Here is a 55,098-nt window from a genome sequence, read left to right on the forward strand (position 1 = left end):
CATCAACCGCACCGACAGAATGCTCGCCGATGTACAGAAAGCCGATAACGAAGTAGCCGATCCCCACACCAAGAATCCTTTTTCGATGCCGTTGCCGGAGTACTGCAACAACGAATTCCGTTCACGCACCGACCACAAGAACCTTTTCGTCGCCGTCGCCGTGTGCACCCATCTGGGCTGTACGCCGACGCCACGCTTCCAGGAGGGCGCGCAGCCCAATCTTCCAGACGACTGGCCAGGCGGCTTCCTGTGCCCGTGCCACGGCTCGACCTATGACATGGCCGGCCGCGTCTTCAAGAACAAACCTGCGCCGCAGAACCTGGACATTCCGCCCTACATGTTCACGTCGGCTACCGGCCTCGTGATCGGCAAGGACGAGAAAGGAGAAGCGTAATGGCGATCGAACACGAAGTAGAGACGACCGGGCTGGTCGGCTGGATCGACCGGCGCTTTCCTCTGACGTCCACCTGGAAGAAGCACGTTTCCGAGTACTACGCGCCGAAGAACTTCAACTTCTGGTACTTCTTCGGTTCGCTCGCCTTACTGGTGCTGGTCAATCAGATCGTCACCGGCATCTTCCTCACCATGAACTACAAGCCCGACGCGACGCTCGCGTTTTCGTCGGTCGAGTACATCATGCGCGAGGTGCCGTGGGGCTGGCTGATCCGCTATATGCACTCGACGGGCGCGTCGATGTTCTTCGTGGTCGTGTATCTGCATATGTTCCGCGGGCTGATGTACGGCTCGTACCGCAAGCCGCGTGAACTGGTGTGGGTGTTCGGCTGCGCGATCTTCCTGTGCCTGATGGCCGAAGCGTTTTTCGGCTATCTGCTGCCGTGGGGACAGATGTCGTTCTGGGGCGCACAGGTGATCGTGAACCTGTTCTCGGCGATTCCGTTCATCGGGCCGGATCTGTCGCTGTGGATTCGCGGCGACTATGTCGTCTCGGACGTCACGCTGAACCGCTTCTTCGCGTTTCACGTGATCGCGATTCCGCTGGTGCTGATTGGCCTGGTGGTCGCTCACCTGGTCGCGCTGCATGAAGTGGGCTCGAATAACCCGGACGGCATCGAGATCAAGGCGAAGAAGGACCCGGACGGCATCCCGCTCGACGGCATTCCGTTTCACCCGTACTACTCGGTGCACGATTTCATGGGCGTGTCGGTGTTCCTGATGATCTTCGCGGCGATCATCTTCTTCGCGCCGGAAATGGGCGGCTACTTCCTCGAAGCGAACAACTTCGTTCCCGCCAATCCGTTGCAGACGCCGCCGGAAATCGCGCCGGTCTGGTACTTCACGGCCTTCTACGCGATGCTGCGCGCCACCACCGATCCGTTCAAGATCGTGCTGATGGTCGTGATCGCGCTGCTTGGTCTGCTCGCGCTAGTGCGTGCGCGCGGCAAGTGGAAGCTTGGCCTGCCGGTGGTCGCAGTGCTGGTGATCGTGGCGATGGCCTTCACGGAATCGAAGTTCTGGGGCGTGGTGGTGATGGGCGGCGCGGTAATTTCACTGTTCTTCCTGCCCTGGCTCGACCGCTCGCCGGTGAAGTCGATCCGTTACCGGCCGTTCTTCCACAAGGTGTTTTACGGGATCTTCGTGGTCGCATTTCTGACGTTGGGCTTCCTCGGCACTAAACCGCCGTCGCCGGTTTCGACGTTGATTGCACAGATCTGCGCGTTGATCTACTTCGCGTTTTTCCTCGGTATGCCGTTCTGGACGAGGCTTGGCACGTTCAAGCAACCGCCCGAACGGGTGCGGTTCAAGCCTCACTAATCGCGAGCCAGGAGAACACGAAATGAAAAAACTGCTTTCGAAGTGCGCGCTGATCGGCGCGACACTGCTCGCGGTGCTGGCCGCTCCGGTGCATGCGGACGAGAATTTCCCACTCGACCGCGCGCCCGATAACGCGGAGAATTTCGCTTCTTTGCAGCACGGCGCGCAATTGTTTGTAAACTACTGCCTGAATTGCCATAGCGCGAATTTGATGCGCTACAGCCGGCTGACCGACCTCGGCATCACGCCGGCGGAAATTCAGTCGAATCTGCTCTTCAGCACCGACAAGGTCGGCAACACCATGACCGTGGCGATGCGCCCGGACGACGCCAAAGCTTGGTTCGGCGCGGCGCCGCCGGATTTGTCGGTCGAAGCGCGGGCGCGCGGCAAAGACTGGTTGTACACGTATTTGCGCAGCTTCTACCGCGACAATACGCGGCCGACCGGCTGGAATAATCTGGTGTATGAGAACGTGAGCATGCCTCACGTGCTGTGGCAGCTTCAGGGGCAACGTACCGCGAAGTTCGGTGACGACACCGACGAAAAGACGGGGGAGACGGTACACAAATTTGTCGGTTACCAGCAGGTCACGCCGGGGACGATGTCGCCGGTAGATTATGATTCTGCTGTGGCCGACCTCGTGTCGTACCTGTCCTGGATGTCCGAGCCGACTCAGAAAACCCGCAAACAGCTTGGCGTGTGGGTGCTGATGTTCCTCGGTATCCTGAGCTTTTTCGCCTGGCGACTGAACGCCGCGTACTGGAAACATATCAAATAATCACGCCGTCACCCGGCGTGGGGCCGGCGCCAGGAAAAACCTGCTGAACGGTTTTTCCGTGCGCTGGCCCTTCAGCTTTTTGAGGAAACGTAAACATGATGGTTCTGTATTCCGGCACAACTTGCCCGTTCTCCCAGCGTTGCCGGCTGGTGTTGTTCGAAAAGGGCATGGACTTCGAGATCCGCGACGTCGACCTGTTTAACAAGCCGGAAGACATCGCCGTGATGAATCCGTATGGTCAGGTGCCGATTCTCGTCGAACGGGACCTGATTCTGTACGAATCGAACATCATCAACGAATATATCGACGAGCGTTTCCCGCACCCGCAACTGATGCCGGCCGACCCGGTTCAGCGCGCGCGCGCCCGTCTGTTCCTGCTGAACTTCGAAAAGGAACTGTTCGTCCACGTCGGCACGCTCGAAAACGAAAAGGGCAAGGCCGCTGAGAAGAACCACGAGAAGGCCCGTCTTGCGATTCGCGATCGTCTGACCCAGCTCGCGCCGATCTTCCTGAAAAACAAGTACATGCTCGGCGAAGAGTTCTCGATGCTCGACGTCGCGATCGCGCCGTTGCTGTGGCGTCTGGACCACTACGGCATCGAGTTGTCGAAGAACGCAGCCCCGCTGATGAAGTACGCCGAGCGCATTTTTAGCCGCCCGGCTTATATCGAAGCGCTGACGCCTTCGGAAAAGGTGATGCGTCGTTGAGTTTGGCTCCAGGGTGAGGGCGCCGCGCGGTTGGTCCGGCGGCCCCGCGCCCGGCAAGAGGACTGTTGATGCAAGAGATTTCCACCAAGCCCTATCTGCTGCGCGCGCTCTACGAGTGGTGCACGGATAACGGCTATACGCCGCACATTGCGGTCCGGGTCGACAATCAGACGCGCGTGCCGCGTCAGTTCGTGCGCGACAACGAGATCGTGTTGAACATCAGCTTCGAGGCGACCAGTCAGCTGCAGATGGGCAACGAATGGATCGAGTTCAGCGCGCGCTTCTCCGGCAAGTCGCACAAGATCGAAGTGCCGATTGCCAACGTTCTCGCGATCTACGCGCGTGAAAATGGCCAGGGGATGGCGTTCCCGGTCGAGTCGGCAGGCGGCGAAGCGCTGGATTCCGGCGCCGACGCGGAGCTGGCCGACGAAACCGAGGCGCCGGTGACACCGGCCGCGCCGCGTGCCGTCGAAACGGCGCCCGCAGCCGATGCGTCCAACGCCAAAACCGACCACGCAGCGGACGGTCCGCAGCCGGACGACGACGGGTCGAAAGGTGGCGGAAGGGCTCGCCTCAAGATCGTAAAATGAAGTAGAATCACGGCCTCATGCCGGCTTAGCTCATCAGGTAGAGCGCTTGACTTGTAATCATGAGGTGGCGGGTTCGAGTCCTGCAGCCGGCACCAGTTGTACGAAACGGGGTTTCTGTTCATTCAGAAACCCCGTTTTTTATTTCAGATTCGCGCCCGCCTGGAAGGCCGGACTCACGCGCTTCATTGAGCAACTGGTGGCGGATATCGTGCCGCTCACTCAGGGCGAAAGCGATGGCGCCGATGATCGTCATGCTGCTCGACGGCGCCACCCTCGCGGTGCAGATTTACGGCCGCGCGAGCGCCGCGTCGGACGCATGACAAGCCGCGCGTGCTTTGCTGGTCGGGCGTTCCGCGCCTGTCGCCTGGCGGCGCGCTGTTCATTTCGACGCGGGGTCGCCACGCTTCGGTGAGCACCGGATTGGCCGAAAATGCCCGGATCTCTTTCACCTTGTCGATTGTGGACTTTTTAGTCCAAGTGTTTGCTCTACCCGCCCGGAAAGCGGCTTGGGTGGCGGCTCCGGCGAGGCTCGCGCACGAATTGCGCACCGCGAACCCGCGCGGGAGAGGTACTATTCGGGCGTCAGTCAGTCGGCATCGCTATCCAGTACTCCGGCGGGCAACGCCCCCGACGACGCGCCCATTGCGCGCGTCATTCCCGCAACACCGATCCCACCTCATCATGACCAGCCCCGCAACCATTACCTGGCCCGAAGCCGACGGTCCCCGCAGCGCCCGCTGGCGCTCCGAAGCCGCCGTGCCGGCGCCCAAACGCGTGATCGTCGCCGACGATCGGACCACCGCCGATTCGGCCTACCGCCTTGCCTGCGAAGGTACGGCGCTGCTGTGGAACGGCGACTTCCAGAACGCGCGCCAACTTTTGCAGGCGGTCACGCGTCGGCTCGAGCGTAAGCCGCGCAAGCAGGGCGAAACACCGATCGAAGCGTTCAACCTGCATCGGCAGGCGCAGTCGCAGCGCGCACGCACGCTCGGCATGATCCTGATTCCGCTCGACGCCGCCTACGTCATTCCGCTGCGCCGCGCGCCGGACGTGCAGCAAGCCTGCATCGAAACCTACGGTCCGCCGACCGACGAGCCCTCCGTCGTCTCGCTGCGCGAATTGCTCGGCATGATCGGCGCGCACGAATGGCGCAAGAAGGGTGTCGAGATTCCTGCACTGGGCGATCGCATCCATCCGCATTACGGCGTGTTTTCGCCGGTGCGCGGGGAGTACGTGGATCTCGTCGCGCGCACGCCGTTGCCGTCGCTGAACAAGGCGTTCGATATCGGCACCGGTACGGGTGTGCTCGCCGCTTTGCTCGCGCAGCGCGGCGTGAAGAAGATCGTCGCCACCGACCAGGACCCGCGAGCGCTTGCCTGCGCGCGTGAGAATCTGACCCGGCTCGGGTATGTCCAGCAGGTCGACGTCGTGCAAGCGGATCTGTTTCCGGAAGGCCGTGCGCCGCTGGTGGTCTGTAATCCGCCGTGGTTGCCGGCGCGCCCCGCGTCGCCGATCGAATATGCGATCTACGATGCCGAGAGCCGCATGCTGTTGGGCTTTCTCAATGGCCTCGCGGAGCATCTGTCGCCGGGTGGCGAGGGCTGGCTGATCATGTCGGATTTCGCCGAGCATCTCGGTTTGCGCACGCGCGAGTGGCTGCTGGCGGCGATTGAAAAAGCCGGGCTGACGGTGGTGGGCCGTGAGGACATTCGTCCGCGACATCCTAAATCGACCGACGAAACCGACGCGCTGCATAAGGCGCGCATGGCTGAACTGACGTCGCTGTGGCGGTTGAAGGCGCGATAAGCGCGATGGCGCAACAGGCGCAACAGGCGCAACAGGCGCAACAGGCGCAACAGGCGCAACAGGCAGCCGAAGCGCGGCAGAACAATCAAGCCGCGCCGCGCTTCTCCAGATACGCCGCCGCACCGCGTCCCGCCACCAGCCCACTGGCGAAGCACGCCGTCAGCAAATAGCCACCCGTCGGCGCTTCCCAATCGAGCATCTCGCCCGCGCAGAACACGCCGGGCAGACGCTCGATCATCAACTGCGCGTCGAGCGCTTCGAACAGTACGCCGCCTGCGGTGCTGATCGCTTCGGCAATCGGGCGAGCTCGCGTGAGCCGCACCGGCAACCCCTTGATCGCCTGCGCGAGACCCTGAGCATCGGCGAAGGCTTCCTTCGACAGAACCTCATGCAATAGCGCCAGTTTTACCCCGCCAATGCCGATTCGCCCTTGCAGGTGACTCGACATGGAGCGCGAGCCGCGCGGCCGCGTGACTTCGGCGATCACTCGCTCGAGAGTGAGGCCCGGCGCCAGGTCCAGCGCAATGGTGACCTCGCCGTCAGTCAGAATCCGCTCGCGAATCGGCGCCGACAAAGCGTAAATCAAACTGCCTTCAAGACCTGTTTCGGTCAGAAGTATTTCACCTTGTCGATCGTGGACTTTATTGTCTACATCGCTGAGCGTGATGGCGACCGGCTTGATCGGCTGGCCGGCAAAACGCTCGCGCAGATAAGGGCTCCAATCCGCGTCGAAGCCACAGTTGGCGGGCCGCAAAGGTGCAACTGGCACGTCGCGCGAGCCCATCAGCGGCACCCAGGCGGCATCCGAACCGAGGCGCGGCCAGCTTGCACCGCCGAGTGCGAACACCACGGCGTCACAGGTGAGCGTTCGTTCACCGTCGGGCGTCGTGAAGCGCAGCGCGTGCTTCTGCTGCGCGTCGGCCTCCCAACCTGTCCACTTGTGCCGCATGTGAAAGCGCACGCCTGCCTCCCGCAATCGATGCAGCCAGGCCCGCAGCATCGGCGCGGCTTTCATGTCGCTCGGAAAGACCCGTCCCGAGCTGCCGACGAACGTTTCAACGCCAAGACCATTTAGCAAGGCGCGCAAGGCGTCCGGTCCAAACGCGGCCAGCAGCGGCGCGATCTGCTCGCGCCGCTCGGCGTAGCGGCCAAGAAACGCGTCGAGTGGCTCCGAATGCGTGATGTTCATCCCGCCTTTGCCCGCCATCAGGAATTTGCGGCCGACCGACGGCATCGCGTCATAGACGTCGACTTGCATGCCCTGCTGGCTGAGCGCCTCGGCGGCCATCAGACCGGCAGGGCCACCGCCGATGACGGCGACACGAACGGAATCGGAGGAGGGTGACATGCGGTCCTGCGGATGAGCGGAAGAGGCGGCGCGCCAGGCGAGTCAGATCGAATCAGACGATCGCGGACGCGGAGGGCGCTATTTTCACATCGCTGGCAACGCAGGGCAAACGGGCAAAGCGGCGCGCGTTCACGCACGATGAAGCTGGGGAATTGCCGGAGCGGCACTCGCCGGCAAGGAGGAGCTGCTGGAGTCGCGCAAGCGGCTTTCGTCAATCCGCCTGCGCGTCTCGCGGCATTATTTTCGTGATCCGCTGGCTGTGCGGCCTAACCGGGATAAGCCTCGTCGACCTTCAACCCGGCCAGTTTAAAAATCACCCGCAGCGTTTGCGGCTTGATGTCACGTCGCGAAGCGAGCGTCGTCATGACGAAATCGAGCACTTTGGCGTACTTGAGCATCGTCAGGCAGGTTTCCATGTCCACGCTGCCGTCGCGCATGACTTCGGCCAGCCGCAGCATTTCCGTGGAGATGTCGCGCGCCATCTCGAGTTCGAGCTGCTGCTTCTCCGACCACACCGGCGTCGCGGTGAGTCTCGCCATCATTTCCTGAAACTTCTGTTCGACGTTTCCGTTGGGTACCGTATCCATTTGCTGCCTCTTCTATTATCCGAGCGCGCTTCCAGTCGAAATCGCGGCGCGCTGCTGGTTACGTAACGTTCGGCCGGTGTTCCGTGGCCGTCCTCCCCACATGCATCCGGTTCGCGTGATCGACGTCACGCCCGGTGGCCTCTTGTCATGCGCGACACAGCTTGCGCCAGCGGGCGTTGCGCTTCACGCCCTGTCTTTCAGCCCGGCTGGAAACGCCCCGCACGATGCTTTTCGAGCAGGAAGTGTTCCAGGTTGAGGGCCTCTCTTGCGTCATTTGCGCAGCTCGTTCGGTGAGCGGGCCGCGGTTTGGGTAAACTGGCACCAACTTTTCCCTTTTTCCGTCATCTGTCGCACGTTCGCGTTGCAAACGGTGGCGGTTCCCCGCGATGTCCAGCAAAACCCACGAAATCCGCCCCAACCAATCCGTCGAACTGCTCAAGGAGCTTCATATCCTGACGCGCGACGGCAAAATGAACCAGGACAGCCGCCGCAAGCTGAAGCAGGTCTATCACCTGTTCCAGTTCATCGAGCCGCTGCTCAAGGATCTGAAGGACAAGCAAGGCGCCTTGTCCCTCGTCGACCACGGCGCGGGTAAGTCATATCTAGGTTTTATCCTGTATGACCTTTTCTTCAAGGAGTTTCAGAACGCCGCGGGTGGGGCTTCGCACATTTACGGCATCGAAACGCGCGAGGATCTCGTCACCAGGTCCGAGGAACTGGCCGCGCGGCTCGGCTTTACGGGGATGTCGTTTCTGAACCTGTCGGTGGCGGAGTCGATCACGTCGGCGCAATTGCCCGCGCAGATCGACATCGTGACGGCGCTGCACGCGTGCAACACGGCCACCGACGACGCGCTGCGCTTCGCGCTGGAAAAACAGGCGAAATACATCGTGGTAGTGCCGTGCTGTCAGGCCGAAGTGGCGGGCGTGCTACGGCAGAACAAAGGGAAATCGCTCGCGAACGCATTGACGGAGATCTGGCGGCACCCCCTGCATACACGGGAGTTCGGCAGCCAGATCACGAACGTCCTGCGCTGTCTGCAACTGGAAGCGCATGGCTATCAGGTCAGCGTGACCGAGCTGGTCGGCTGGGAACATTCGATGAAGAACGAACTGATCATCGCCCAGTACAAGGATTTACCGCGCCGGCGCCCGGCCGAGCGGCTCAACGAGGTGATGGAAACGCTCGGGATCGAAGAGCTGAAAGAGCGGTTTTTCGTTCCGGCCTAAGCCTTCTCACCAACGTCGACGGATTCTCGGCGCATTGGGCTCAGCGCTTCATCAACGCGTCCCAGCCGGCGAGGCCGATGCGTCGTAGCGTCTGCTGGTTGCGCTCGTAAATGTCTTCGGCGTCCGGAAACGCCTGCACCGCCCGTTCGATGCTGTCCTCGCGCAGCAGGTGAAGAATCGGATAGGGCGCGCGATTCGTATAGTTCTCGATATCGTCGGGCGCGCTGTCTTCGAACTGGTAGCGCGGATGAAAGCTGGCGATCTGGACGATGCCTTCCAGGCGAAGCTGCTTGAGCATACGGTCGGCGAAAAACAGGCAGTCGTTGTAGTCGAGAAAGTCGCCCAGCGCTTGCGGCAGGATCAGAAGCGTGGTGTCCAGCGCCTCGGAATCGGCGGCAATCAGCATCTGCAGTTCGGTTTCGAGGTCGGTCAGCGCGCCTTCCATGTCGGCAGCGTCGCTCACGGCATAGCGGATTTGTCCCTTGACGTGCACGGCCTTGGCAAACGGACATAGATTCAGCCCGATCACGGCCTCAGTCAGCCAGTGACGAGTAGCGGCGACGACAGCATCATGGGATTCGACGGGCAACGTCATGGCAGCGGGCGCAAGGTCTAAAACGCCATTCTAACGGCGCTGGCTGCGCGCGATTCCCGTCCGACTCGTCCCAGCTCGCACCCCGAGCGCGAATCTCAGGCCGCAGCCTTCCCGCCGCATGCCGCAGCGATCAGCTGAGCGGCGACTTTGGGCGCCACCAGAATCGGCCCGCAACCGGGACCGTAGGTCTGGCTGGCCGCGTACACACCTTCGATCATCAGGCCGAGCGCGTCGGCGAGACCTTTGGGATCGTTCGCGCCGGCTGCGGTCGTGAGTTCGACCAGGCGCGCGAGCAGCCGCTCCTTGTTGCGAAACACGAATTGCCGCGCGGGATGCGCCGCATCCGGAAACTCCACCGCGATATTCACGAAAGGACAGCCGCGATAGTCGTCGATCGCCGCGCGTAGTGCGAGGTCGTCGAAATATTGCTGTAGCTGTTTCGCCGGCTCGCCGGGATGTTTGGCAAAGCTCTTCTCCACGTAGCCGAAGAACTGCTCGTCCTTGCGCGCCAGGTAGGCCAGAATCAGATCGTCCTTCGACGAGAATTGGCGGTACAAACTCATCTTGTTGACACCGGCGCGCTCCACCACCGCGTCCACGCCAACCATGCGCACGCCCTCGCGATAGAACAGCTCCTCCGCGGCGCGCAGCAAATACTGTTGCGCCTCGGGCCCGGCGGTCTGCGCGCCGCGCGCACGCTTTGCAGCGACCGGCTTGCGAGTTTGAATATCGGACATGGTCTGCCACCTGGATCGAATTGACGCCTTGACATGTTACCGACCAGTCACTACTATCGCAACTCTAATTGTGACAACTCTGTCACAAGTCCTTTACCGAAGTCGTAACAATGCGTGGCAGCGACGGCCCCTTCGGGCGTGCGCTGACTGGAGAACCGATGAACTGGGCAGCGAGATTGATTGGCGGGCGTTTCCACTACGGCTGGTTGACGGTCGCGGTGGTATTTCTGGTACTGCTGGCGGCCGCCGGCACGCGCGCCACGCCGAGCGTCATGATGCTGCCGCTCGAACATCAATTCGGCTGGAGCCGTGGCACGATCTCGCTGGCGATTTCGGTGAATATCGCTTTGTACGGTCTGATGGGACCGTTCGCGGCGGCGGCGATGCAGCGCTTCGGCGTGCGTCCCACCTTGCTCGCCGCGCTCGGCACGATGGCGGCCGGCGTGGCGCTGTCCTCGCTGATGACGCATCCGTGGCAGATGGTGCTGATCTGGGGCGTGATGGTCGGCGGCTCGACGGGCGTCGCGGCGCTGTCCTTGTCGGCGACGGTGGTGACACGCTGGTTCACCACGCATCGCGGCCTCGTAATGGGCATTCTCACGGCCAGCTCAGCCACCGGCCAGTTGGTCTTCCTGCCGATGCTCGCGGCGATTGCCGAGCACTACGGCTGGCGTCAGGTGGTGTGGGTTGTCGCGCTGGCTGCAGCGATCGTGATTCCGCTGGTGCTGTTCCTGCTGCCCGAGCGCCCGGCCGACATGGCGCTGCGCCCCTATGGCGAGCCGCACGACGCACCGCTCGCGCCCGCTGCAGCCAAACAGAATCCGCTTGCCATCGCGTTCGGCACGCTGGGCATGGCGAGCAAGACGCGCGATTTCTGGCTGCTGTTTTTCAGCTTCTTCATTTGCGGCGCGAGCACCAACGGCTACGTCGGCACCCACCTGATCGCGATGTGCGGCGACTACGGCATGACGGAAGTGCAGGGTGCCTCGCTGCTCGCGGCCATGGGCATCTTCGACCTGTTCGGCACGACGCTCTCGGGCTGGCTGTCGGACCGTTTCGATAGCCGCGTGCTGCTGTTCTGGTACTACGGTTTGCGCGGCTTGTCGCTGATGTATTTACCGCACGCGTTCGGCATCGACTTTTTCGGCTTGCCCCTGTTCGCGGTGTTCTACGGCCTCGACTGGATCGCCACCGTGCCGCCGACGGTGCGTCTTGCCACCGACGTCTACGGCAAGGAAGCGGCACCGGTGGTGTTCGGCTGGGTGGTCGCCGGTCATCAACTCGGCGCGGCGTTCGCGGCGCTCGGCGCGGGCATGCTGCGCGCGAGCCTCGGCACCTACACGGTGGCGTCGATGATTTCGGGCGGTTTGTGTCTCGTCGCGGCGGTGATCGTGTTGCGCATCAACCGGGCTGCGAAGGCGCCGGAGCCGCAGGCGGTGTAAAGCCGATCTGCGGAAAAACTAAAGCGCTCGGGTTGGAGCGCGAGCGCCGAAGCCCGGTTATGCTATGTGACCCCGGGCAGCCGCCCGACGATCATGAATTTCGACCGAGAGAAGCGCATGACCAACAAACCCGCCCCTACCGAAGTTGCCATTCACGAGCTGATTGCAGGCCGCTGGAGCCCGCGCGCGTATTCCAGCGAGCCGGTGAGCCGCGAACATCTGCGCTCGGTGCTCGAAGCGGCACGCTGGGCACCGTCTTCGTATAACGGGCAACCGTGGCGATTCATCGTGTTCGACCGCAGCGTGGACGAAGTCTCGTTCAAGCAGGCTTTCGCCACGCTAGTGCCGTTCAATCAGGGCTGGAATGCGCCGGCGCCGGTGCTGATTGCCGTGACCACGCATACGCTCACGAACAAGGGCGAAGTGAATCGCTGCGCACCGTACGATGCGGGCGCCGCGGCAATGTCGCTGGTGTTGCAGGCGCATGCGCTGGGTCTCGCCGCGCATCAGATGAGCGGCTTCGATCCGAATGCGTTCCGAACCGCTTTCAAACTACCGAGCGACGTCGAAGTCATCGCGATCATTTCGCTCGGTCATTATGGTGAGGTCGACAAGCTGGACCCGGTGTTGCGGGAGCGCGAGAAATCAGTGCGTCAGCGTCTGCCGCTGGCGGATATCGCCTATGGTGGCGGCTGGAAGAAGGCTTTCTAGAACGCTGGTTTTCCGGCGATGGATCAGACAAACGCGCGGTGCTCACCGCGCGTTTTTTATTGGGCGCCGCCCGGAGCGTCATCCGTCACGCTCGATAGTGGCGCGGCGACGTTTTCCAGCGACTTGCGTTCGGCGTCCACGCCCCAGATTGCGGCGATCACCGCGGCCCCGAGCATCAGCGCCGAGCCGACCAGGTAGCCCGAATACACCGCGCCGCGCTCGTGTGTATCGATCAGACGACCAAAAAACGCCGGGCCGATGATGCCGCCGAGTGCCGTGCCGAACGCATAAAAAACCGCGATCGCCAGCGCGCGGATTTCCAGCGGAAACGATTCGCTGACCGTCAGATACGCGGAGCTGGCCGCCGCCGAGGCGAAGAAGAAAATCACCATCCACGCTGCTGTTTGCGTGACGACGGTGAGCATCTGCTGCTCGAACAGGTAGCCGCTCACCGTCAGCAGGATTGCGGAGAGGCCGTAAGTCGTCGCGATCATCTTGCGTCGGCCGATCACATCGAAGAGTCGCCCGAGCAGCAGTGGTCCGAGGAAATTGCCGAGTGCGAAGGGCAGCAAATACCAGCCGATGTGGTCACCCGGCACCTGATAGAAATCGGTCAGCACGAGCGCGTAGGTGAAAAAGATCGCGTTGTAGAAGAAGGCTTGCGCGGTCATCAGCGAGAGGCCGACCAACGCGCGCCGTCGGTGTACGTTGAAGAGGGTATGGAAGACCTCGCGCAGCGGCGTGTGCCCGCGTGAACGCAGACGCAACCGGGTGAGGTCGTGGTCCGTGAGCGTGTGGCCTTCCTTGCGGAAGCGTGTTTCGATGCCTTCGACAATCGAACGTGCCTCGGCTTTGTCGCCGTGTGTCAGCAGCCAGCGCGGACTTTCGGGCACCCAGATGCGCATTGGCAGGATGGCCAGCGCCAGCACCGCGCCGATGAAAAAGCATGCGCGCCAGCCCCAGTCGGACGGCAGCAGATGCGGGTCGAGCAGCACCAGCGAACCGGCCGCGCCGAGTCCCGCGCCGACCCAGAAGGTTCCGTTGATGCCGAGATCGGTCCAGCCGCGCACGCGGGCCGGCGTGAATTCCTGAATCGTCGAATTGATCGCCGTATATTCGCCGCCGATGCCCGCGCCCGTCAGGAAGCGAAACAACAGAAAGCTGGCCAGATTCCACGACAATGCAGTCGCGGCGGTCGCTGCCAGATAAAGGCCTAGCGTGATAAAAAACAGCTTTCGTCGACCAAGCCGGTCGGTCAGCCAGCCAAAACCGAGCGCGCCGAGCACGGCGCCGGCGATGTACGCGCTACCTGCCAAGCCGACGTCCGCGTTGGTAAAGTGCAACGCTGGGCTCGATTTCAGCGCACTCGCCACCGCACCCGCGAGCGTGACTTCCAGGCCGTCGAGCAGCCACGTTACGCCCAGCGCCACGACGATCAGCGAGTGGAAGCGGCCCCAAGGCAGGCGATCGAGCCTGGACGGCAAATCCGTTTCGATCACCTCGGCGTTTTTCTCGCGGACAGCGGCGGTAGGCGGCGCGCTCATTGCTATAAGTCTCCTGAGGTCCGAAAATTGGTGGCGTATCCTGTGGAAATGAGCAATTTTCGTTCCGTTGAGCAGAGCTTTGGTGTCGTCGCGCGAGGTTTGAAAGCGTCAGTTGATGCTGGCCGCGCTTTCGTGTTACAAAGCCGCTCCCCTTTCTGTCCGCGCCAGCCGTGAGCGGCGATTCCTGCCATGAACTATTGCGCGATTGACTTCGGTACTTCCAACTCGGCCGTGGCCGTTCCTGACGGCACGCAGCTCAAGCTCGCGCCGGTCGAGGGCGCCTATACGACGCTGCCCACGTCCGTCTTTTTCAACACGGACGAGAACACCCGCGAGTACGGGCGGGCGGCGCTGGCGGCGTATATCGACGGTTTCGATGGCCGCCTGATGCGGTCCATGAAAAGTATTCTCGGCTCGCCGCTCGCCGAGAATTCGACCGATCTCGGCGACGGCTCAGCGATCAAATACACGGACGTGATCGCGATTTTTGTCGATCACCTGAAGCGTTCGGCGGAAAAGGCCTCCGGCGGGTCGATCAACCGCGCGGTGCTGGGCCGCCCCGTATTCTTCGTCGACGACGATCCGCGCGCCGACCAGATGGCGCAGCAGCAACTCGAAGCCGCGGCGCGCTCGGTCGGTCTGCAGGAAATCCACTTTCAGTATGAGCCGATCGCAGCTGCATTCGACTACGAATCGCATCTGACGCAAGAGGGATTGGTTCTGGTGGCCGACATCGGCGGCGGTACTTCGGACTTTTCGCTGGTGCGGGTCGGTCCGCAGCGCATGACGCGCGTCGAGCGCAAGGAGGACGTGCTGGCGCACCATGGCGTGCACGTCGCCGGGACGGATTTCGACCGGCGCGTCGAACTTTCGACGATCCTGCGCGAACTCGGCTATCAGACGCTCGATCCTGAAGGCCGCGAAATCCCGAACCGGATTTATTTCGATCTGGCCACCTGGCACCTGATCAACACCGTTTATGCGCCGAAGCGCGTCAGCGAACTGGCTCTGATGCGACACCTGTTTATCGAGGCCAGGCATCACGATCGGCTCATGCGCGTGGTGGAGCGCCGTTTGGGCCACGCGCTGGCGGCGCATGCTGAAGAAGCGAAGATCGGCGTTGCGGCGGGCGGCGAAACCGTCATCGATCTGGACGAGGTGGAAGACGATCTGCGACTCGCCTTCGACGAAGCCCAACTGATCAAAGCCGGTCAGGACGAAACGCTGCGCATCGTGCAGGCGGCGCGTGACACGGTCCAGGCGGCCGGCGTCGCGCCACGCGATGTCGATGCGATTTACTTCACGGGCGGCTCGACCGGTTTGGCGTTTCTATCCGGTTCATTGGCCGCCGCATTTCCGGATGCTAAAGCGGTATTTGGCGACCGACTCGCCAGTGTCGCGACCGGTCTCGGCATTCACGCGCGACGTTTGTTTGGATAACCCGGATTGAGCAGTCGCATACTGCGAAGATAATCAGCCGATGCAATTGCAATGCATATAAAAAAACCCCGCCAAGGCGGGGTTTTTTTGCGTCCAGAAGGAAGCGAGTCGCTTACGCCGGCTTGATGTCAGCGGCTTGCTTACCCTTCGGGCCCGTCTTCACTTCAAACGTAACCTTTTGGTTTTCTTGCAGCGTCTTGAAGCCTTCCGTGCGGATTTCCGAGAAATGCGCGAACAGATCTTCGCCACCGCCGTCCGGCGTGATGAAGCCAAAGCCCTTTGCGTCGTTGAACCACTTGACGGTACCGGTTTCCATATTACTTGTTCCTAAAGATGGTGAATAAGGCCGAAGCCCAGAAAGTGCATGAAAATCAAGGAAGGGGGTAATGGGACCAACCGGAGTACCGTTGATGGGCGAACTACGAAAGACCAATTCACTCGCCGCTTGAAATCCTGCCCGAACATTATACGGCCATTTCGAGAGAAGGTCAACAGTCAAGCTACTTCTTGACGAAATTTTGCTGCGTGGTGCAAAAATTGCTTACAAAGCTTGCTATTCGTCCGAATTTTTTGTCAGGGAGAACCCCTGGTTTCGCTGCAGCAACGGGGTGCAACCGTTAAACTACGCGCCTCGCACCGGTTGCACCTGTCTGGAAAAAATCGGCGCGTGCGCGTGCGTGTCACCTCGTCTCTAACGCTCTCAGGCGGTGTCACGCGGTGCCGGCATGGTTTGCTGCAAACTTGCATGGGGTCGGAGTAGGTGCTAAAGCATTAACTTCGGCCCGACACAGGAGAAGACGTGAAAAGTTCTATACAACGGAACATCGGGCCATTCGCGCTGATGCTGACCGGCTTGGGTTCGATCATTGGATCGGGCTGGCTGTTCGGCGCGTGGAAAGCCGCCAAAATTGCCGGCCCGGCCGCCGTTTGTGCCTGGGTGATCGGCGCAGTCGTGATTCTCGCGATTGCCTTGACTTACGCCGAACTCGGCGCGATGTTCCCGGAGTCCGGCGGGATGGTGCGTTATGCGCGCTACTCGCATGGCGCGCTGGTTGGCTTCATTAGCGCATGGGCAAACTGGATCGCAATTGTCTCGGTGATTCCCATCGAGGCTGAAGCTTCCATTCAATATATGAGTACCTGGCCGTATCCCTGGGCGCATGCGCTTTTCGTGGATGGCTCATTAACGCCACACGGGCTATTTTTGTCCGCGGCGCTCGTGATCATTTACTTCCTGCTGAACTACTGGGGCGTGAAGCTGTTTGCGCGCGCCAATTCGGCAATCACGATCTTCAAGTTCCTGATTCCCGGCGCGACCATCCTCGGTTTGATGCTGACGGGTTTCCATAAGGAAAACTTCGGCGACGCGGCTAGCTTTGCACCCTACGGCTGGTCGTCGGTATTCACGGCGGTGGCGACGAGCGGCATCGTGTTCGCGTTCAACGGTTTCCAGAGTCCGATCAACCTTGCCGGTGAAGCGCGCAATCCGGCCAAGAGCGTGCCGTTCGCGGTAATCGGCTCGATCCTGCTGGCGTTGGTGATCTACGTGCTGCTGCAGATCGCGTATATCGGCGCGGTGAACCCGAACGACGTGATGAAGGGCTGGAGCCACTTCAACTTCGCTTCGCCGTTCGCGGAACTGGCCATCGCACTGAACCTGAACTGGCTCGCGATCCTGCTGTACGTCGACGCATTCGTCAGCCCGAGCGGCACCGGCACGACCTATATGGCGACGACCAGCCGCATGATCTACGCGATGGAGCGCAATAACACCATGCCGAAGATGTTCGGCAACGTGCATCCGTTCTACGGCGTGCCGCGTCAGGCGATGTGGTTCAACCTGCTGGTGTCGTTCATCTTCATGTTCTTCTTCCGCGGCTGGAGTTCGCTGGCCGCCGTAATCTCGGTCGCGACCGTGATCTCGTACCTGACAGGTCCGATCAGCCTGATGGCATTGCGCCGTGCTGCGACGGATCTCGAGCGTCCGCTGCACATTCCGGGCATGAAGATCATTGCGCCGTTCGCGTTCGTTTGCGCGTCGCTGATCCTGTACTGGGCGAAGTGGCCGCTGACCGGCGAAATCATTCTGCTGATGGTCGTCGCGCTGCCGGTGTACTTCTACTTCCAGGCGAAGTCGGGCTTCAGCGGCTGGGGCCGCGATCTGAAGGCCGCGTGGTGGCTGGTGGCTTACCTGCCGGTGATGGCGGTTCTGTCGCTGATCGGCAGCAAGCAGTTCGGCGGTCACGACGTGATTCCCTACGGCTGGGACATGCTGGTGGTCATCGCGTTTGCGCTGGTGTTCTATTACTGGGGCGTGAGCAGTGGCTACCGCTCGGAGTATCTGGACGAGCGCGACGAGCATGACGAAGTGCTCGAAGGCATGGGCGCGCATTAAGCGGCCACGCTGACTGAGACGGAAAAAGCCCGCCTGAGGTCACTCAGGCGGGCTTTTTGTTTGTCGCGACTAAAGCAGTGTTCGTCAGCGAATCAGGCGGTGCCGAACACGTAGTTCGTCATGGCGAGCGAGCGCTGGTAAGTTCCGAGCGACTGGATCGCCAGCGAATAATCGTCGTCGGCGGCGCCGAGGGCGGCGAAGACCGGCAGCAGATGCTCGTCGGTCGGATGCATCAACACCGCGTGCGGCGCCTGGCGGCGGTAGTCGAGCAAGGCATCGATATCGCGCGCGGCGAGCTTCGATTCGAACCAGTCGGTGAATTCGGTCACGCGCGGATCGGCGTCTTCGGGACGCGCGGAGAAGTCGGCGGCGCGCAGGTTGTGGGTGATCTGGCCGGAGCCGATCACCATCACGCCGTCGTTCTTCAGCGAGCGCAGCGCGCGGCCGACGCGGAAGTGGTGCGCCGCGTCCAGATGCGGCTGGATCGACAGCTGGGCGACGGGCAGGTTGGCCTCGGGGAACATCAGCAGCATCGGCACCCATGCGCCGTGATCCAGTCCGTGCGGCTGGACGTCGGCCAGAACGCCGTGGTCGCTGAGCAGCACGGCGGCGCGACGCGCTACATCGGGCGCGCCCGGTGCGGGGTACTGAATCTCGTAGAGCTGACGCGGAAAACCGTAGAAATCGTGAATGGTTTCCGGCGCCGTCGACGTGCTGGCGATCGGGTGCGCCGTGCCCCAATGAGCCGACAGCATCAGGACGGCTTCGGGGCGCGGCAACTGGGCGCTCAACGTGCCGAATTCAGCGGATGGCAGCGACGGATCGATCGGCAGGGTGGGCGCGCCGTGGGAGAGGAAAAGCGAAGGTAAGCGGTTCATGGCAGCACATGGCCGCGAGGGCGCGGCATGAAAATTGGGTTGCTACCAATATAGGGCTGCACCCGCGTTTGATAAACGGGTGAAATCGGAATTGATTGTGTCGCTGGTGTTGTTAATCCTGCGCGTCGCGCAAGCCTTGCCACGCGGGCGACAACGCCGGCCCGAGTGCGAACAGATCCAGCACGCGCGCCACGGTGTGATCGACCATTTCGTCGATGGAAGCGGGTTGGTTGTAGAACGCCGGCAGCGGCGGAAAGATGACGCCGCCCATTTCGGTCACGGCGGTCATATTGCGCAGATGCGCGAGGTTGAATGGCGTTTCGCGCACCAGCAGCACGAGCCGGCGGCGCTCCTTGAGCGTGACGTCGGCGGCGCGGGTAATCAGGTTGTCGGAGAAAGCGTGCGCGACGCTCGCGAGCGTCTTCATGGAGCAGGGCGCGACCACCATGCCGTCGGTGGCGAACGAGCCGGACGCGATGCTCGCGCCGACGTCGCGCACCGAATGGACGACATCCGCGAGGGGATGCACGTCTTCTTTGCTCAACTGGAGTTCGTGCTGGATATTGAGCCAGCCCGCGCTCGAAATCAGCAGATGGCTTTCGACGCCGCCCAGCTTGCGCAGCGTCTCCAGCATCCGGATGCCGTAGATGGCACCGGTGGCGCCGGTGATCGCGACGATCAGCCGGCGTGGCGCCGCAGCGCGTGTTTCCATGGCTCGCGGCGCCTTATATGAACCGGGAAGCGAACGGTCGACCGTGGCTGCTCAGGCCGCGGCAAACAGTTGCTGCAGTTCGCCCGATTCGTACATTTCCATCATGATGTCCGAGCCGCCGATGAATTCACCGCCCACATACAGCTGCGGAATGGTCGGCCAGTTCGAAAACTGTTTGATGCCCTGGCGGACTTCGTCGTCTTCGAGCACGTTGACGGTCTTCATTTCACCGACGCCGCACGCTTTCAGGATCTGGATGGCACGGCCGGAAAAGCCGCACATCGGGAACTGGGCGGTGCCCTTCATGAAGAGGACGACGTTGTTGTCGTCGACGATTTGCTTGATGCGTTGTTGCGTATCCATGACTGACCTTGCGGTTCCGTGATGTGTAGGGAATAGGCTGAAATGATAGCGGATTTCGATACGACCGACCGAGGCCCGCTTTGTCCGTTCAGCAGATAGGGGTATTTGCCTGTTTGTTCAACTGTTCCCGGCGGCCCAAACGCCGCCGCTAATACGCTCGATGCCGGCGAGATCCCGCTCGGAGCGGACCTGCGTGAAACCTTGCGCCACCAGCAGTTCGCGAACGGCGGCGGACTGATCGTAGCCGTGCTCGATCCACAACACGCCTTTTGGAACGAGACGCGTGGGCGCGCCGGCGACGATCTCGCGGATCGCGCTGAGGCCGTCGGCTTCGTCGGTGAGTGCGCCGCGCGGCTCGAAGCGCAAATCGCCTTCTGCCAGATGCGGATCGCCGCTCGCGATATACGGTGGATTGCTGACGATCACTTCGAAGCGCAGCGTGGCGTCGAGTGACGCGTACCAGTCGCTTTGCATCAATGTAACGGCGCCGCCAGGGCGTTTTGCGTCGAGCAGGCGGGCGGCATTGCGCGTGGCCACCGCCAACGCTTGTGTCGAACGATCCAGCGCCCAGACTCGCGCGTCAGGTCGCATCGAGGCAATCGCGACGGCGATCGCGCCGGTGCCGGTGCCGAGGTCGAGCAGGCGTGGGCGCGAGAGGCCGTCCATCGCGCTTAGCGCGGTCTCCACCAGCAATTCGGTTTCGGGGCGCGGGATCAACACGTCGGGTGTGACGTCGAAATCCAGGCCGAAGAACTCACGTGCGCCCACCAGTTGCGCGACCGGCTCACCGGCAACGCGCCGGGCTTCGAGCGTCCGGAAACGCTCGACGTCGGCCTCGTCCATTGGCTCGTCGCCGCGCGTGATCAACTGCGTGGGCCGCCAGCCGAGCACGTGCGTGAGCAGAATCCGCGCTTCGAGCGACGGAAGGGGCGAGGCGCGCAACAGCGCGACGGGCGTAGAGGGAGTGGCCAGCATGCCAGGCGATTGCGCCTCAGTCCGCGTCGCCGAGCGAGGCCAGCAACTCGGCCTGATGCTCGCTGACAAGCGCCGCGATCAATTCGTCGAGATCGCCGTCCATGAGCGCGTCGAGGCGATACAAGGTGAGGTTGATCCGGTGATCCGTCAGGCGGCCCTGCGGGAAGTTGTAGGTGCGAATCCGCTCCGAACGGTCGCCGGAACCAATCAGGCTCTTGCGCGTGGCGGCTTCTTTCGCATGCTGTTCGTGCGACTGCTTGTCTTTGATGCGCGCAGCCAGCACCTTCAGCGCGCGATCCTTGTTCTTGTGCTGCGACCGGTCGTCCTGACATTCGACGACGATGCCCGTCGGCAAGTGGGTAACGCGCACCGCCGAATCCGTTTTGTTAATGTGCTGGCCGCCCGCGCCCGACGCGCGGAACGTGTCGATACGCAGATCGGCCGGATTGATTTCGACTTCGCCGATTTCGTCCGCTTCCGGCATGACGGCCACCGTACACGCCGACGTATGGATGCGCCCCTGCGTTTCCGTGGCCGGCACACGCTGCACGCGATGACCACCCGACTCGAACTTGAGCTTCGAATACGCAGCCTCGCCGGCGATCCGCACGATCACTTCCTTGTAGCCGCCCAGATCCGACTCGCTTGCCGACATCATCTCGACCTGCCAGCGATTGCGTTCGGCATAGCGCAGATACATACGCAGCAAGTCGCCCGCGAACAGCGCCGATTCGTCGCCGCCCGTGCCCGCGCGGATTTCGACAAAGATGTTGCGGTCGTCGTTAGGGTCCTTCGGCAGCAGCATTTTCTGCAATTCGGCGCCGAGCTTTTCCATCCGCTCGCGGCCGGCGCGAATTTCCTCTTCCGCGAAATCGCGCATCGACGCGTCCGCCAGCAGTTCTTGAGCGGTGGTGGCGTCGTTCATCGCCTGACGCCACAGCGCGTAATGCTCGACCACCGGCCCGAGCTCCGCGTGTTCGCGCGTGAGCTTGCGGTATTGATCGAGATTCGAGGTGATGTCCTCGCGGCTCAACAGGTCGTTCAGTTCGGCCAGCCGGGTAGTGAGCTGGTCGAGCTTGCGTTGCATGCTCGTTTTCATCGGACGGGATTCGGAGCGGACTCCGGAAAAGACGACGACTAGGGGAGTGGGCGGATGCCCTGGTCAGAAGCACGTCGCGGGCCACTGACGGGTGGCGCGGACAGCGCGGCGGTAATTGCGCCGCTAACGCTCCGTGGAGCCGGAGTGTTTGTAGAAACCGCCCATCAACTCGATGAGCTTGTCACGGTTCTCGCTGCTCGCACGATTGAGCGCGTGCGTGGGCCCGTGGATCAGCTTGTTGGTGAGCGACTGCGACAGTGCTTCGAGCACGGCGGCCGGATCGTCGCCGCGCGCCAGCATTTTCTGCGCGCGTTCGACCTCGGCGCGGCGCAGCACATCGGCCTGCGTATGCATATGGCGGATCACCGGCACGATGCTGCGCGCGTCGACCCATTGCATGAAATTCTGCACGCGCGTTTCGATGATCGCTTCGGCCTGCGCCACCGCGGCCTGCCTTGACGCATTGCCTTCGCGGACAATCGCACCGAGGTCGTCGACGGTGTAAAGGAACACGTCTTCGAGCTGACCCACTTCCGGTTCGATGTCGCGCGGCACGGCCAGATCGACCATGAAAATCGGCCGGTGGCGACGCGCTTTCACGGCCCGCTCGACCGCGCCCAAACCGATGATCGGCAAAGTGGACGCGGTGCACGACACGATGATGTCGAATTCGTGCATGCGCGAGGGCAGTTCCGACAGCGGAATGGCCCGGCCGTTGAAACGCTCGGCGAGCCGTGAACCGCGCTCGGCCGTGCGGTTCGCGACCACCAGTTCGCGTGGCTGCTGCGCGGCGAAGTGAGTGGCGCACAACTCGATCATTTCGCCCGCGCCGATGAACAGCACGCGCTGGTTCGACACTTTGTCGAAAATACGCTGCGCGAGACGCACGGCGGCCGCGGCCATGGAGACTGACTGCGCGCCGATTTCGGTGGTGCTGCGCACTTCCTTCGCCACAGCGAAGGTGCGCTGGAACAGCTGGTTCAGATAGGTGCCGAGCGCGCCGGCTTCGGAAGCGGTACGCACCGCATCCTTCATTTGTCCGACGATCTGGGTTTCGCCGAGCACCATCGAATCGAGACCCGAGGCGACGCGGAATGCGTGGCGCACGGCTTCCGACTGCGGCAGCGCATAGACATGCGGCGCGAGTTCGCCGATCGGCAGATTGTGATACTGGGAAAACCACTGGATCGCGGCTTCACGCGCGGCCTGGTCGTCGGTCGCGCAATAGAGTTCGGTGCGATTGCAGGTAGACAGAATCGCGGCTTCCGGCGCGGTACGGGCCGACGGCCCGAGCCAGATGCTTTTGAAGGTGTCCAGAGCAGGCTTGATCTGTTCGAGCGGAAACGCCACGCGTTCGCGCAAGGCGACAGGCGCAGTGTGGTGATTGATTCCGATCGTTAGAAGCTGCATTTGGGGGCACTATGGTTTAGCCCAATATTATAGCGTTTCCACGTTTCTGGCACTGTGGCCGGCTCAGCCCGCCTCCACCACGGCTTCCAGCGGAATCGCGTCCAGTTGGTAGCCGTAGCCGTAGAGCGGCGTCAGGCTGTAGCCGAGTTCGGGGCGCAACTGCAATTTGCTCCGGACGCGCGAAGCGTGCGTGTCGACGGTGCGCGACTTTACGTCACGTCGGCGCGACCAGACCGTTTCGAGGATCTGCGCACGCGATACGGGCCGCGACAGATTGCTGAACAACAGCAGCGCCAGACGGAATTCCTTCGGTGTTAGCTCGGCCGTCTGGCCGCGGAAGGTGACAGCGCAGTGCGCGGCGTCGAACGCGTAGCCGCCGATTACGTCGCGCCGGCGGTTGGGCGGTCGTCGTAGCCCGGCGCGGCGCAGGAGCGCGTTGACCCTGGCCAGCATTTCCGGGCCGCGCACCGGTTTGCTCAGGCAGTCGTCGGCGCCGGCGTGCAGGGCGGCCACGACCTGGCTTTCGCGCGGCTGCGTCATGAGCACGATCACCGGCAGGTTTGGCAGGATGGCGCGGGCATGTGGAATGACGTCTTCGGCGCAATGATCGCCGGCCCAGTTTTCGGTGATGAGGAGATCGAAAAACTCCTCCGCGGCGCGATCCAGGAATGCTCGGCTCACCGTGAAATGCTGGCAGGCGTGGCCGCCAGCAAAGATCAGCCGGCCGATCAGTTCGGCGTGCCGCAGGTCCGGCTCGATAAGGGCGATTCGCATGGGGCGCTTTCAGCGTGGCAACGACCGAAGACCAGGCTTTTCCGTAAGGCTTACAACTTGCCTAACATCACCCCGACCCCTAAACTCAACCGCTATGCGGAAAGCGCCGTGCTGAACTTCTATAGTTAATGAGACAAAAATGCTAGCTGTCCCTGCCCTTGGCGCCTATGAGACGAATCCGAAACTGCGCGAGGCTGACCGCTAATGGGCTGGACCGGTGTGCTTGTGCTGGGTATGGCGATTGGCCTGGCGGGCTGGTGGCTGCATCCGCTGCGCCGCTCGAGCCGTGCCCGCTGGTGGGGGGCATTGCTGGCCGGATTGCTGGGCGCGGGTGTCGCCCGAATGGCCGGTAATGTGATTGGTCTTTTTCATGACGGTGATACGCTCGAATGGCCGGTATGCACGGCGCTCGCGTTGATCTCCGTTGCCGTGACGGTCGGCTTGCTTTCCCGTCGTTGAATATTTGCAGGTGACTCCGATGAATGCCCGACTCCCCGAAACTTCTTCCATTCCCGAACGTCTCGCGACCTTGCGCAATGCCATGGCGAACGAAGGCGTGGCCGCTTATCTCGTGCCGTCGGCCGACCCGCACCTATCCGAGTATCTGCCCGGGCGCTGGCAAGGCCGGCAATGGCTATCCGGCTTTACCGGCTCGGCCGGCACGCTGGTCGTCACCGCGGATTTCGCCGGCGTCTGGACGGACAGCCGCTACTGGGAGCAGGCCAACGCCCAGTTGGCCGGCACCGGTGTCCAGTTGATGAAAATGACGGGCGGCCAGCAGACCGTTCCGCATTTCGAATGGATGGCGCAGAACGTGCCGGCGGGCGGTACGGTTGGAGTCGACGGTGCGGTGCTCGGCGTGTCGGCGGCGCGGGCCTTGAGCCGGGCGCTGGACGCGCACGGCGTGGCCCTGCGCACCGACGTCGACCTGTTCGACGCGATCTGGCCGCAGCGGCCGTCGCTGCCGGCTGCCGCCGTGTTCGAGCACGCTGCGCCGCATGCGAGCGTCGCCCGTTCGGAGAAGCTGGCGCAGATTCGCCGCGCGATGGCGGAAAAAGGCGCGCAGTGGCATTTCATTTCCACGCTCGACGACCTCGCATGGCTGCTGAATCTGCGCGGCGCGGACGTCAGCTACAACCCGGTGTTCGTGGCGCACGCGTTGATCGGTGAAGATCACGCGTCGCTGTTCGTCGCCGACGGCAAGGTGCCTCAGGCACTCGCCGATGCGCTTGCGCGCGACGCCATCAGCGTCGAGCCGTATGCGAAGGCCGCGCAGGCGCTGGCCGCATTGCCCGCCGGCAGCACGCTGCTGATCGACCCGCGTCGCATCACGTATGGTTCGCTGCAGTCGGTGCCATCCACGGTGAAGGTGGTCGAGGCGGTCAATCCGTCCACGTTCTACAAGTCGCGCAAGACCGAAGCGGAAGCCGGGCACGTGCGCGAAACCATGGAGCAGGACGGCGCAGCACTGGCCGAATTCTTCGCGTGGTTCGAAGGTGCGCTGGGCCGCGAAACGATCACCGAACTGACGATCGACGAACGCCTGACGGCGGCGCGCGCGCGTCGGCCGGGCTTCGTGTCGCTGAGCTTCGCGACCATCGCTGGCTTCAACCCGAACGGCGCGATGCCGCACTATCGCGCCACGAAGGAATCGCATTCGGTGATCGAAGGCGACGGCTTGTTGCTGATCGACTCCGGCGCACAGTATCTGAGCGGCACGACCGACATCACGCGCGTCGTTCCGGTGGGCAACATCAGCGAAGCGCAGCGCCGTGATTTCACGATCGTGCTCAAGGGCACGATGGCTTTGTCGCGCGCGCAATTCCCGCGCGGCATCCGCTCGCCGATGCTCGACGCCATCGCCCGTGCGCCGATCTGGGAAGCGGGTGCCGACTATGGTCACGGCACCGGCCACGGTGTCGGCTACTTCCTGAATGTGCACGAAGGTCCGCAAGTGATTTCGCACTACGCGCCGGCCGAACCGTGGACCGCGATGGAAGAGGGCATGATCACTTCCGTCGAACCGGGCATCTACCGGCCGGGCAAGTGGGGCGTGCGGATCGAGAATCTCGTGCTGAACGTGGCCGCCGAGCAGACCGAATTCGGCGACTTCCTGAAGTTCGAAACCTTGACGCTGTGCCCGATCGACACGCGTTGCCTCGACCTCACGCTGCTGCGCGAAGACGAGCGCGCGTGGCTGAACGCGTATCACGAGACAGTGCGTGCGCGTCTGTCGCCGCATGTGTCGGGCGAGGCCAAGGCCTGGCTGGAACTGCGCACGCAACCGATCTGAGCGTCGCAATCCAACCCGTTGTCGACGGAGAGTGCATGGGTATCAAGGCAGTGGTGTTCGATTTCGGCGGGGTGCTGATCGACTGGAGCCCCGAGTATCTGTATCGCCAGTTGATCCCTGACGAAACCGAGCGCCGCTGGTTTCTGACGCACGTCTGCTCGATGGATTGGGTGATCCGGCAAGACGGTGGCCAGCCGATCGCCGAGGCCACCGCCGAACTGATCGCGAAATTTCCCGATCACGAAGCGCTAATCCGCGCTTTCTACGAACGCTGGCACGAGATGGTGGCGGGCGTGCTGCAAGAGGGCGTGGCGATCATGGAAAAGCTCGAGGCGGCCGGCGTGCCGCTCTTCGGGCTGACGAACTGGTCGGCGGAAACCTTTCCGTATGCGTGGGAGCATTACCCGGTGCTGCGGCGGTTTCGCGACATCGTCGTGTCGGGGCGGGTGGGGCTGGCTAAACCCGATCCGGCAATCTACGCGGCAATGCGCGAGCGGATCGAGGCGCAATTGCCCGGCATCGCGTCTGGCGAACTGGTTTTCATCGACGACAACCTGAAGAACATCGAGGCCGCAACGGCGCTCGGCTGGCATGCGGTGCATCACACTAGCGCTGCACAAACGGAAGCAAAACTGCGCGAACTGGGATTGCCGGTTTAAGCGCTAGCCGAGTTCGTTGAAGCGCCGTGCACGGTTGAACGAAGCGGCGGCGCGCTATTGCCCCAGCAGATTCTTCAACGCATTGCCGAGACCCTTCACTGTTTCGCCCGCGCCCTTCGCCACGCCTTCCACGCTCACGCCCAGCGACTTCGCGAACCCGGCGCCGAGCCGCTTCATCAGACCTTCCCGCACCGAGAATTTCGGGTCGCGCAAATTCCCATCCAGCTCGAAATGCAGCGTGATATCGCCGTTGTGCGTCTTGAGCGCGGCGATCGCCGCCTTGGTCGGAATCGACATGAACGTGTCGAGCGGGTTATTGCTATCGGCGATTTGCAGATTGTGGATCGTCACCGTGCCCGGCGCGTGCAACTGATAGTTTTGCACCGTCGAGTCCACGGTCAGATCGACCGTGCCGCCTGTTATCTGCGCCTTCGCGCCGGCCTTTTTCAACAGATAAGGGTCGAGCATCACGATATCGATGCCATGCAGCTTGCTGCTGGTTTGGGAATCCCGGCTGGCGATCTTGATCCAGCCGCTGAACGAGACGGTGCCGGTGTGGGCTGGACCCTTGATCGAACCGGTGAGGTTCAGGTTGGTCGGCTCGCTGAGTTCGGGCAAATGCAAGTGTTCGACCGTCGCGTTGGCGTTGCTGACCGTCACCTTGAATGGTGGCGGCCCGACGGTCATATCGTAGAAATGAAAATTGCCCTGCTCGAAGCTGATGCGATCGATCAGCTTTTCGCGTGGCGTGGGCGCGGCAGCGCCGCTCGCTGGCGCATCGGCCTGGTTGACCGATTCGCGCAGGTTCGGCAGCAGATTGACCGAGCCGTCTTTGGTCCGTAGCACGGCCATGTCGAAGCCGCGCACCACCACGCTGCGGATATGGATGCGCCGCGCAATCAGATCGCGGATATCCGGTGTGAGCGTGATTTCGTCCGCGCGCAGTGGATCGCCCGCCGGCCAATCGGGCGGTGCCTTGAGCAGAACGTTGGTGAGATGAACCGAGGTGAGGCCGACGTCGATGCTGTCGGCGGTGCCCAGGGGGCCGAGCGCCGCGACGACGCGTGCCTTGATTTCGCGCTGCGCGAACTGCAGCACGCCGAGCGCGACGACGATCAGCAGCAGCACGACGCCGCCCACGGCAATGGTCCAGCGCTTGCCCTTCGACATCGCCATGCTTGCCTCCTCGTCACCGCGTTGTGCGCGGCGTGGCTATGGTCGGCCTATTCTCACTGGCCTTGCGCACAATGCGTGCACGAAAGGCCTGCCCATCTTTCGACGGGCAGGCGAGCAAGCCGCAGTCTTATCGCGCGATCGGCTTGTAACGCAGACGCTTCGGACGCGCCGCTTCTTCGCCCAGGCGAGCGCGCTTGTCCGCTTCGTATTCCTGGTAGTTGCCGTCGAAGAACGTGATTTGCGAATCGCCTTCGAACGCCAGGATGTGAGTTGCGATCCGGTCGAGGAACCAGCGATCGTGCGAGATCACCATCACCGAGCCCGCGAATTCGAGCAACGCATCTTCCAGCGCGCGCAGCGTTTCCACGTCGAGGTCGTTCGACGGTTCGTCCAGCAGCAGCACGTTGCCGCCCGCGATCAACGTCTTGGCCAGATGCAGGCGCCCGCGTTCGCCGCCCGACAGGTTGCCGACCGTCTTCTGCTGATCGCCGCCCTTGAAGTTGAAGCGACCGATGTACGCGCGCGACGGCGTTTCATACTTGCCGACCGTCAGCACGTCCGCACCGCCGGAGATTTCCTCGAACACGGTCTTCGAGCCGTCCAGCGCGTCGCGGCTCTGGTCCACGTAGGCGAGCTTGACGGTCGGGCCTTGCACGATCTCGCCCGAATCCGGCTGTTCGCGGCCGGTCAGCATGCGGAACAGCGTCGACTTACCGGCGCCGTTCGGGCCGATGATGCCGACGATCGCGCCCGCCGGGATCTTGAAGCTGACGTCGTCGAGCAGCAGACGGTCGCCGTACGACTTGCTGACGTTCTTGAACTCGATCACTTCATTGCCGAGGCGGTCGCCGACCGGGATGAAGATTTCCGATGTTTCGTTGCGCTTCTGGTAGTCCTGGCTATTCAGTTCCTCGAAGCGGGCGATACGCGCCTTCGACTTCGCCTGACGGCCCTTCGGGTTCTGGCGAACCCACTCCAGTTCCTTCTTGATCGCCTTCTGACGCGCCGATTCCGACGACTCTTCCTGCTTCAGGCGCTCTTCCTTCTGGTCAAGCCAGCTGCTGTAGTTGCCCTTCCACGGAATGCCGTGGCCGCGGTCGAGTTCGAGAATCCACTCGGCGGCGTTGTCGAGGAAGTAGCGGTCGTGGGTGACGGCGACCACGGTGCCCGGGAAGCGCGTGAGGAACTGCTCGAGCCAGTCGACCGATTCCGCGTCCAGGTGGTTGGTCGGCTCGTCGAGCAGCAGCATGTCCGGCTTTTCGAGCAGCAGCTTGCACAGTGCGACGCGGCGCTTTTCACCGCCCGACAGATTCTCGATTTTGGCGTCCCACGCCGGCAGGCGCAGCGCGTCGGCGGCGATTTCGATCTGCTGCTCGGCGCTGCCATCGGTCGTCGCGAGGATGGCTTCGTACTTGGCCTGCTCGGCGGCGAGCGCGTCGAAGTCGGCGTCCTCTTCGGCGTAGGCCGCGTAGATTTCGTCGAGCTTCTTTTGCGCGTTGAACACGTCGCCGAGACCTTCCTCGACGGCTTCGCGCACCGTCTTGTTCGGATCGAGTTGCGGTTCCTGCGGCAGGTAGCCGATGTTCAGGTTCGGCATCGGCGTGGCTTCGCCTTCGATGTCTTTATCCACACCGGCCATGATGCGGATCAGCGTCGACTTGCCCGAGCCGTTCAGGCCGAGCAGACCGATCTTCGCGCCGGGGAAAAACGACAGCGAGATGTCCTTCAGGATTTGACGCTTGGGCGGCACGATCTTGCCGACCCGGTTCATGGTGAAGACGTATTGGGCCATTTGCTTGCAATAGACGTTGACGACGCCGGCCGCTCGATGCGGCCAACGCGTGGGTGGATGGGTAATCGGTGTTGTGGCCGGGTAGCGCGCCCGGCACCGGCCGGCGCGGCATCGGGCGCGGTATCGGACGCGACGACGCCCCGCGCACGGGCGGGTTCTTCAGATGGCATTGTACTTCGGCAGGGCGGCGGAACGGCAGTGGCTGTCCGTTCGGCCAGGGCTCACCGGGGGCTCAGAGCCATTCGGCGACGCCGCCGTGGCGGGAGCAGGTGCCGCTGCGATGTTCTCAGTTCACCCGTCTTCCCGTCGCCGGATCGAAGAAGTGCAGATGCTGCGCGGGCAGTGCCACTTGCAGCGCCTCGCCCGCTTTGGGCCGATGCGCATGCGGCAGCCGCACCGTGACGTCGTGTTTGCCCCAGCGGCCGTGCGCGAGGTTGTCCGCGCCGAGCAGTTCGCAGGAATCGACGGTGAGCGTGGCGTGCGACGCATCCGCAAGACCGGGCGTCATGTGCTCGGGCCGGATGCCCAGGGTCCATTCGCGTCCGGCCGCGACTTCGCGGCCAATCGACACCGCACCCGTCAGCGGCAGCGTCGGACCGTTGCCGGCCACTTCGAACACGGCGCCGTCGTCCGATACGCGCCCGTCCAGCAGATTCATCCCCGGCGAGCCGATGAAGCTCGCCACGAACACCGTGGCCGGCCGTTCGTAGACATCGGTCGGCGCACCGATCTGCTCGGCATGGCCCTTGTTCATCACGATCACGCGTTGCGCGAGCGTCATCGCTTCGATCTGGTCGTGCGTCACGTACAGGCTCGTGGTGGCGAGCCGCGCATGCAGACGCTGGATTTCGAGCCGCATCTGCACGCGCAGACGCGCATCGAGATTCGACAACGGTTCGTCGAACAGAAATACGGCCGGCTCGCGCACGATCGCGCGGCCCATCGCCACGCGTTGCCGCTGGCCGCCCGACAACTCGCGCGGTTTGCGTTGCAACAGCGGTTCGAGTTCGAGAATCTGCGCGGCGCCCTGCACGCGCTGCGTGATCTGCGCCCGGTCGACGCCCGCGATTTTCAACGCGTAGCCCATATTCTCGGCCACGCTCATATGCGGATAGAGCGCGTAGTTCTGGAACACCATCGCGATGTTGCGGTCCTTCGGCTCCAACTCGTTGACCACCTTGCCGGCGATCGAAATGCTGCCTGCGGAGATGCGTTCGAGGCCCGCCACCATCCGCAGCAAGGTGGATTTGCCGCAGCCGGACGGCCCCACCATCACGACGAACTCGCCGTCGGCGACGTCCACGTCGATGCCGTGCAACACGAACTGTTTGCCGTCGTAGGTTTTTTTAACGCCTTGCAGAGTCAGTGCAGCCATGCCGTTTTAGCCTTTCGTCGTTGCTTGCCGCGTCGCGCGCGGTGTGTGTTTGTTCCGTTGCCTGGCGATGACCGCCGCGAGCTTTTGCGCCGCTCACTTTTCAGCATCCACGAGGCCGCGCACGAACCAGCGCTGCATCGTCAGCACGACTGCGAGCGGCGGCAGCATGGCGAGCAGCGTTGCGGTCATCACGAGATGCCATTCGGTGGCGGTGTCGCCCGAGGCGATCATGCTCTTGATGCCGACCACGGCCGTGGTGAGCGATTGCTGGCTCGTGATCAGGATCGGCCACAAGTATTGATTCCAGCCGTAGATAAACGTGATGACGAAAAGCGCGGCCATGTTCGTCCTGGACAGCGGCAAGACGATGTCCCAGAAGAAACGCATCGCGCCCGCACCGTCGATGCGCGCGGCTTCCATCAACTCGTCCGGTAGCGTCATGAAAAACTGGCGAAACAGGAAGGTGGCGGTGGCCGAGGCGATCAGCGGCAGCGTCAGACCGCTATACGTGTTGCCCAGATGCATCGACGAGACGACTTGTACGGTCGGGAAGATGCGCACTTCTACCGGCAACATCAGCGTGATGAAAATCAGCCAGAACGCCAGATTGCGAAACGGAAAACGGAAAAACACGATCGCGTAGGCGGAGATCATCGACACAGCGATCTTGCCGATCGAAATCACCAGCGCCATCACGAGGCTGTTGAACAGCATGCGGCCGAACGGCGCGGCTGCGTTGCCGCTGCCGTGCGACCAGACCGTTGCGATGTTCTCGAACAGATGCGTGCTCGGCACGAGCGACAGCGGCACGCTGAAAACCTCCTGCTCGCTCATGGTCGCCGCGCAGAACGCGACATACACGGGGAACACCACGATCACGACGCCGAGGATCAGCACCGCGTGGCAGAAGAGGTCGAAACCGCGACGGTTCTCGATCATGAGTATTGAACCCTGCGTTCGATGAAGCGGAATTGCACGACCGTCAACGCGACGACGATCACCATCAGCACCACCGACTGCGCGCCCGAACTGCCGATGTCGAGTCCCTGAAAGCCTTCGGCGAAAATCTTGTAGATCAGCGTGCGGGTGGCTTGTGCGGGGCCGCCGCCGGTCGCGGCGTCGATCACCGGGAAGGTGTCGAAGAACGCGTAGGTGATGTTGATCACCAGCAGAAAGAAGCTGGTCGGCGACAGCAGCGGCAGGGCGATGCCGAAAAAGCGCCGCACCGGGCCGGCGCCGTCGATGGCCGCGGCTTCGATCAGCGAGCGCGGAATCGCCTGCAGGCCGGCGTAGAAAAACAGGAAGTTATAGCTGACCTGTTTCCAGACCGACGCAAGCACCACCAGAAACATCGCCTGACCGGCGTTCAGCGCGTGATTCCACACGATGCCGTTTTTTGCGAGCGCGTAGGTGATCAGACCGATGCTCGGATTGAACAGGAACGTCCACAACACGGCGGCGATGGCGGGCGCCACCGCGTACGGCCAGATCAGGAGCGTTTGATAGACCTTCGCGCCGCGCGTCACACGATCGGCGCAGACCGCGAGCAGCAGCGAGATCACGAGGCCCGACACCGTCACCAGTGCGCAGAAGATCAGCGTAGTGGTGAATGAAGACAGATAAAGCGGATCGGCGAAAAGCTGCTTGAAGTTGGCCAATCCCACGAATTCGCTCGATGTGCCGAACGCATCCTGGCTTTGCGTGGATTGCCACAGCGCTTCACCAGCCGGCCAGAGGAAGAACAGCAGCGTGATCGCGAGTTGCGGCGCGACGAGCAGGTAGGGCAGTAGGCTGGTGCCGAAGCTGGAGCGCTTTTGCATCGAAGAATCCCAAGGTGTTGACTGCAACTGCGGTTTCGGTGCGGAGGGTGCACCGAAACCCAGGCCGGCGAACGCGAGGCTGCCGGCCTGAGTCACCGATTGCGTTGCCGCCTTAGCTGCCGGCTTTTTCGAAGCGGCGCAGCAATTCATTGCCACGCGCCACCGACGAGTCGAGCGCCTCTTGCGGCGTCTTCTTGCCTGCCCAAACCTGTTCCAGTTCTTCGTCGATCACCGTGCGGATCTGCGGCATGTTGCCCAGACGCAAGCCCTTCGTGTACGGCAGCGGCGGCTTGTTGAGCATCTGCTTGATGGCGGTGTCGCTGCCCGGATTCTTCTCGTAGAAGCCTTGCTGCTGCGTCAGTTGGTACGCGGCCGTCGTGACCGGCAGATAGCCGGTATCCTGGTGCCACTTCGCTGCCACCGGCGCCGACGACAGATACGCGAGGAATTTCGCCACGCCCTTGTAGACGGCCGGGTCTTTGCCCGACAACACCCACAGGCTCGCGCCACCGATGATCGCGTTCTGCGGCGCGCCCTTCACGCTGGCGTCGTACGGCATCATGCCGGTGCCGAAATTGAACTTCGCATACTTCTTGATGGTGGCCAGCGAGCCCGACGAATTGGTGATGATGCCGCAGTCGCCGCTATAGAACTTCGACACCGGTTCGTCCTTGCGGCCGACATAGGTGAACGTGCCTTCCTTCTGCATGTTCTGCAGGAACTGGATGTGCGCGACCTGCAGGGGCTTGTTGAATTCGAGCACGGCATCGGCGCCATCGAAGCCGTTGTTTTTCGACGCGAACGGTGCGCCATGCCACGCGCTGTAGTTCTCGAGTTGAATCCAGCTCTGCCAGCCCGACGAATAGCCGCACGCCATCCCCGAAGCCTTGAGCTTTTGCGCGTCGACCTGCAATTCGGCCCATGTCCTGGGCGGCTGGTTCGGGTCGAGGCCGGCCTTCCTGAAGGCGTCCTTGTTGTAGTACAGCACCGGCGTCGAGCTATTGAACGGCATCGAGACCAGTTCGTTGGTCTTCGCGTCGCTGTAATAGCTGGCGATAGTCGGCACGAAGGCTTTTTCATCGAGCGGCACGCCCGCTTGCCTGAACACGTCCGAGACTGGGATCACGGCTTTCTTCGCCTGCATCATCGTGGCGGTGCCGACTTCATAGACCTGCAGGATGGCCGGCGCATTGCCCGCGCGATACGCGGCGATGCCGGCGGCGAGTGTCTGGTCGTAGGTGCCTTTGAATACCGGCACGATCTTGTAGTCGCTTTGCGATGCGTTGAACGCGTTCGCGATGTCGTTCAGGCGTTCGCCCAGCGCGGCTTCCATGCCGTGCCAGAACTGGATTTCCGTGGCGGCGTGGGCGGCCTGACTGAGGCCGAAGCTCAACACGGCGGCTACGGAAAGCGAACGGAATAGCGGCTTGCAACTCATCGATGTGTCTCCAATGTCGGGCGCAAATGTGAATCGCGCGATTCTAGTTGTGTTCGATGACAGTCCGGCGTCGGTCGCCGGTCGGCTTGAATCGTTTTCATGGCGCCGGAAGCCGCAATTTAACATCGGCTGTCACGAAACGGAAACATTGGGCGTCCTAGAGCCCGAAGTTGCGCGAAGTCCAGGCGACGGCAGGTTGACTGGACGCTGTGGCCTGCGCCTGGGCATGATGGGCAGCACGTAGAACGCTTTGTAAAGGCTGCGCACGCGCCGCGTCACGGTCGCTCTCAATCAGGATTCCAGATGCTGGCTTCAATACGTTCGTTGGTAGGCGGTGTGGTCCTCGCACTTGTTGTGGCGGCATGTTCGTTCGCGCCTCCGGCGCCGGATCGAGAGGTCACCAGCGTCACGTCTCTGCCGAAAATAATCGCGCACCGCGGCGGCACGGGCGACGCGCCGGAAAACACGCTCGAGGCGATTCGCCTATCGATCGCACACCATGCCGACGTAATGTGGCTCTCGGTGCAGTTGAGCAAAGACGGCGTGCCGGTTCTTTACCGGCCAGCCGATCTGTCGGCGTTGACCGACGCACACGGGCCGGTGTCCGCATACACGGTTTCGGAACTCGCGCGCATGAATGCCGGCTGGAGCTTTCTGCGTGACGGCGCTTATCCCTATCGCGCCCAGCCGCTCGGCATTCCGACGCTGCGCGACGCGTTACGTGCGATTCCGCTGGGCATGCCTGTCATCCTCGACATGAAGGCGCTGCCGGCCGAGGCGCAGACGCAGGCCGTCGCCCATGTGCTGGATGAGGAAAAAGCGTGGTCGCGGGTGTCGATCTATTCGACCGAGGCGGAGTATCAGCAGAGTTTTGCTGCTTACCCGCAAGCCGGATTGTTCGAATCGCGCGACGCGACACGCGGGCGGCTCGTGAGGGTCTTGCTGAATCAAGGTTGCGTCGATGCGCCATCGGAACACGCGTTGACCGCGTTCGAATTGCATCGCGCGTTGACGGTGGTCGAGAAGTTCACCTTGGGAGAAGGGCAAACGGAAGTGCAGGCTACGTTGTGGACGCCGGCAACCGTGGCCTGCTTCAGGCAGAAGCCCGATGTGCATATCGTCGCCATTGCGGTGAACGATGCCGACGACTACCGGACGGCCGCCTGTCTCGGCATCGACGCAGTGCTGGCGGATTCGCCTTTGAAAATGGTAGCCGTGCGCACTGGAGTGACGATGCCGCTGAAGTGTCCGCGACCCGATGCTCAAGGCTTGCGCTAATCAAAGCTCGGAATATTTGGTCGCGGTCCCCTTGGACTTTTCCACGGGATAACGTTCTTCGTTCAGCGCGACTTTTTCTTTGGCCGCCTCGACCAGGTCGAAGCCCGCCGTATGAGCGACCAACATGAGATAGATGAGCACATCCGCGCACTCATGTTCCAGATGCTTCTTGCGCTTCGGATCGAGCAACAGGTCGTCGACTTCGGCGTCCGTTTTCCACTGGATCGTCTCCAGCAATTCGCCGGCCTCGATGCTGGTCGATACGATCAGATTGCGGAGCGTGTGAAACTGCTTCCAATCGCGTGCGTCGCGAAAAGCTAGCACCTGTTTAAGCAGATCGCTGGTTGTCATGGCTCGGCTCTCCGTCTGTCGCGTCGCTCGTCTGAAAACGAAAAAGCCCGCTATTAACGGGCTTTAAGGGTCTGTCAGATCGCAATGGATCCGACTTGATCGCAGATTTCTTAAACGTTGAACAGGAAGTTCATCACGTCGCCGTCGTGCACGACGTATTCCTTGCCTTCCGCGCGCATTTTGCCGGCTTCCTTCGCGCCTTGTTCACCCTTGTAGGTGATGTAGTCGTTGAAGGCAATCGTCTGCGCGCGAATGAAGCCGCGCTCGAAGTCGGTGTGGATCGCGCCCGCTGCTTGCGGAGCGGTGTCGCCAATATGGATCGTCCATGCGCGCACTTCCTTCACACCGGCCGTGAAGTAGGTTTGCAGGCCCAGCAGCTTGAACGCCGCGCGGATCACGCGGTTCAGGCCCGGCTCTTCCATGCCCATGTCGGACAGGAACACTTGCATGTCGGCTTCGTCGAGGTCGGCGATTTCCGCTTCGATCGCCGCGCACACGGCCACCACCGGCGCGTTTTCCGCCGCCGCGAATTTCGTGACTGCGTCGAGATGCGGGTTGTTCTCGAAACCGTCGTCCTTGACGTTCGCCACATACATGGTCGGCTTGGCGGTGATCAGGCAGAACGGCTTGAGCGTCGCCTTTTCTTCGTCCGTCAGATCCAGCGCGCGGACCGGCTTGGCCTGGTCGAGTTGTGCGCGGACCTTTTCCAGCACGGCGGCGTTCTTGATCGCTTCCTTGTCGTTACCCGACTTGGCGGCCTTTGAGTAACGCGACAGCGCCTTTTCGACCGTGGCGAGGTCGGCCAGCGCCAGTTCGGTGTTGATTACTTCGATATCCGACAGCGGATCGACCTTGTTCGCGACGTGAATCACGTTGTCGTCTTCGAAGCAGCGCACCACGTGCGTGATCGCATCGGTTTCGCGGATGTTCGCGAGAAACTGGTTGCCGAGCCCTTCGCCCTTGCTCGCGCCCGCCACCAGACCGGCGATGTCGACGAATTCCACCACGGCCGGCAGGATGCGCTCCGGCTTGACGATCTCGGCGAGCGCCTTCAAACGCGCGTCCGGCACTTCGACGATACCGACGTTCGGCTCGATCGTGCAGAACGGGTAGTTTTCGGCGGCGATGCCGGCCTTGGTCAGCGCATTGAACAGAGTGGACTTGCCGACGTTAGGCAGGCCGACGATGCCGCATTTGAGGCTCATGGAAATCCTTCAGTGATTCAGTAAGTTGCGTGATGCGCTCGACGCTGTGTACAGGATTCGGAGCCTTCGCGTTGGGCGTGGCAAAGGAGTCGCAGCGGAGCGGGACAAGACACCAGAAGCGGGGCGTAGCCTCGGCGAGTCTGGGCGAGTTTTGTCACGGAAAGCGCAATTGTAACCCGTTCGGATCGGCTTCCCGCAGCCGCCGCCGACCGCCGTCGCCGCGATTTAATTCGTCAGAACATCGTAAGATGCGGGTCTGGGGCCGTTAGAGCCCTTTCCGGGGAGACAGAAATGGCAAAAAAATGGCTGGGCGTGGTGTTGGGTGTTGCTTTGGTCGGTGGCGTGGCAGTCGCGTGGCTGGCGCCGAACTACGATGACGCGCAGGCCGGCACCGATCGTCAGACAGTGAACTGCATGGAAAATCACCTCACGCTGGACGACAAACGCCACATCGCCCAATTTGCCGACACCAACGACTTTCCGTCGCTATATCACGTCTACGACCGCGTTTTTCCGGACTGCATGGTGCGCGGCGATCAACGCGACCGTAAAGCCGAACTGGTGACGAGCGCCTGGCAACTCCTCTCATCGGACGGCGAATTCCTGCGACTGCGCGAGACCCATGCCGCGCACGCGGCCAGCACACAGTAGTTTTCAGGCCGAATTGCCGCACGCGGCGATCCGTCCCCTGCAACCCCCGCAGCTATAATGCGCGGATGAACGCACATCACCAGACTTTTGATGCCGCCGTGATCGGCGGGGGCCTCGTCGGCAAGACTGCGGCGCTCGCGCTGACGCAAGGCGGGCTGCGCGTCGCGCTGCTCGCGCAGCCTTGCGCGGCCTTGCCCGCCGGCGCCACCTCCGACTCGCGGGTCTACGCGTTGTCGTCGAGTTCGCAGGCGCTGCTCGAGCGTTTGCGGGTCTGGCAGGCGCTCGATCTGTCGCAACTCGGACCGGTCTACGACATGCGGGTCTACGGCGACGCCCACGCCGAACTGCATTTCTCCGCGTTTCAGGCGGCCGCGCCGCAGCTGGCGTGGATCGTCGAGTCGTCGGTGATCGAACGCGCGCTGGATGCCGCGCTGCGCTTCCAGCCGAATCTCACCTGGATCGATACGCGCGCTCAGGCTTTGGATTTCACTGCGGATAGCGCCAGCGTCGGGCTCGCCAACGGCAACGTGATCGCGGCCGATCTGGTGGTCGGCGCGGACGGCGCGCATTCGTGGGTGCGCGCGCAGATCGGCTCGAAGATGAATCGGCGCGACTATAAGCAAACCGGCGTCGTCGCCAATTTCAAGGCCGGGAAGCCGCACAGCGAGACGGCCTACCAATGGTTCAAGGACGGCGAGATCGTCGCGCTCCTGCCGATGCCGGACGGCCACGTTTCGCTGGTCTGGTCGGCACGCACCGAGCACGCTGAACAACTGTTGGCGCTCGACCCGGCGCAACTCGCAGCGGAAGTCGAACGCGTGACGGGCGGCCAGTTCGGCGCGCTCGACTGCGTGACGCCCGCTCAAGGTTTCCCGCTCGCGCTGCAGACGGTGGACAAGCTGGTCGCGCCGCGCGTCGCGCTGGTCGGCGATGCTGCGCACCTGATTCATCCGCTGGCGGGTCAAGGCATGAACCTGGGTCTGCGCGACGTCGCGGCGCTCGCCGAAACCGTCGCCGGCAAGGAAGCGTTCCGCGATCTCGGCGACATGGTGCTGCTGCGTCGTTACGAACGCGCCCGTCGCGAAGATATCCGCGCGCTGATGATCGCCACCGACGGTTTGCAGAAACTTTTCTCCGTTCCCGGTCCGCTCGCCAGTGCGCTGCGCAATACCGGCATGGCCTTTGTGGGCGCGCAGCCGTTCATCAAGCGCTGGCTGGTGTCGGCCGCGCTAGGTTAAGGCACGGCCCGACCCGTCGCGCCTGGCGAGACGAGTATCATGAACGGATAAGCGCCGTTCCGGTCAGACCCGAAACGTCGTAACACGCGCCCTGCGCGCGATCGAACCCAGGAATTCAGCATGAAAAAGACCTTCCGCATGGCGGCCGCCGCGCTCGCGATCGCCGCTGTCACGATCGGCTGCTCGGCACAGGCCGACCAGACCACCGACAAACTCAAAGCCACCTTGCAAACGCGCCTCGGCGACGTGACCATCAAGAGCGTGACGAAGTCGCCGATCGCCGGCCTTTACGAAATCAACCTCGGGCAGCAGATCATTTATAGCGACGCCAACGGCGAATACCTGCTGCTAGGCGACCTGGTCGACGCGAAGACGCGCAAGAATCTGACCGAAGCGCGTCTGTCGGACACCAACCGCATCGACTTCGCGAGCCTGCCGTTCGCGAACGCGGTGAAGGTCGTGAAGGGCAACGGCGCGCGTAAGATCGCCGTTTTCTCGGACCCGAACTGCCCTTACTGCAAGCAACTCGAAACCTCGCTCAAGTCGATCGACAACGTGACGGTCTACACCTTCCTGTATCCGGTGCTGTCGCCCGATTCGACAGTCAAGTCGAAGTCGATCTGGTGCTCGACGGACCGCGCCAAGGCCTGGGAATCGTGGATGCAGGATCACCAGGCGCCCACCGCCGCCGGCACGTGCGATACCGCCGCGATCGACAAGAACCTCGCGCTCGGCCACGCCATGAACGTCGACGGCACGCCCACGGTGTTCCTCGCCGACGGCCGCCGTCTGCCGGGCGCCGTGCCGGCAGACCGTCTGGACAAGGAAATGTCCGCGGTTCACTGAGCCGCAGCATAGAAAACGTAGCAGTAAGGAGGCGCGCAGGGCGCCTCCTTTCACATCCAGTCCCGCATACTCCGCCTCGAAACCTCCTATTCCCCGCCGATGAAGCCGATCCGCTACAGCATCGTTCCCAAGCAACCCGCCGCCCATCTTTTCGAAGTAACCGTGACCGTCGCCGATCCCGATCCGGCCGGACAGCAATTCATGCTGCCGGTCTGGATTCCGGGCAGCTACATGGTGCGGGAATTCGCGCGCAACATCGTCACGCTGCGCGCCTTCAACGACGCGGGCCGCAAGGTGCGCGTCGAGAAAACCGACAAGCACACGTGGCAGGCCGCGCCGGTCAAGGGCGCGCTGACTTTGCGCTACGAGGTGTACGCGTGGGACTTGTCGGTGCGCGCGGCGCATCTCGACGATACGACGGGCTTCTTCAACGGCACGAGCGTGTTTCTCTCGCCGCTCGGTCACGAGGAAGCGCAATGCGTGGTCGATATCCAGAAGCCGGAAGGCGCGGCGTATCGCAACTGGCGCGTGGCCACCGCGCTGCCGGAAGCGCGCGGCACGAAGCGCTACGGCTTCGGCGAATATCGCGCGCAGAACTATGACGAATTGATCGATCATCCGGTCACGCTGGGCGAATTTTCCTTGGCGACGTTCAAGGCGCATGGCGTGCCGCACGACATCGTGATTGCCGGGCGCGTGGTCGGGCTGGATATGGCGCGGCTGTCGGCGGACCTGAAGCGCATCTGCGAAGCGCAGATCGCCTTGTTCGAGCCGAAGTCGAAGAAAGCGCCGATGGAGCGCTACGTCTTCATGACCCAGGCCGTCACCGATGGTTACGGCGGGCTGGAGCATCGCGCGTCGACGGCGCTGATCTGCAACCGCAGCGATCTGCCGCTCGAAGGGCGTGACGCCATGACCGAAGGCTACCGGACCTACCTTGGTCTGTGCAGCCACGAGTATTTCCACACCTGGAACGTGAAGCGCATCAAGCCGGCGGTGTTCGCGCCGTACGACCTGAACGTCGAAAACTACACGTCGCTGCTGTGGCTGTTCGAAGGCTTCACCTCGTACTACGACGACCTGATTCTGGTGCGCAGCGGACTGATTTCGCAGGACGACTATTTCGGCCTGCTCGGCAAAGTGGTCGGTGGCGTGCAGCGCGGCAGCGGTCGTCTGAAGCAGACCGTCGCCGAAAGCTCGTTCGACGCGTGGGTCAAGTACTACCGCCAGGACGAAAACGCGCCGAATGCGATCGTCAGTTATTACACCAAGGGCTCGCTCGTCGCGCTCGCCTTCGATCTGACGATTCGCGCGCAGACCAACAACCGCAAATCGCTCGACGACGTGATGCGTCTGCTGTGGCAGCGCTTTGGCCGGGACTTCTATCGCGGCAAACCGGTCGGCGTGGAAGAAAGCGAGATCGAGGCGCTGTTCGCGGAAGCGACGGGCGCGAATCTCGGCGAACTGTTCGCCGAAGCCGTGCACGGCACGCGCGACATCCCGCTCGACACGCTGCTCGCGCCTTTCGGTATCGTGCTGGCGAAAGAGATCGACAAGAGCGACAAGCCGTCGCTGGGCGTGCGTCTGCGCGGCGGCGCGGATTGCACGCTGGCGGCGGTCCATGACGGCAGCGCCGCGCAAAAAGCCGGGCTGTCAGCCGGCGACGTGCTAATCGCGCTCGACGGTCTGCGCGTCACCGGCTCGAATCTCGACGGGCTGCTGGCGCGCTACCAGCCGGGCGCAAAAGTGGAGGTTCACGCCTTCCGCCGCGACGAGCTGCGCACCGCGCAAGTCAAGCTGGACGGGCCAGAGGTGGCGCGCTACAAGTTCGCCGTCAGCGACAAACGGCCCGCTGCGCGCAAGGCACGCGAACGCTGGCTAGCGAGCTGATCGTCATCCCTGCCGTCGTCAATCGACGGCCGGCAGCGGCGGATTGTTCTACCAGTGCAACAATCCGTCGCCGCCAGATGGCTTTTTCCCGGGTCGGTAAAAAAACACAATGGCTCCACTCGCGCAACATTGCGCGCCCCTACTGGAGTCACACCATGACCACGATCCTGCAAATCAACTCGGCAGCCCGCTCACAAGGCGCGAACTCGACGCTACTCGTCAATGAGCTGACCGCCAAGCTGCAACAATCGAATCCGGGCGCGCAAGTCGTTGTCCGCAATCTGCAAGCCGAACCGCTGCCGCACCTGGACGACGCCGTCCTCGGCGCGTTCTTCACGCCGGCTGACCAGCGTACGGCAGAGCAAAACGCGATTGCTGCACGCAGCGAAGCGCTGATCGCCGAACTGCAAGCCGCCGACATCGTCGTGATCGGCGCGCCGCTGTACAACTTCGGCATCTCGTCGCAACTGAAGACGTACTTCGACTTCATCGCTCGCGCCGGCATCACGTTCCAGTACACCGCGAACGGTCCGGAAGGTCTGGTGAAGGGCAAGAAGGTGTTCGTTGTCTCGGCACGCGGCGGCAAGTATCTGGGCACGGCGCATGACAGCCAGACGCCGTATCTGACGAGCTTCCTGGGTTTCCTCGGCATGACCGATCTGAACTTCATCTACGCCGAAGGCCTGAACATGGGTCCGGACGCTGCCGGCGCCGCTCTGGCTTCCGCGCGCGAAGCGATCGCTGCTGCTTGAGGTCAAGGCATCAGGCTTGACCAGCGCCGCGGTAAGGCGGCGCGCGCATGACGCCTGAACGCGCGATGCGATGAACGACAAAACGCCACGACTTTTCAGGTTCGTGGCGTTTTTGTTTTTGGCGCTCGGTTTTTGGTTGTCCGTGTTGCCCGCGTCGGTGCCTCGAATCCTCAGGCCAGCATTTGCGCCTCGTCCGGCAGACGCCAATCGATCGGCGGGCGTCCCTGCTGCGTGAGATAGTCGTTGGCCTTGGCGAAGTGTCCGCAACCGAGAAAACCGCGATGCGCCGACAGCGGCGACGGATGCGGCGCCTCCAGCACGTAATGCGACTTGCCGCCGAGCAACGCGCGTTTGGCCTGCGCGTGCGCGCCCCACAGCATGAACACGACGCCGTCGTGGCGCATCGCCAGTTCGTGGATCAACGTGTCGGTGCATTTTTCCCAGCCGCGCTTCGCGTGACTGGCTGCCGCGTCGCGCTCGACGGTCAGCACGGTGTTCAACAGCAGCACGCCTTGTTTCGCCCACGTGTCGAGGCAACCGTGGCGCGGCGTCTCGTGCCCGAGACTCGCGGCAATTTCCTTGAAGATGTTGCGCAGCGACGGCGGCGTGCGTACGTTCGGCGCGACCGAGAACGCGAGCCCGTGGGCTTGTGGCGTGCCGCGATCTTCGCCGTGATACGGGTCTTGACCGAGGATCACCACTTTCACTTCATCGGGACTGGTTAGACGCAGCGCGCGGAAGACATCGGCGGGATACACGGTTTTACCGGCCGCGCGTTCACCGTCGACGAAACGGCAAAGCGGCGCGTAAGCGTCGCTTTCGATGAAGGGTTTGAGATGCGCGCGCCAGGCCGGGGGCAGGGCGGCGAATTGCGCTTCGAGTGTGGGCGGCGCGCTGGCGGTGGATTCTGACGACGGCGTGGTCGTCGTGGACGCGGCGTCGCCAAACAGCGAAGCCTGCGACGAAGTGGAGCGGGTGCGGGATGCGGAGGTCATGGCGGGGAAGTGTCGCAGCAAACGCGGCGTTGCTCAACCCGCCCGCAATTGATAACCGCGCTGTGCCTTGCTGACGTCGTCCGGCTTCAGGCCGCTGATGTGCTTGCCCAGTTCCGCCGCCAGCGCATGAAGCGCGGCTTCGTCGCCGGATTTCAGTTCGAGTTCGATTTCGCAGATCGGCGCACGACGCGTTTGCCCGTTCACTTCGGCGATCACGTCGCCTCGATCGATGGCGGCCTCGATCCTGGCGCCGTCGAGTTCGACGTTCCACAACGTGCGCGTGAAATCTGTGCGGAACAGTTCGCTGAGCGTCGGCGCGGCTTGACGCAAAGCGTCCGCCGCCTCGGGTTCATCGCATTCGCGCAACAATGCGTCGATCTCCAGCTTCTCGCCCGCCACCGCCATTTCCCACTCGTGCCGGCTGTGCAAGCCGTCTTTCGCGTGGCCTACCGTCTTGAAAGTTTGCAGCCAGCCCTCCGGCGTATGACGCAAACGCAGCGCGCTCTTCGACGACGCCAGGCTCAGTTGGGGCGTGTCGAAGTAAATATTTGCCAGCCTGACCGGACGTCCGTCGACGCCCGTACGCGCGACGAACCACTGCGTCGCCGCCTGCACCTGCTCAGCCGGCAAGGCCAGCTTGATTTCGCGTTCCATGCCCATGATCTGCTCCGCTACCTGTGCCCGTGTGTTTGACGCCGCGCCTAGAAAAACATACGCGCGAGTTCCACACCCGGCTCGTCCGCGCGCATGAACGCCTCGCCGACGAGGAACGTGTGCACGTCCATCGCCCGCAGACGTTCGACATCGACGCGCGACAGAATGCCCGACTCCGTGACGACGATGCGGTCGTCCGGAATCGATTCGAGCATGCCGATGGTCGTCTCGATCGACGTTTCGAAGGTACGCAGATTACGATTGTTGATGCCGATCAGCGGCGTCTTCAGCGTGAGCGCTTCCATCAGCTCATTGCTGTCGTGCACTTCGACCAGCACGGCCAGACCTAGCGAATGCGCGAGCGCTTCGAGATCCTGCATCTGCGAGGTGTCGAGCGCGGCGGCGATCAGCAGGATCGCGTCGGCGCCCATCGCGCGGGCTTCGACGATCTGATACGGGTCGACGATGAAGTCCTTGCGCAGCACCGGCAGATTGCAGGCGGCGCGCGCTTCTTCCAGATACGCGACGCTGCCCTTGAAGAACTGCACGTCGGTCAGCACGGAAAGACACGCTGCGCCGTGCTTCTCGTACGAACGCGCGATTTCGGCTGGCACGAAGTGTTCACGCAACACGCCTTTCGACGGGCTCGCTTTCTTCACTTCGGAGATGACCGCCGCCAGACCGGCCGCATGCTTCGCGCGCAATGCGCCGACGAAATCGCGGATATCGCGCGACGACGCTTCGAGGCGCAGCGCTTCGAGCGGTGCGCTCTGTTCGGCTACGCGGACTTCTTCGCGTTTGACCGCAATGATTTGGTCGAGGATATCGCTCATAACTGTCTCGCTACGTTGAGTGCTACTTGATCACTGCTTGAATTGCTGGGTGAAGCGAACCAGCTCGTCGACCTTCGCGCGGGCCTTGCCGCTCGCGATCGATTCGCGCGCAAGACCAATGCCGTCCGCGATCGACGACGCCACGTTCGCCGCATACAGCGCCGTGCCCGCGTTCAGCGTGACGATTTCGCGCGCCACGCCCGGCGTGTTGTCGAGCGCTTCGAGCAGCATGGCTTTCGATTCTTCGGCGTCGGCTACTTTGAGCGAACGGTTCGACACCATCTGCATGCCGAAGTCTTCCGGATGAATCTCGTACTCGAAAATCTGCCCGTCGCGCAACTCGCCGACTTGCGTGGCCGCGCCGAGCGAGACCTCGTCCATGCCGTCCATGCCATAGACCACCAGTACGTGCTTCGCGCCGAGGCGTTGCATCACGCGCACCTGAATGCCGACCAGATCGCCGTGAAACACGCCCATCAGCTGATTCGGTGCGCCGGCTGGATTGGTGAGCGGGCCGAGAATGTTGAAGAGGGTCCGCACGCCGAGTTCGCGGCGCACCGGCGCGATGTTCTTCATGGCCGGATGATGATTCGGCGCGAACATGAAGCCCATGCCGGTTTCCTCAATCGACGCCGCGACCTGTTCCGGCTGCAGATCGATCTTCACGCCGAGTGCTTCGAGCACGTCCGCGCTACCCGATTTGCTCGACACGCTGCGGCCGCCGTGTTTCGCGACCTTGGCGCCCGCGCCGGCCGTGACGAACATCGTCGCGGTCGAGATGTTGAACGTGTGCGCGCCGTCACCGCCGGTGCCGACGATATCGACGAAGTTCGAGTTGTCCGCCACGTCGACGTGACGGGCAAACTCACGCATCACCGTGGCGGCCGCGGTGATTTCGCCGATAGTCTCTTTTTTGACGCGCAAGCCGGTGATGATCGCCGCCGCCATCACGGGCGAGAGTTCGCCGCGCATGATGAGGCGCATCAGGTGCAGCATTTCGTCGTGGAAAATCTCGCGGTGCTCGATGGTCCGTTGCAACGCTTCCTGGGGCGTAATCGACATGATTTCGTCTCTCTTCATCAGGCGCGTTGCGCGGACGCGCTCGCGAGCTTCGACTGCTTCACGAAGTTTTCGAGCAGCGCGTGGCCGTGTTCGGACAGGATCGATTCGGGGTGGAATTGCACGCCTTCGACGGCCAGTTCCTTGTGACGCACACCCATGATCTCGCCGTCGTCGGTCCATGCCGACACTTCCAGGCAATCGGGCAGCGACTCGCGCTCGATTGCGAGCGAGTGGTAGCGGGTCACGACGAAATGCTTCGGCAGGTCGGCGAACACGCCCTTGCAATCGGTTTCGATCGTGCTGACCTTGCCGTGCATGATGGTTTGCGCGCGCACCACACGGCCGCCGAAAGCTTCGCCGATGGCCTGATGGCCGAGGCACACGCCGAGAATCGGCGTCTTGCCGGCGAATTCGCGCAGCACGTCGAGCGTGATGCCGGCGTGTTGCGGATTGCTCGGACCGGGCGACAGGCAGATGCGCTCGGGGTTGAGTTTCGCGATTTCGTCCAGCGTGATTTCGTCGTTCCGGTAGGTGCGCACGTCTTCGCCGAGTTCGCCGAAGTACTGCACCAGGTTGTAGGTGAACGAGTCGTAGTTGTCGATCATGAGCAGCATGGTGTGTCTCCGGTCAGAAGTCGCTATCGAGGCCGTCTTGAACTTGCTCGGCGGCGCGCAATACAGCGCGTGCCTTGTTCTCGGTCTCTTGCCATTCGGACTCGGGCACCGAATCCGCGACGACACCCGCTGCCGCCTGCACATACAGATTGCCGTTCGCGATCACGCCCGTGCGGATCGTGATGGCGAGGTCCATTTCGCCCGTGAACGACAGATAGCCGACCGCACCGCCGTACAGGCCGCGCTTGACGGGCTCCAGTTCGTCGATCAACTCCATCGCGCGAACCTTCGGCGCACCCGACAACGTGCCGGCCGGGAAGGTGGCGCGCAGCACGTCGAAATTGGTGGTGCTGGGTTTCAGTTTGCCTTCGACCGAACTGACGATGTGCTGCACATGCGAGTACTTTTCGATCACCATCTTGTCGGTCACGATCACCGAGCCGATCTGCGCGATGCGGCCCACGTCGTTGCGCGCGAGGTCGATCAGCATCACGTGTTCGGCGACTTCCTTCGGATCGTTCAGCAGTTCGGTCGCGAGTTCGGCGTCGCGTTCCGGCGTATTGCCGCGCGGACGCGTGCCGGCGAGCGGCCGGATCGTGACGATGCGATCTTCGCCACGTTTTTCCTGGCGCACCAGAATTTCGGGCGATGCACCTACCACGTGGAAGTCGCCGAAGTTGTAGAAATACATATACGGCGACGGATTCAGCGAGCGCAGCGCGCGGTACAGCGATAGCGGATTGTCGCGGAATGGCTTGGTCAGGCGTTGGCCGACCTGCACTTGCATCAGTTCGCCGGCCGCGATGTATTCCTTCGCCTTGCGCACGGCGGCGAGGTAATCGTCTTTGCCGAACTCGCGATAAGTCTCGGTGCGCACGCTGGCCGACGTGACCGGCGGTTGCACGGTCGTACGCAAACGCTGACGCAGTTCACGCAGACGCTGTTTCGCCTTCGTGTACGCCTCGGGCTGCGTCGGATCGGCGTAGACCACGAGATACAGCTTGCCCGCGAGGTTATCGATTACCGCGACTTCTTCGGTCAGCAGCAACTGGATGTCGGGCAGATTCAGATCGTCTTTCGGCGTGGTGCGCGCGAGCTTCTTCTCGATGTAGCGCACCGCGTCGTAGCCGAAATAACCGGCCAGCCCGCCCGCGAAACGCGGCAGCCCCGGGCGCTGCGCGACTTTGAAGCGGCCCTGGAACTGCTGGATGAAGTCGAGCGGATCGCCCTCGTGCGTTTCGACGACCTTGCCGTCGCGCACTACTTCCGACACGCCGTTGCGGGTGCGCAGCAGCGTACGCGCCGGCAGTCCGATGAAGGAATAGCGGCCGAAACGTTCGCCGCCCACCACCGACTCCAGCAGGAACGAGTTGGCGCCGTTGCGTTCGCTCTGCGCGAGTTTCAGGTAGAGCGACAGGGGCGTTTCGAGGTCGGCGAGTGCTTCGGCGATCAACGGAATGCGGTTGAAACCCTCGTTGGCGAGGGACTGGAATTCGAGTTCGGTCATGTTCCGATCCTGTACGGTGGTCCGGCGGCGGCGTGCGTCAGACAAAGCGGGGCGTTGCGCGTCCGGTCAGGGCGTTCGTTCGACAGTTTCGACACGATGATGATACCGACCGGCGCGAGTTTCCCATCGACGCATGCACAGGGTTTCAGCGCCGAGATGTACTTTGTGGGTACACACAGGCCGAATCAACCGATGCAGCGAAACTTTGATGATGGAAAAAACGCGTGAGCGCAGCGAAGCAAAAAACGGTTGCCGAAGACAGGCTTCAGCGTACCTCAGGCGAGGTTAGCGCGACCAGCGACGCCAGGGCCAGGCTCCCCGGTCGATGCTAATCAGACTCCGTTTTTTGTTCAGAAACATGAGGATGATGGACTTTTCAAGTCGTGGAATGGTGCGCTGCGATCGCCTTGGCGGCGTCCAGCAGCGAGGCAACTATACCATCGGATTTTATTTCTTGTATAGCTCGGCCATGGTTGTAGCCGTACGGTACGGTCAGCGTGGCCATACCCGCCGCGCGGCCCGCCAACGCATCGTTCTCCGAATCGCCGATGGCCACGGTGGCTTGCGGCTCGACGCCGAGCTGCGCTGCAGCAGTGAGCATGGGCAGCGGGTCCGGCTTCTTTTTCGACAGGCTGTCGCCGCCCAGCACGACGCTGAAATACTGCGCGAGGCCGTATTGCTCCAGCAGCTCGACCGCGAACCGGTGCGGCTTGTTGGTGACGCAGGCAAGCTTGAGACCGGCGTCGCGCATGGCGATCAGACCGGCCTCGACGTCCGGATAGAGCCGCGTGTGCATGCCGTTGATCTTCGCGTACTCCTCCTGATAGATCGCAAGCGCTTCGTCGAAACGGTCTTGCGCGTGCTCCGTTTCGAAGCGCGGCGCCAGCACGCTGCGGATCAGATGCTCCGAGCCCTTGCCGACATAGCCGACCACTTCCTCGCGCGAGGTTTCCGCCGCGTCGAGTTGCGCGAGCATGCCGTTCAGGCCGGCGGTGAAATCGTCGGCGGTGTCGATCATCGTGCCGTCGAGGTCGATGATCGCGGCTTGCAGGCGCGGGCCGGTGAATGTCGGAGCGGGGAAGTGAGCGGTCATTGGGTGGGCTGGATCAGGATCGGGGGAAGCTCAGTGCTCGATGTTGGCAAGTGCCGCGCGCATCTGGTCGATCACGACCTTGTGATCCGGCTGGCCGAAGATCGCCGAACCGGCCACGAAGGTGTCCGCGCCCGCTGCCGCAATTTCGGCGATGTTGTCGACCTTTACGCCACCATCCACTTCAAGGTGAATTTCGCGGCCGGTGCGTTCCTTGTATTCGTCGATGCGCTTACGTGCTGCGCGCAGCTTGACGAGCGCCTCGGGAATGAACGACTGGCCGCCGAAGCCCGGATTCACCGACATGATCAGCACGAGGTCGACCTTGTCCATGACGTAATCGAGGTAGCTCAGCGAGGTGGCCGGGTTGAACACCAGGCCCGCCTTACAGCCGTGATCGCGGATCAGCGACAGCGTGCGGTCGATGTGGTCCGAGCCTTCCGGGTGAAAGCTGATGATGTTCGCGCCGGCTTTCGCGAAGTCCGGCACGATGCGGTCGACCGGGCGCACCATCAGATGCACGTCGATCGGCACGTCCACGTGCGGGCGGAGCGCCTCGCAGACCAGTGGGCCGATTGTCAGGTTCGGCACATAGTGATTGTCCATCACGTCGAAGTGAATCCAGTCGGCGCCGGCGGCGACGACGTTGCGGACTTCTTCGCCGAGGCGGGAGAAATCGGCGGACAGAATGCTGGGGGAAATGCGGAATTGCGTCATGGCGTGGGCGGAGGCAGGCGGGAAAGCGCCATTTTACCGGTTTGTGCGCGTCTGGGCCGACTCGCCGACGCTTCGCCGCGACTTCCTTTATTACGCCGCGAAAGTGACAAAACGCCTTACCAGCCCTTGGCCAAAGGGATTTGTCGGGTTGCGGCCCTGCCGCGCATCAAGCAGAATGCCAAACCATCAGCACGGCATTGCCAGTGCGCCCGCAAACCATTGGCGTTCGGGCTTTCCCGCGATTTTTCACCCCCGTTTTACCAGACCGGAATCAGGATGAGCCAGTACGAATTCAGCGTCTCTGCGCAGGTGCAATATCTGCCCGAAGAGTCGGACCCAGAGCGCCGCCAGTTTGCGTTCGCCTACACGCTGACTATCCGAAACACCGGTCAGGTGCCCGCGCAGTTGATTGCGCGTCATTGGGTGATCACGGACAGCGACGACAGCGTGCAGGAAGTGAAAGGCTTGGGCGTGGTGGGGCATCAGCCCTTGCTCAAACCGGGCGAGCATTTCGAATATACGAGTTGGGCGGTGATCGCCACGCCGGTCGGCACCATGCGCGGTGCGTATTTTTGCGTGGCCGAGGACGGCGAGCGTTTCGACGCGCCGGTGCCGGAGTTCATTCTGCGCATGCCGCGTACGTTGCATTGAACCGCAGGCGCGGGCCGCGGTCTTTAGTCAGTCGAAGGCGTGGTCGGACGCGCAACGTTACTGCGGGCTTTGCGGCTTTTGTTGTTCACCGGCGTTCGCACGCGCCGCTTTCTTCTTGCCGGATGACGTCCATACCACGATAAAGACGAGCAGGAAGAGCGCGACGAGCGATTCCAGCGCGAAGATGAGCATCGGGTATTCGTCGAACAGATCAGACATGGCGGTTTCCATCAAGAACGAACATTGTATGCGTTTTGTCCGCGCGGCCGGAGCCTGGCTCAGCGCGCTTTCGGTTGCGGTGATGCTGGCATCATGCGGCGGCGGTGGCGTGGTGCGGCCCTCGGTTTCGCCGCCTACGGGTGCAGCAATCATACCTGGGCAGATTGCCGCGACGCGTCTGACCGCGGTCGCCTGGCAACAGGTGCCGGGCTGGCAGGATGACTCCCTCATCGGCGCGACGGCGGCGCTGCGACAGAACTGCGTGAGACTGGCGCGTCAGCCGAACTGGGCACGGGCCTGTGCAGCGGCCTCGCAAATCGACGATCTCGACGTGACCAGCGCGCGGGCCTTTTTCGAAGCCTATTTCACGCCGTTCCAGTTGGCCAACAACGACGGCACGCTGGATGGACTCGTCACCGGCTACTACGAGCCTCTGCTGCGCGGTTCGCGCACGCGGCATGGTGTGTACCAGACTGCGCTGTATCGTTGGCCGTCGGGCTATCGCGCGGGTGCGCCGCTGCCGGTGCGCGCGCAACTCGAGCGCGCGGGTGTGCTCAGCGGCAATGAACTCGTATGGGTCGACGATCCGATCGAAGCGTTCTTCCTGCAGGTGCAGGGTTCCGGACGCGTCGTGATGGAAGACGGCAGCGTGATGCGGGTGGGTTTCGGCGGCACCAACAATCAGCCTTACAAGTCGATTGGACGCTGGCTGCTGGATCGCGGAGAACTCACGCCTGCGCAGGCCACCATGCAAGGGATCAAGACATGGGCGCGTAACAACCCGACGCGGGTCGATGCGTTGCTTGATACAAATCCGCGCTTCGTGTTCTTCCGCGAGATGCCGTCCGGCGAAAGTGCACCGGGTGGCGGCGCCGATGGTCCGATCGGTGCGCTGGGCGTGCCGTTGACGCCGGAGCGTTCGATTGCGGTCGATCCGTCGTCGATTCCGCTCGGCACGCCGGTGTTTTTGCAGACCACCCGTCCGCTCACCAATTCGCCGATGAACCGCCTGGTCTTTGCTCAGGACACCGGTTCGGCGATCAAGGGTGGCGTGCGCGCGGATTACTTCTGGGGTCTCGGTGACGATGCCGGCGACCTGGCCGGCAAGATGAAGCAGGGCGGCCGGATGTGGTTGCTGCTGCCGAATTCCTGAATCGCTGAAACCGTCGCGCCACGTCCGAGTACGTAATCAGACATGGCGCGATTCGCTCATGCTCGCGTCACAGTCCCGACGTGCGTTTGTCTATCACGCGTCGCGCTTTGCCGACCGAACGCTCGATGCCGTTCACACCCAGCACATTCACCACCGCACTCACGCCGATCAGCGCCTTGATGTCGTAAGTCAGCGCCTGCTTTGCCGTGTTCAACGCAGCGGTGTCCGGCGCGGTTTCCGGGCACGGCTCGACGTTCAACGTCAGTACATCGAGCGGGCCTTCCTTCGTCAGCACGATCTGGTAGTGAGGCGCGAGCGCTTGCTGCTTGAGCAGCAACTCTTCGATCTGCGTCGGAAACACGTTCACGCCGCGCACGATCATCATGTCGTCCGAGCGGCCCGTGATCTTTTCCATGCGGCGCATGGTGCGCGCGCTGCCCGGCAGAAGGCGAGTCAGGTCGCGGGTGCGGTAGCGGATGATCGGCAGCGCTTCCTTGGTTAGCGACGTGAATACGAGTTCGCCGAGTTCGCCGTCCGGCAAAACCTCGCCGGTTTCCGGGTCGATGATTTCGGGGTAGAAGTAATCTTCCCAGATGGTCGGGCCGTCCTTCGTCTCCACGCACTCCGAAGCGACGCCGGGGCCCATCACTTCGGACAGGCCGTAGATATCCACAGCATCGATGCCCATGCGCTTTTCGATCGCGTGACGCATGTCGTTGGTCCACGGCTCCGCGCCGAAAATGCCGATGCGCAGCGAACAATTGGCGGGATCGATGCCTTGGCGTTCGAGTTCGTCCGCGATCGAAAGCATGTAGCTCGGCGTCACCATGATGATGTCCGGCCGGAAGTCCTGGATCAGTTGCACCTGCTTTTCCGTCTGGCCGCCGCCGAAGGGGATCACGGTGAGCCCAGCGCGCTCAGCGCCGTAATGCGCGCCGAGGCCCCCGGTGAACAGGCCATAGCCATAACTTATGTGAACCTTGTCGCCGCGCTTCGCGCCGGCGGCGCGGATGGAGCGCGCGACGAGATTGGCCCACGTGTCGATATCGCGTGCGGTATAGCCCACCACGGTCGGCTTGCCGGTCGTGCCCGACGACGCGTGGATCCGCGAAATCTGCTCTTGCGGCACGGCGAACATTCCGAACGGATAGTTGTCGCGCAGATCTTTCTTGGTGGTGAAGGGAAAGCGCGCCAGATCTGCGAGCGTTTTCACTTCGCTCGGGTGGACGCCGGCTTCATCGAACTTGCGCCGATACACCGGCGAATTTTCATAGGCATGATTCAACGACCATTTGAGCCGTTCAAGTTGGAGCGCGGCGAGTTCGTCGCGGCTGGCGGTCTCGATCGGATCGAGCGGAAGGGCGGTGGTCATCGAATGTCTCCTTGCTGCCTCAATGCTTGGGTCTGATATAGGTGCGTCTGGGTGCAAAAAAAATCTGGGCTGATCGCGGTCATACGGTTATGCGGCCATGTGATCGAGCGATCTGGCGGCCCGGCGTTAGCGAACACTCGCAATGGCGCGCGTTGGCCGCCGGATGCGGCGCGGGTTCGCGGATTCAATCGTCAGTGGGAATCAGGTTGCCTTTGATTTGCGCCGATTTGCCGCGAAACATGGCGACGGTCTCGTCAGCGCGATTGGTGACGCGAATATCGTAGATGCCGGTGCGGCCGCTCTGGGTCTGTTCGATGGCTTCCGCCGTCAGCACGTCGCCGCCTGATACCGGCCGCAGGAATTCGATCGAGCAGCCCGCTGCGACTGTGTTGATGTTGTACGAGTTGCAGGCGAAGGCGAAAGTCGAATCCGCAAGCGTGAAGATCAGTCCGCCGTGGCAAATCTGGTGGCCGTTCAGAAAGTCGTTGCGCACCGGCATGCGCAGACGCGCATAACCTGGGCGCACTTCGAGGATTTCGAGCCCGAGCGCCCGGCTGCACGCATCGTTTTCGTACATTGCGGCAGCGGTTGCGCGTGCTAGTTCGTCGGGCGTCATCTGGCTGGCGTGTTTGGCTTGAGTGGACATATCAGCGGCCCTCGAAGCGCGGCGCGCGCTTGTCGACGAAGGCTTGCACACCCTCTGCGTAATCGTGCGACGCGCCGAGTTCGCGCTGCAGATCGCGCTCCAGATCGAGTTGCTGATCGAGGGTTTGCGTCGCGCCCGTGCGCATGGCCAGTTTGATGGCGGCGATAGCGCGCGTGGGTTGCTGCGCGAGTCGCGCGGCCAGCTGCGTGGCGGTGGCGATGAGTTCGATGTCGTCGACCGTCTGCCAGATGAGGCCCCAGCTTTCGGCTTTCTCCGCGCTGAGTTTGTCGCCGGTGATGGCGAGCCCCAATGCTCGCGCCATGCCGACACGTTGCGGCAGGAACCAGGTCCCGCCCGAGTCGGGTACCAGGCCGATCTTCACGAAGGCCTGAATGAAGCTGGCGCCGCGAGCCGCCAGCACGAGATCGCATGCGAGCGCGAGATTGGCGCCGGCACCGGCAGCCGTGCCGTTGACTGCGGCGATAACCGGCAACTCGAGCGCTTGCAGACGACGGATCAGCGGATTGAAATGTTCGTCGATCAGCTTGCCGAGATCGGTCATCGCGCCTGGCGTGAAGTCGAGGTCGGCAAGATCCTGCCCGGCACAGAAACCACGGCCGGCGCCCGTCAGGACGAGTGCGCGGGCGCCGGACGTTTCCACCTCGTCGAGCGCCGCGCTCAACTCCAGGTGCATGGCGCGCGTGAAGCTATTGAGCTTATCCGGACGATTCAGCGTAATGGTGGCTACATGGCTCGACGCGTCGATGTCGAGGCGGATCGCTTCATATGACATTGGGTGTCTCCTCTATGTCTGTTTGATCGATGGCCCGGCAGGTATCGGCGTCAGAGCCGCTCGATGACCAGCGCGATGCCTTGGCCCACGCCGATACACATCGTGCAGAGCGCGAAACGGCCGTTGATCCGCTCC

57 protein-coding genes, 1 tRNA gene and 1 pseudogene (2 of these 59 only partly in view) are annotated in these 55,098 nt (G+C 62.6%); 23 read left to right on the plus strand and 36 right to left on the minus strand.

The genetic code is table 11. From position 1 onward, the window contains the following. The 6 genes from petA to FQ705_RS03560 all read left to right on the plus strand — a co-directional run. A protein-coding gene (petA, locus tag FQ705_RS03535) for a ubiquinol-cytochrome c reductase iron-sulfur subunit (protein WP_012434493.1) crosses the window boundary here: on the plus strand, positions 1 to 394 show its 3' portion. Its footprint begins 227 nt before the window's first position; only the last 394 of its 621 coding nucleotides appear in the window; the start codon falls outside the window, past its left edge; it ends in the stop codon at positions 392 to 394. Continuing rightward, positions 394 to 1,773, plus strand: a complete 1,380-nt coding sequence (locus FQ705_RS03540) for a cytochrome b (RefSeq protein ID WP_144138040.1) — start codon at positions 394 to 396, stop codon at positions 1,771 to 1,773. Before petA ends, FQ705_RS03540 begins: the two co-directional genes overlap by 1 nt. A gap of 22 nt (positions 1,774 to 1,795) precedes the next feature. Next, on the plus strand, positions 1,796 to 2,551 hold the full coding sequence (locus FQ705_RS03545) for a cytochrome c1 (RefSeq protein ID WP_144138041.1): 756 nt from the start codon (positions 1,796 to 1,798) through the stop codon (positions 2,549 to 2,551). A gap of 95 nt (positions 2,552 to 2,646) precedes the next feature. After that, positions 2,647 to 3,258 (plus strand): glutathione S-transferase N-terminal domain-containing protein, encoded by a 612-nt coding sequence (locus FQ705_RS03550; RefSeq protein ID WP_006052302.1) that lies wholly within the window; start codon positions 2,647 to 2,649, stop codon positions 3,256 to 3,258. Positions 3,259 to 3,326: 68 nt separating this feature from the next. Further along, positions 3,327 to 3,848: a ClpXP protease specificity-enhancing factor gene (locus FQ705_RS03555; RefSeq protein WP_144138042.1), complete on the plus strand. Its 522-nt coding sequence runs from the start codon at positions 3,327 to 3,329 to the stop codon at positions 3,846 to 3,848. Between the two features lie 19 nt (positions 3,849 to 3,867). Further along, a tRNA-Thr gene (locus FQ705_RS03560) sits at positions 3,868 to 3,943 on the plus strand. Positions 3,944 to 3,966: 23 nt separating this feature from the next. On the opposite strand, the gene FQ705_RS34395 is transcribed toward FQ705_RS03560, so the two are convergent. Beyond that, positions 3,967 to 4,101, minus strand: a complete 135-nt coding sequence (locus tag FQ705_RS34395) for a hypothetical protein (RefSeq protein WP_260854379.1) — start codon at positions 4,099 to 4,101, stop codon at positions 3,967 to 3,969. Positions 4,102 to 4,529: 428 nt separating this feature from the next. On the opposite strand from FQ705_RS34395, the gene FQ705_RS03565 reads away from it, so the two are divergent. Further along, on the plus strand, positions 4,530 to 5,654 hold the full coding sequence (locus tag FQ705_RS03565) for a methyltransferase (RefSeq protein WP_144138043.1): 1,125 nt from the start codon (positions 4,530 to 4,532) through the stop codon (positions 5,652 to 5,654). 85 nt (positions 5,655 to 5,739) lie between these two features. Here FQ705_RS03565 and FQ705_RS03570 read toward each other — a convergent pair whose 3' ends face one another. After that, positions 5,740 to 7,002: a TIGR03862 family flavoprotein gene (locus FQ705_RS03570; RefSeq protein WP_144138044.1), complete on the minus strand. Its 1,263-nt coding sequence runs from the start codon at positions 7,000 to 7,002 to the stop codon at positions 5,740 to 5,742. Between the two features lie 266 nt (positions 7,003 to 7,268). Beyond that, positions 7,269 to 7,589 carry a DNA-binding protein gene (locus tag FQ705_RS03575; protein ID WP_144138045.1) on the minus strand — a complete coding sequence of 107 codons (321 nt, stop codon included), beginning with the start codon at positions 7,587 to 7,589 and terminating at the stop codon, positions 7,269 to 7,271. A 386-nt stretch (positions 7,590 to 7,975) separates the two neighbouring features. Between FQ705_RS03575 and FQ705_RS03580 the strand changes: the two genes are divergently transcribed. After that, positions 7,976 to 8,818 (plus strand): class I SAM-dependent methyltransferase, encoded by an 843-nt coding sequence (locus FQ705_RS03580; protein WP_144138046.1) that lies wholly within the window; start codon positions 7,976 to 7,978, stop codon positions 8,816 to 8,818. Between the two features lie 40 nt (positions 8,819 to 8,858). On the opposite strand, the gene FQ705_RS03585 is transcribed toward FQ705_RS03580, so the two are convergent. After that, positions 8,859 to 9,413, minus strand: a complete 555-nt coding sequence (locus tag FQ705_RS03585; protein ID WP_144138047.1) for a DUF1415 domain-containing protein — start codon at positions 9,411 to 9,413, stop codon at positions 8,859 to 8,861. Positions 9,414 to 9,508: 95 nt separating this feature from the next. Then, positions 9,509 to 10,150, minus strand: a complete 642-nt coding sequence (locus FQ705_RS03590; RefSeq protein ID WP_144138048.1) for a TetR/AcrR family transcriptional regulator — start codon at positions 10,148 to 10,150, stop codon at positions 9,509 to 9,511. A 158-nt stretch (positions 10,151 to 10,308) separates the two neighbouring features. Here FQ705_RS03590 and FQ705_RS03595 point away from each other — a divergent pair, with 158 nt between their 5' ends. After that, positions 10,309 to 11,592, plus strand: a complete 1,284-nt coding sequence (locus FQ705_RS03595; RefSeq protein ID WP_144138049.1) for an MFS transporter — start codon at positions 10,309 to 10,311, stop codon at positions 11,590 to 11,592. Between the two features lie 117 nt (positions 11,593 to 11,709). After that, positions 11,710 to 12,303 carry a nitroreductase family protein gene (locus tag FQ705_RS03600; RefSeq protein WP_186307770.1) on the plus strand — a complete coding sequence of 198 codons (594 nt, stop codon included), beginning with the start codon at positions 11,710 to 11,712 and terminating at the stop codon, positions 12,301 to 12,303. Between the two features lie 56 nt (positions 12,304 to 12,359). On the opposite strand, the gene FQ705_RS03605 is transcribed toward FQ705_RS03600, so the two are convergent. Continuing rightward, a complete protein-coding gene (locus FQ705_RS03605) occupies positions 12,360 to 13,847 on the minus strand; it encodes an MFS transporter (protein ID WP_144138051.1) in 1,488 nt (495 codons plus the stop codon). Between the two features lie 189 nt (positions 13,848 to 14,036). Here FQ705_RS03605 and FQ705_RS03610 point away from each other — a divergent pair, with 189 nt between their 5' ends. Then, complete coding sequence (locus FQ705_RS03610; protein WP_144138052.1) at positions 14,037 to 15,287, plus strand: Hsp70 family protein; 1,251 nt, start codon at positions 14,037 to 14,039, stop codon at positions 15,285 to 15,287. A 112-nt stretch (positions 15,288 to 15,399) separates the two neighbouring features. Here FQ705_RS03610 and FQ705_RS03615 read toward each other — a convergent pair whose 3' ends face one another. Continuing rightward, positions 15,400 to 15,603, minus strand: a complete 204-nt coding sequence (locus tag FQ705_RS03615) for a cold-shock protein (protein WP_035554962.1) — start codon at positions 15,601 to 15,603, stop codon at positions 15,400 to 15,402. 483 nt (positions 15,604 to 16,086) lie between these two features. On the opposite strand from FQ705_RS03615, the gene FQ705_RS03620 reads away from it, so the two are divergent. Then, on the plus strand, positions 16,087 to 17,682 hold the full coding sequence (locus FQ705_RS03620) for an APC family permease (protein ID WP_144138053.1): 1,596 nt from the start codon (positions 16,087 to 16,089) through the stop codon (positions 17,680 to 17,682). Between the two features lie 92 nt (positions 17,683 to 17,774). On the opposite strand, the gene FQ705_RS03625 is transcribed toward FQ705_RS03620, so the two are convergent. The 7 genes from FQ705_RS03625 to FQ705_RS03655 form a co-directional block, all read right to left on the minus strand. Further along, on the minus strand, positions 17,775 to 18,560 hold the full coding sequence (locus FQ705_RS03625; RefSeq protein WP_144138054.1) for a DODA-type extradiol aromatic ring-opening family dioxygenase: 786 nt from the start codon (positions 18,558 to 18,560) through the stop codon (positions 17,775 to 17,777). Between the two features lie 112 nt (positions 18,561 to 18,672). Next, complete coding sequence (locus tag FQ705_RS03630; RefSeq protein ID WP_144138055.1) at positions 18,673 to 19,272, minus strand: UbiX family flavin prenyltransferase; 600 nt, start codon at positions 19,270 to 19,272, stop codon at positions 18,673 to 18,675. Positions 19,273 to 19,323: 51 nt separating this feature from the next. Continuing rightward, a complete protein-coding gene (grxD, locus tag FQ705_RS03635; protein WP_144138056.1) occupies positions 19,324 to 19,635 on the minus strand; it encodes a Grx4 family monothiol glutaredoxin in 312 nt (103 codons plus the stop codon). A 117-nt stretch (positions 19,636 to 19,752) separates the two neighbouring features. Beyond that, the gene (gene prmC, locus FQ705_RS03640) at positions 19,753 to 20,610 is read right to left on the minus strand and encodes a peptide chain release factor N(5)-glutamine methyltransferase (protein WP_144138057.1); all 858 of its coding nucleotides are present in this window, start codon (positions 20,608 to 20,610) and stop codon (positions 19,753 to 19,755) included. A gap of 16 nt (positions 20,611 to 20,626) precedes the next feature. Beyond that, positions 20,627 to 21,709 carry a peptide chain release factor 1 gene (gene prfA / locus FQ705_RS03645; protein ID WP_144138058.1) on the minus strand — a complete coding sequence of 361 codons (1,083 nt, stop codon included), beginning with the start codon at positions 21,707 to 21,709 and terminating at the stop codon, positions 20,627 to 20,629. A gap of 123 nt (positions 21,710 to 21,832) precedes the next feature. Then, complete coding sequence (gene hemA / locus FQ705_RS03650; RefSeq protein WP_144138059.1) at positions 21,833 to 23,119, minus strand: glutamyl-tRNA reductase; 1,287 nt, start codon at positions 23,117 to 23,119, stop codon at positions 21,833 to 21,835. Positions 23,120 to 23,182: 63 nt separating this feature from the next. Continuing rightward, positions 23,183 to 23,893: a response regulator transcription factor gene (locus FQ705_RS03655; RefSeq protein WP_144138060.1), complete on the minus strand. Its 711-nt coding sequence runs from the start codon at positions 23,891 to 23,893 to the stop codon at positions 23,183 to 23,185. A gap of 204 nt (positions 23,894 to 24,097) precedes the next feature. On the opposite strand from FQ705_RS03655, the gene FQ705_RS03660 reads away from it, so the two are divergent. From FQ705_RS03660 to FQ705_RS03670, 3 genes are read left to right on the plus strand one after another with little or no spacing between them, the layout of a single operon-like run. Then, positions 24,098 to 24,352, plus strand: coding sequence for a hypothetical protein (locus FQ705_RS03660; RefSeq protein WP_144138061.1), 255 nt, complete (start codon positions 24,098 to 24,100; stop codon positions 24,350 to 24,352). Positions 24,353 to 24,371: 19 nt separating this feature from the next. After that, positions 24,372 to 26,186: an aminopeptidase P family protein gene (locus FQ705_RS03665; RefSeq protein ID WP_144138062.1), complete on the plus strand. Its 1,815-nt coding sequence runs from the start codon at positions 24,372 to 24,374 to the stop codon at positions 26,184 to 26,186. 35 nt (positions 26,187 to 26,221) lie between these two features. Then, on the plus strand, positions 26,222 to 26,845 hold the full coding sequence (locus tag FQ705_RS03670) for an HAD family hydrolase (RefSeq protein WP_144138063.1): 624 nt from the start codon (positions 26,222 to 26,224) through the stop codon (positions 26,843 to 26,845). A 54-nt stretch (positions 26,846 to 26,899) separates the two neighbouring features. On the opposite strand, the gene FQ705_RS03675 is transcribed toward FQ705_RS03670, so the two are convergent. The 7 genes and pseudogenes from FQ705_RS03675 to ugpB form a co-directional block, all read right to left on the minus strand. Beyond that, positions 26,900 to 28,021: a DUF748 domain-containing protein gene (locus FQ705_RS03675; protein WP_144138064.1), complete on the minus strand. Its 1,122-nt coding sequence runs from the start codon at positions 28,019 to 28,021 to the stop codon at positions 26,900 to 26,902. Positions 28,022 to 28,148: 127 nt separating this feature from the next. Beyond that, positions 28,149 to 29,813 carry an energy-dependent translational throttle protein EttA gene (ettA, locus tag FQ705_RS03680; protein ID WP_144138065.1) on the minus strand — a complete coding sequence of 555 codons (1,665 nt, stop codon included), beginning with the start codon at positions 29,811 to 29,813 and terminating at the stop codon, positions 28,149 to 28,151. Positions 29,814 to 30,045: 232 nt separating this feature from the next. Further along, positions 30,046 to 30,099: pseudogene (locus FQ705_RS34880) on the minus strand (DUF3761 domain-containing protein); the annotation flags it as partial. Further along, on the minus strand, positions 30,100 to 31,188 hold the full coding sequence (locus FQ705_RS03690; RefSeq protein WP_144138066.1) for a sn-glycerol-3-phosphate import ATP-binding protein UgpC: 1,089 nt from the start codon (positions 31,186 to 31,188) through the stop codon (positions 30,100 to 30,102). A 93-nt stretch (positions 31,189 to 31,281) separates the two neighbouring features. Continuing rightward, complete coding sequence (ugpE, locus tag FQ705_RS03695; RefSeq protein WP_144138067.1) at positions 31,282 to 32,127, minus strand: sn-glycerol-3-phosphate ABC transporter permease UgpE; 846 nt, start codon at positions 32,125 to 32,127, stop codon at positions 31,282 to 31,284. Beyond that, positions 32,124 to 33,008, minus strand: a complete 885-nt coding sequence (gene ugpA / locus FQ705_RS03700; RefSeq protein WP_144138068.1) for a sn-glycerol-3-phosphate ABC transporter permease UgpA — start codon at positions 33,006 to 33,008, stop codon at positions 32,124 to 32,126. Before ugpA ends, ugpE begins: the two co-directional genes overlap by 4 nt. A gap of 112 nt (positions 33,009 to 33,120) precedes the next feature. After that, positions 33,121 to 34,446: a sn-glycerol-3-phosphate ABC transporter substrate-binding protein UgpB gene (gene ugpB, locus FQ705_RS03705; RefSeq protein WP_144138069.1), complete on the minus strand. Its 1,326-nt coding sequence runs from the start codon at positions 34,444 to 34,446 to the stop codon at positions 33,121 to 33,123. Between the two features lie 303 nt (positions 34,447 to 34,749). Between ugpB and FQ705_RS03710 the strand changes: the two genes are divergently transcribed. Next, entirely contained in the window at positions 34,750 to 35,724 is a 975-nt protein-coding gene (locus FQ705_RS03710) for a glycerophosphodiester phosphodiesterase family protein (RefSeq protein ID WP_144138070.1), read from the plus strand. On the opposite strand, the gene FQ705_RS03715 is transcribed toward FQ705_RS03710, so the two are convergent. Together FQ705_RS03715 and ychF are read right to left on the minus strand one after the other, a co-directional pair. Further along, positions 35,725 to 36,075: a nucleotide pyrophosphohydrolase gene (locus FQ705_RS03715; RefSeq protein ID WP_144138071.1), complete on the minus strand. Its 351-nt coding sequence runs from the start codon at positions 36,073 to 36,075 to the stop codon at positions 35,725 to 35,727. A 110-nt stretch (positions 36,076 to 36,185) separates the two neighbouring features. Then, a complete protein-coding gene (gene ychF, locus FQ705_RS03720) occupies positions 36,186 to 37,280 on the minus strand; it encodes a redox-regulated ATPase YchF (RefSeq protein ID WP_144138072.1) in 1,095 nt (364 codons plus the stop codon). Between the two features lie 291 nt (positions 37,281 to 37,571). Between ychF and FQ705_RS03725 the strand changes: the two genes are divergently transcribed. From FQ705_RS03725 to FQ705_RS03745, 5 genes are all read left to right on the plus strand, one after another. Further along, a complete protein-coding gene (locus FQ705_RS03725; RefSeq protein WP_144138073.1) occupies positions 37,572 to 37,931 on the plus strand; it encodes a hypothetical protein in 360 nt (119 codons plus the stop codon). 65 nt (positions 37,932 to 37,996) lie between these two features. Next, on the plus strand, positions 37,997 to 39,169 hold the full coding sequence (locus FQ705_RS03730; RefSeq protein WP_144138074.1) for a UbiH/UbiF family hydroxylase: 1,173 nt from the start codon (positions 37,997 to 37,999) through the stop codon (positions 39,167 to 39,169). Between the two features lie 120 nt (positions 39,170 to 39,289). Then, positions 39,290 to 40,015, plus strand: a complete 726-nt coding sequence (locus FQ705_RS03735; RefSeq protein ID WP_144138075.1) for a DsbC family protein — start codon at positions 39,290 to 39,292, stop codon at positions 40,013 to 40,015. A 99-nt stretch (positions 40,016 to 40,114) separates the two neighbouring features. Then, positions 40,115 to 41,905: a M61 family metallopeptidase gene (locus FQ705_RS03740; RefSeq protein WP_144138076.1), complete on the plus strand. Its 1,791-nt coding sequence runs from the start codon at positions 40,115 to 40,117 to the stop codon at positions 41,903 to 41,905. A gap of 155 nt (positions 41,906 to 42,060) precedes the next feature. Further along, positions 42,061 to 42,657, plus strand: coding sequence for an FMN-dependent NADH-azoreductase (locus tag FQ705_RS03745; protein ID WP_144138077.1), 597 nt, complete (start codon positions 42,061 to 42,063; stop codon positions 42,655 to 42,657). Between the two features lie 170 nt (positions 42,658 to 42,827). On the opposite strand, the gene FQ705_RS03750 is transcribed toward FQ705_RS03745, so the two are convergent. The 8 genes from FQ705_RS03750 to rpe form a co-directional block, all read right to left on the minus strand. Further along, the gene (locus tag FQ705_RS03750) at positions 42,828 to 43,652 is read right to left on the minus strand and encodes a uracil-DNA glycosylase (protein WP_144138078.1); all 825 of its coding nucleotides are present in this window, start codon (positions 43,650 to 43,652) and stop codon (positions 42,828 to 42,830) included. A gap of 33 nt (positions 43,653 to 43,685) precedes the next feature. Then, complete coding sequence (locus FQ705_RS03755; RefSeq protein ID WP_144138079.1) at positions 43,686 to 44,312, minus strand: CYTH domain-containing protein; 627 nt, start codon at positions 44,310 to 44,312, stop codon at positions 43,686 to 43,688. A 41-nt stretch (positions 44,313 to 44,353) separates the two neighbouring features. Beyond that, on the minus strand, positions 44,354 to 45,139 hold the full coding sequence (gene trpC / locus FQ705_RS03760) for an indole-3-glycerol phosphate synthase TrpC (protein WP_144138080.1): 786 nt from the start codon (positions 45,137 to 45,139) through the stop codon (positions 44,354 to 44,356). Between the two features lie 30 nt (positions 45,140 to 45,169). Beyond that, positions 45,170 to 46,201: an anthranilate phosphoribosyltransferase gene (trpD, locus tag FQ705_RS03765; protein ID WP_144138095.1), complete on the minus strand. Its 1,032-nt coding sequence runs from the start codon at positions 46,199 to 46,201 to the stop codon at positions 45,170 to 45,172. 17 nt (positions 46,202 to 46,218) lie between these two features. Then, a complete protein-coding gene (locus FQ705_RS03770; RefSeq protein WP_144138081.1) occupies positions 46,219 to 46,815 on the minus strand; it encodes an aminodeoxychorismate/anthranilate synthase component II in 597 nt (198 codons plus the stop codon). Positions 46,816 to 46,828: 13 nt separating this feature from the next. Further along, complete coding sequence (gene trpE, locus FQ705_RS03775; protein WP_144138082.1) at positions 46,829 to 48,322, minus strand: anthranilate synthase component I; 1,494 nt, start codon at positions 48,320 to 48,322, stop codon at positions 46,829 to 46,831. 376 nt (positions 48,323 to 48,698) lie between these two features. Then, on the minus strand, positions 48,699 to 49,415 hold the full coding sequence (locus tag FQ705_RS03780) for a phosphoglycolate phosphatase (RefSeq protein ID WP_144138083.1): 717 nt from the start codon (positions 49,413 to 49,415) through the stop codon (positions 48,699 to 48,701). A gap of 30 nt (positions 49,416 to 49,445) precedes the next feature. Beyond that, the gene (gene rpe / locus FQ705_RS03785) at positions 49,446 to 50,129 is read right to left on the minus strand and encodes a ribulose-phosphate 3-epimerase (RefSeq protein WP_144138084.1); all 684 of its coding nucleotides are present in this window, start codon (positions 50,127 to 50,129) and stop codon (positions 49,446 to 49,448) included. A 276-nt stretch (positions 50,130 to 50,405) separates the two neighbouring features. Between rpe and apaG the strand changes: the two genes are divergently transcribed. Beyond that, the gene (gene apaG, locus FQ705_RS03790; protein ID WP_144138085.1) at positions 50,406 to 50,780 is read left to right on the plus strand and encodes a Co2+/Mg2+ efflux protein ApaG; all 375 of its coding nucleotides are present in this window, start codon (positions 50,406 to 50,408) and stop codon (positions 50,778 to 50,780) included. A 57-nt stretch (positions 50,781 to 50,837) separates the two neighbouring features. Here apaG and FQ705_RS33930 read toward each other — a convergent pair whose 3' ends face one another. Then, positions 50,838 to 50,999, minus strand: a complete 162-nt coding sequence (locus tag FQ705_RS33930; RefSeq protein ID WP_186307771.1) for a hypothetical protein — start codon at positions 50,997 to 50,999, stop codon at positions 50,838 to 50,840. 28 nt (positions 51,000 to 51,027) lie between these two features. Between FQ705_RS33930 and FQ705_RS03800 the strand changes: the two genes are divergently transcribed. After that, positions 51,028 to 52,152 (plus strand): murein transglycosylase A, encoded by a 1,125-nt coding sequence (locus FQ705_RS03800; protein ID WP_144138086.1) that lies wholly within the window; start codon positions 51,028 to 51,030, stop codon positions 52,150 to 52,152. Positions 52,153 to 52,219: 67 nt separating this feature from the next. On the opposite strand, the gene paaK is transcribed toward FQ705_RS03800, so the two are convergent. The 4 genes from paaK to pcaF all read right to left on the minus strand — a co-directional run. Next, the gene (gene paaK, locus FQ705_RS03805; protein ID WP_144138087.1) at positions 52,220 to 53,524 is read right to left on the minus strand and encodes a phenylacetate--CoA ligase PaaK; all 1,305 of its coding nucleotides are present in this window, start codon (positions 53,522 to 53,524) and stop codon (positions 52,220 to 52,222) included. A 184-nt stretch (positions 53,525 to 53,708) separates the two neighbouring features. After that, a complete protein-coding gene (gene paaI / locus FQ705_RS03810; RefSeq protein WP_144138088.1) occupies positions 53,709 to 54,170 on the minus strand; it encodes a hydroxyphenylacetyl-CoA thioesterase PaaI in 462 nt (153 codons plus the stop codon). A 1-nt stretch (position 54,171) separates the two neighbouring features. Beyond that, positions 54,172 to 54,963 carry a 2-(1,2-epoxy-1,2-dihydrophenyl)acetyl-CoA isomerase PaaG gene (gene paaG, locus FQ705_RS03815; RefSeq protein ID WP_144138089.1) on the minus strand — a complete coding sequence of 264 codons (792 nt, stop codon included), beginning with the start codon at positions 54,961 to 54,963 and terminating at the stop codon, positions 54,172 to 54,174. Between the two features lie 50 nt (positions 54,964 to 55,013). Beyond that, on the minus strand, positions 55,014 to 55,098 hold the final stretch of the coding sequence (pcaF, locus tag FQ705_RS03820) for a 3-oxoadipyl-CoA thiolase (RefSeq protein ID WP_144138090.1). 1,118 nt of this gene lie beyond the right edge of the window; the window shows 85 of its 1,203 coding nt (coding positions 1,119-1,203); its start codon lies beyond the right edge, outside the window; the stop codon is at positions 55,014 to 55,016.

The organism is Paraburkholderia sp. BCC1884 (genome assembly GCF_900996225.1).
Taxonomy (GTDB): Bacteria; Pseudomonadota; Gammaproteobacteria; order Burkholderiales; family Burkholderiaceae; genus Paraburkholderia.

Coding starts and splice junctions, on each gene's coding strand:
- prfA (WP_144138058.1), bottom strand. CDS start 21,709: ATGAAAACGAGCATGCAACGCAAGCTCGACCAGCTCACTACCCGGCTG.
- FQ705_RS03600 (WP_186307770.1), top strand. CDS start 11,710: ATGACCAACAAACCCGCCCCTACCGAAGTTGCCATTCACGAGCTGATT.
- ychF (WP_144138072.1), bottom strand. CDS start 37,280: ATGAGCCTCAAATGCGGCATCGTCGGCCTGCCTAACGTCGGCAAGTCC.
- FQ705_RS03725 (WP_144138073.1), top strand. CDS start 37,572: ATGGCAAAAAAATGGCTGGGCGTGGTGTTGGGTGTTGCTTTGGTCGGT.
- FQ705_RS34395 (WP_260854379.1), bottom strand. CDS start 4,101: ATGACGATCATCGGCGCCATCGCTTTCGCCCTGAGTGAGCGGCACGAT.
- ugpB (WP_144138069.1), bottom strand. CDS start 34,446: ATGAGTTGCAAGCCGCTATTCCGTTCGCTTTCCGTAGCCGCCGTGTTG.
- FQ705_RS03580 (WP_144138046.1), top strand. CDS start 7,976: ATGTCCAGCAAAACCCACGAAATCCGCCCCAACCAATCCGTCGAACTG.
- FQ705_RS03715 (WP_144138071.1), bottom strand. CDS start 36,075: ATGACAACCAGCGATCTGCTTAAACAGGTGCTAGCTTTTCGCGACGCA.
- FQ705_RS03550 (WP_006052302.1), top strand. CDS start 2,647: ATGATGGTTCTGTATTCCGGCACAACTTGCCCGTTCTCCCAGCGTTGC.
- FQ705_RS03755 (WP_144138079.1), bottom strand. CDS start 44,312: ATGGGCATGGAACGCGAAATCAAGCTGGCCTTGCCGGCTGAGCAGGTG.
- ettA (WP_144138065.1), bottom strand. CDS start 29,813: ATGGCCCAATACGTCTTCACCATGAACCGGGTCGGCAAGATCGTGCCG.
- prmC (WP_144138057.1), bottom strand. CDS start 20,610: ATGCTGGCCACTCCCTCTACGCCCGTCGCGCTGTTGCGCGCCTCGCCC.
- apaG (WP_144138085.1), top strand. CDS start 50,406: ATGAGCCAGTACGAATTCAGCGTCTCTGCGCAGGTGCAATATCTGCCC.
- paaG (WP_144138089.1), bottom strand. CDS start 54,963: ATGTCATATGAAGCGATCCGCCTCGACATCGACGCGTCGAGCCATGTA.
- FQ705_RS03730 (WP_144138074.1), top strand. CDS start 37,997: ATGAACGCACATCACCAGACTTTTGATGCCGCCGTGATCGGCGGGGGC.
- FQ705_RS03780 (WP_144138083.1), bottom strand. CDS start 49,415: ATGACCGCTCACTTCCCCGCTCCGACATTCACCGGCCCGCGCCTGCAA.
- FQ705_RS03670 (WP_144138063.1), top strand. CDS start 26,222: ATGGGTATCAAGGCAGTGGTGTTCGATTTCGGCGGGGTGCTGATCGAC.
- trpE (WP_144138082.1), bottom strand. CDS start 48,322: ATGACCGAACTCGAATTCCAGTCCCTCGCCAACGAGGGTTTCAACCGC.
- FQ705_RS03565 (WP_144138043.1), top strand. CDS start 4,530: ATGACCAGCCCCGCAACCATTACCTGGCCCGAAGCCGACGGTCCCCGC.
- grxD (WP_144138056.1), bottom strand. CDS start 19,635: ATGGATACGCAACAACGCATCAAGCAAATCGTCGACGACAACAACGTC.
- FQ705_RS03675 (WP_144138064.1), bottom strand. CDS start 28,021: ATGGCGATGTCGAAGGGCAAGCGCTGGACCATTGCCGTGGGCGGCGTC.
- trpD (WP_144138095.1), bottom strand. CDS start 46,201: ATGTCGATTACGCCCCAGGAAGCGTTGCAACGGACCATCGAGCACCGC.
- ugpA (WP_144138068.1), bottom strand. CDS start 33,008: ATGCAAAAGCGCTCCAGCTTCGGCACCAGCCTACTGCCCTACCTGCTC.
- ugpE (WP_144138067.1), bottom strand. CDS start 32,127: ATGATCGAGAACCGTCGCGGTTTCGACCTCTTCTGCCACGCGGTGCTG.
- FQ705_RS03605 (WP_144138051.1), bottom strand. CDS start 13,847: ATGAGCGCGCCGCCTACCGCCGCTGTCCGCGAGAAAAACGCCGAGGTG.
- hemA (WP_144138059.1), bottom strand. CDS start 23,119: ATGCAGCTTCTAACGATCGGAATCAATCACCACACTGCGCCTGTCGCC.
- FQ705_RS03710 (WP_144138070.1), top strand. CDS start 34,750: ATGCTGGCTTCAATACGTTCGTTGGTAGGCGGTGTGGTCCTCGCACTT.
- FQ705_RS03665 (WP_144138062.1), top strand. CDS start 24,372: ATGAATGCCCGACTCCCCGAAACTTCTTCCATTCCCGAACGTCTCGCG.
- rpe (WP_144138084.1), bottom strand. CDS start 50,129: ATGACGCAATTCCGCATTTCCCCCAGCATTCTGTCCGCCGATTTCTCC.
- FQ705_RS03800 (WP_144138086.1), top strand. CDS start 51,028: ATGCGTTTTGTCCGCGCGGCCGGAGCCTGGCTCAGCGCGCTTTCGGTT.
- FQ705_RS03590 (WP_144138048.1), bottom strand. CDS start 10,150: ATGTCCGATATTCAAACTCGCAAGCCGGTCGCTGCAAAGCGTGCGCGC.
- FQ705_RS03625 (WP_144138054.1), bottom strand. CDS start 18,560: ATGAACCGCTTACCTTCGCTTTTCCTCTCCCACGGCGCGCCCACCCTG.
- FQ705_RS03570 (WP_144138044.1), bottom strand. CDS start 7,002: ATGTCACCCTCCTCCGATTCCGTTCGTGTCGCCGTCATCGGCGGTGGC.
- FQ705_RS03555 (WP_144138042.1), top strand. CDS start 3,327: ATGCAAGAGATTTCCACCAAGCCCTATCTGCTGCGCGCGCTCTACGAG.
- FQ705_RS33930 (WP_186307771.1), bottom strand. CDS start 50,999: ATGTCTGATCTGTTCGACGAATACCCGATGCTCATCTTCGCGCTGGAA.
- FQ705_RS03540 (WP_144138040.1), top strand. CDS start 394: ATGGCGATCGAACACGAAGTAGAGACGACCGGGCTGGTCGGCTGGATC.
- FQ705_RS03770 (WP_144138081.1), bottom strand. CDS start 46,815: ATGCTGCTCATGATCGACAACTACGACTCGTTCACCTACAACCTGGTG.
- FQ705_RS03575 (WP_144138045.1), bottom strand. CDS start 7,589: ATGGATACGGTACCCAACGGAAACGTCGAACAGAAGTTTCAGGAAATG.
- FQ705_RS03690 (WP_144138066.1), bottom strand. CDS start 31,188: ATGGCTGCACTGACTCTGCAAGGCGTTAAAAAAACCTACGACGGCAAA.
- paaI (WP_144138088.1), bottom strand. CDS start 54,170: ATGTCCACTCAAGCCAAACACGCCAGCCAGATGACGCCCGACGAACTA.
- FQ705_RS03655 (WP_144138060.1), bottom strand. CDS start 23,893: ATGCGAATCGCCCTTATCGAGCCGGACCTGCGGCACGCCGAACTGATC.
- FQ705_RS03595 (WP_144138049.1), top strand. CDS start 10,309: ATGAACTGGGCAGCGAGATTGATTGGCGGGCGTTTCCACTACGGCTGG.
- FQ705_RS03610 (WP_144138052.1), top strand. CDS start 14,037: ATGAACTATTGCGCGATTGACTTCGGTACTTCCAACTCGGCCGTGGCC.
- FQ705_RS03745 (WP_144138077.1), top strand. CDS start 42,061: ATGACCACGATCCTGCAAATCAACTCGGCAGCCCGCTCACAAGGCGCG.
- FQ705_RS03750 (WP_144138078.1), bottom strand. CDS start 43,652: ATGACCTCCGCATCCCGCACCCGCTCCACTTCGTCGCAGGCTTCGCTG.
- FQ705_RS03740 (WP_144138076.1), top strand. CDS start 40,115: ATGAAGCCGATCCGCTACAGCATCGTTCCCAAGCAACCCGCCGCCCAT.
- paaK (WP_144138087.1), bottom strand. CDS start 53,524: ATGACCACCGCCCTTCCGCTCGATCCGATCGAGACCGCCAGCCGCGAC.
- FQ705_RS03660 (WP_144138061.1), top strand. CDS start 24,098: ATGGGCTGGACCGGTGTGCTTGTGCTGGGTATGGCGATTGGCCTGGCG.
- trpC (WP_144138080.1), bottom strand. CDS start 45,139: ATGAGCGATATCCTCGACCAAATCATTGCGGTCAAACGCGAAGAAGTC.
- FQ705_RS03585 (WP_144138047.1), bottom strand. CDS start 9,413: ATGACGTTGCCCGTCGAATCCCATGATGCTGTCGTCGCCGCTACTCGT.
- FQ705_RS03630 (WP_144138055.1), bottom strand. CDS start 19,272: ATGGAAACACGCGCTGCGGCGCCACGCCGGCTGATCGTCGCGATCACC.
- FQ705_RS03615 (WP_035554962.1), bottom strand. CDS start 15,603: ATGGAAACCGGTACCGTCAAGTGGTTCAACGACGCAAAGGGCTTTGGC.
- FQ705_RS03545 (WP_144138041.1), top strand. CDS start 1,796: ATGAAAAAACTGCTTTCGAAGTGCGCGCTGATCGGCGCGACACTGCTC.
- FQ705_RS03735 (WP_144138075.1), top strand. CDS start 39,290: ATGAAAAAGACCTTCCGCATGGCGGCCGCCGCGCTCGCGATCGCCGCT.